General features: G+C 68.7%; 56 protein-coding genes and 2 riboswitches (2 of these 58 cut by a window edge). Of the genes, 27 read left to right on the top strand and 29 right to left on the bottom strand.

The annotated features are described in order from the left end of the window. A protein-coding gene (gene atzF, locus JWS13_RS34690) for an allophanate hydrolase (RefSeq protein ID WP_206009943.1) crosses the window boundary here: on the top strand, window positions 1-1,631 show its 3' portion. Its footprint begins 100 nt before the window's first position; 1,631 of the gene's 1,731 nt are visible here — the last part of the coding sequence; the start codon falls outside the window, past its left edge; it ends in the stop codon at window positions 1,629-1,631. A gap of 21 nt (window positions 1,632-1,652) precedes the next feature. Here the strand turns inward: atzF and JWS13_RS34685 are convergent, their stop codons facing one another. Beyond that, complete coding sequence (locus tag JWS13_RS34685) at window positions 1,653-2,510, bottom strand: SDR family oxidoreductase (protein ID WP_206009942.1); 858 nt, start codon at window positions 2,508-2,510, stop codon at window positions 1,653-1,655. A gap of 123 nt (window positions 2,511-2,633) precedes the next feature. Here JWS13_RS34685 and JWS13_RS34680 point away from each other — a divergent pair, with 123 nt between their 5' ends. Beyond that, entirely contained in the window at window positions 2,634-3,044 is a 411-nt protein-coding gene (locus tag JWS13_RS34680; protein WP_206009941.1) for a winged helix-turn-helix transcriptional regulator, read from the top strand. Here the strand turns inward: JWS13_RS34680 and JWS13_RS34675 are convergent. Continuing rightward, complete coding sequence (locus JWS13_RS34675) at window positions 3,037-3,486, bottom strand: DUF5709 domain-containing protein (protein WP_206009940.1); 450 nt, start codon at window positions 3,484-3,486, stop codon at window positions 3,037-3,039. The genes JWS13_RS34680 and JWS13_RS34675 overlap by 8 nt on opposite strands. A gap of 113 nt (window positions 3,487-3,599) precedes the next feature. Next, on the bottom strand, window positions 3,600-5,003 hold the full coding sequence (lpdA, locus tag JWS13_RS34670) for a dihydrolipoyl dehydrogenase (protein ID WP_124396050.1): 1,404 nt from the start codon (window positions 5,001-5,003) through the stop codon (window positions 3,600-3,602). Window positions 5,004-5,070: 67 nt separating this feature from the next. Between lpdA and JWS13_RS34665 the strand changes: the two genes are divergently transcribed. Then, window positions 5,071-7,146, top strand: a complete 2,076-nt coding sequence (locus JWS13_RS34665) for a prolyl oligopeptidase family serine peptidase (protein WP_206009939.1) — start codon at window positions 5,071-5,073, stop codon at window positions 7,144-7,146. A gap of 46 nt (window positions 7,147-7,192) precedes the next feature. Here the strand turns inward: JWS13_RS34665 and JWS13_RS34660 are convergent, their stop codons facing one another. Together JWS13_RS34660 and JWS13_RS34655 are read right to left on the bottom strand one after the other, a co-directional pair. Next, on the bottom strand, window positions 7,193-8,026 hold the full coding sequence (locus tag JWS13_RS34660) for an alpha/beta hydrolase family protein (protein WP_241032454.1): 834 nt from the start codon (window positions 8,024-8,026) through the stop codon (window positions 7,193-7,195). Window positions 8,027-8,099: 73 nt separating this feature from the next. Beyond that, complete coding sequence (locus tag JWS13_RS34655; RefSeq protein ID WP_206009938.1) at window positions 8,100-9,143, bottom strand: alpha/beta hydrolase; 1,044 nt, start codon at window positions 9,141-9,143, stop codon at window positions 8,100-8,102. 735 nt (window positions 9,144-9,878) lie between these two features. Here JWS13_RS34655 and JWS13_RS34650 point away from each other — a divergent pair. Further along, entirely contained in the window at window positions 9,879-10,085 is a 207-nt protein-coding gene (locus JWS13_RS34650; RefSeq protein WP_012689066.1) for a PspC domain-containing protein, read from the top strand. A 120-nt stretch (window positions 10,086-10,205) separates the two neighbouring features. Here the strand turns inward: JWS13_RS34650 and groL are convergent, their stop codons facing one another. From groL to JWS13_RS34625, 5 genes are all read right to left on the bottom strand, one after another. Beyond that, entirely contained in the window at window positions 10,206-11,831 is a 1,626-nt protein-coding gene (gene groL, locus JWS13_RS34645) for a chaperonin GroEL (protein WP_087562199.1), read from the bottom strand. Between the two features lie 229 nt (window positions 11,832-12,060). Next, a complete protein-coding gene (locus JWS13_RS34640) occupies window positions 12,061-12,615 on the bottom strand; it encodes a DUF6764 family protein (RefSeq protein ID WP_206009937.1) in 555 nt (184 codons plus the stop codon). An 80-nt stretch (window positions 12,616-12,695) separates the two neighbouring features. Continuing rightward, entirely contained in the window at window positions 12,696-13,475 is a 780-nt protein-coding gene (locus tag JWS13_RS34635) for an HAD-IIA family hydrolase (RefSeq protein ID WP_206009936.1), read from the bottom strand. Window positions 13,476-13,495: 20 nt separating this feature from the next. Next, window positions 13,496-14,389 (bottom strand): universal stress protein, encoded by an 894-nt coding sequence (locus JWS13_RS34630; protein ID WP_206009935.1) that lies wholly within the window; start codon window positions 14,387-14,389, stop codon window positions 13,496-13,498. Between the two features lie 12 nt (window positions 14,390-14,401). After that, complete coding sequence (locus JWS13_RS34625; RefSeq protein ID WP_206011857.1) at window positions 14,402-15,403, bottom strand: zinc-binding alcohol dehydrogenase family protein; 1,002 nt, start codon at window positions 15,401-15,403, stop codon at window positions 14,402-14,404. 147 nt (window positions 15,404-15,550) lie between these two features. Here JWS13_RS34625 and JWS13_RS34620 point away from each other — a divergent pair, with 147 nt between their 5' ends. Beyond that, window positions 15,551-16,714: a helix-turn-helix domain-containing protein gene (locus JWS13_RS34620; protein WP_206009934.1), complete on the top strand. Its 1,164-nt coding sequence runs from the start codon at window positions 15,551-15,553 to the stop codon at window positions 16,712-16,714. 85 nt (window positions 16,715-16,799) lie between these two features. After that, window positions 16,800-18,056, top strand: a complete 1,257-nt coding sequence (locus JWS13_RS34615) for an NAD(P)/FAD-dependent oxidoreductase (RefSeq protein WP_206009933.1) — start codon at window positions 16,800-16,802, stop codon at window positions 18,054-18,056. Between the two features lie 20 nt (window positions 18,057-18,076). Here JWS13_RS34615 and JWS13_RS34610 read toward each other — a convergent pair whose 3' ends face one another. Together JWS13_RS34610 and hutH are read right to left on the bottom strand one after the other, a co-directional pair. After that, entirely contained in the window at window positions 18,077-18,940 is an 864-nt protein-coding gene (locus JWS13_RS34610; protein WP_206009932.1) for an alpha/beta fold hydrolase, read from the bottom strand. 55 nt (window positions 18,941-18,995) lie between these two features. After that, entirely contained in the window at window positions 18,996-20,543 is a 1,548-nt protein-coding gene (gene hutH / locus JWS13_RS34605) for a histidine ammonia-lyase (RefSeq protein WP_206009931.1), read from the bottom strand. A gap of 475 nt (window positions 20,544-21,018) precedes the next feature. Here hutH and JWS13_RS34600 point away from each other — a divergent pair, with 475 nt between their 5' ends. From JWS13_RS34600 to JWS13_RS34575, 6 genes are all read left to right on the top strand, one after another. Beyond that, window positions 21,019-21,474, top strand: a complete 456-nt coding sequence (locus JWS13_RS34600; RefSeq protein ID WP_206009930.1) for an SRPBCC family protein — start codon at window positions 21,019-21,021, stop codon at window positions 21,472-21,474. Between the two features lie 43 nt (window positions 21,475-21,517). Continuing rightward, on the top strand, window positions 21,518-22,030 hold the full coding sequence (locus JWS13_RS34595) for a hypothetical protein (protein WP_206009929.1): 513 nt from the start codon (window positions 21,518-21,520) through the stop codon (window positions 22,028-22,030). Beyond that, window positions 22,005-23,042 (top strand): DNA polymerase III subunit beta family protein, encoded by a 1,038-nt coding sequence (locus tag JWS13_RS34590; protein ID WP_206009928.1) that lies wholly within the window; start codon window positions 22,005-22,007, stop codon window positions 23,040-23,042. The genes JWS13_RS34595 and JWS13_RS34590 overlap by 26 nt, the downstream gene beginning before the upstream one ends. A gap of 63 nt (window positions 23,043-23,105) precedes the next feature. Further along, window positions 23,106-23,819 carry a phosphatidylserine decarboxylase gene (locus tag JWS13_RS34585; protein ID WP_206009927.1) on the top strand — a complete coding sequence of 238 codons (714 nt, stop codon included), beginning with the start codon at window positions 23,106-23,108 and terminating at the stop codon, window positions 23,817-23,819. After that, window positions 23,816-24,679 (top strand): CDP-diacylglycerol--serine O-phosphatidyltransferase, encoded by an 864-nt coding sequence (pssA, locus tag JWS13_RS34580; RefSeq protein ID WP_206009926.1) that lies wholly within the window; start codon window positions 23,816-23,818, stop codon window positions 24,677-24,679. The genes JWS13_RS34585 and pssA overlap by 4 nt, the downstream gene beginning before the upstream one ends. Before the next feature lie 27 nt (window positions 24,680-24,706). Continuing rightward, window positions 24,707-26,890 carry an AAA family ATPase gene (locus tag JWS13_RS34575; protein ID WP_206009925.1) on the top strand — a complete coding sequence of 728 codons (2,184 nt, stop codon included), beginning with the start codon at window positions 24,707-24,709 and terminating at the stop codon, window positions 26,888-26,890. Between the two features lie 39 nt (window positions 26,891-26,929). Here the strand turns inward: JWS13_RS34575 and JWS13_RS34570 are convergent, their stop codons facing one another. Next, window positions 26,930-27,682 (bottom strand): isocitrate lyase/PEP mutase family protein, encoded by a 753-nt coding sequence (locus JWS13_RS34570; protein WP_072948457.1) that lies wholly within the window; start codon window positions 27,680-27,682, stop codon window positions 26,930-26,932. A 110-nt stretch (window positions 27,683-27,792) separates the two neighbouring features. On the opposite strand from JWS13_RS34570, the gene JWS13_RS34565 reads away from it, so the two are divergent. Continuing rightward, on the top strand, window positions 27,793-29,145 hold the full coding sequence (locus JWS13_RS34565; protein WP_206009924.1) for a hypothetical protein: 1,353 nt from the start codon (window positions 27,793-27,795) through the stop codon (window positions 29,143-29,145). On the opposite strand, the gene JWS13_RS34560 is transcribed toward JWS13_RS34565, so the two are convergent. After that, the gene (locus JWS13_RS34560; RefSeq protein WP_206009923.1) at window positions 29,142-29,600 is read right to left on the bottom strand and encodes an NUDIX hydrolase; all 459 of its coding nucleotides are present in this window, start codon (window positions 29,598-29,600) and stop codon (window positions 29,142-29,144) included. The genes JWS13_RS34565 and JWS13_RS34560 overlap by 4 nt on opposite strands. Window positions 29,601-29,780: 180 nt before the next feature. Here JWS13_RS34560 and JWS13_RS34555 point away from each other — a divergent pair, with 180 nt between their 5' ends. Genes JWS13_RS34555 through mnhG form a run of 6 tightly spaced genes read left to right on the top strand, consistent with a single transcriptional unit; the run spans window position 29,781 to window position 35,961 of the window. Beyond that, window positions 29,781-32,612, top strand: a complete 2,832-nt coding sequence (locus JWS13_RS34555) for a Na+/H+ antiporter subunit A (protein WP_206009922.1) — start codon at window positions 29,781-29,783, stop codon at window positions 32,610-32,612. After that, window positions 32,612-33,181, top strand: a complete 570-nt coding sequence (locus JWS13_RS34550; protein WP_124396030.1) for a Na(+)/H(+) antiporter subunit C — start codon at window positions 32,612-32,614, stop codon at window positions 33,179-33,181. Before JWS13_RS34555 ends, JWS13_RS34550 begins: the two co-directional genes overlap by 1 nt. Then, window positions 33,178-34,800, top strand: a complete 1,623-nt coding sequence (locus JWS13_RS34545) for a Na+/H+ antiporter subunit D (RefSeq protein WP_206009921.1) — start codon at window positions 33,178-33,180, stop codon at window positions 34,798-34,800. Before JWS13_RS34550 ends, JWS13_RS34545 begins: the two co-directional genes overlap by 4 nt. Continuing rightward, window positions 34,797-35,369: a Na+/H+ antiporter subunit E gene (locus tag JWS13_RS34540; protein ID WP_206009920.1), complete on the top strand. Its 573-nt coding sequence runs from the start codon at window positions 34,797-34,799 to the stop codon at window positions 35,367-35,369. The genes JWS13_RS34545 and JWS13_RS34540 overlap by 4 nt, the downstream gene beginning before the upstream one ends. Then, on the top strand, window positions 35,366-35,626 hold the full coding sequence (locus JWS13_RS34535; protein ID WP_005251754.1) for a monovalent cation/H+ antiporter complex subunit F: 261 nt from the start codon (window positions 35,366-35,368) through the stop codon (window positions 35,624-35,626). Before JWS13_RS34540 ends, JWS13_RS34535 begins: the two co-directional genes overlap by 4 nt. Next, a complete protein-coding gene (mnhG, locus tag JWS13_RS34530; protein ID WP_206009919.1) occupies window positions 35,623-35,961 on the top strand; it encodes a monovalent cation/H(+) antiporter subunit G in 339 nt (112 codons plus the stop codon). Before JWS13_RS34535 ends, mnhG begins: the two co-directional genes overlap by 4 nt. On the opposite strand, the gene JWS13_RS34525 is transcribed toward mnhG, so the two are convergent. The 5 genes from JWS13_RS34525 to JWS13_RS34505 all read right to left on the bottom strand — a co-directional run bounded on the left by JWS13_RS34525 (window position 35,930) and on the right by JWS13_RS34505 (window position 40,218). After that, window positions 35,930-37,213, bottom strand: coding sequence for a phosphatase PAP2 family protein (locus JWS13_RS34525; RefSeq protein WP_206011856.1), 1,284 nt, complete (start codon window positions 37,211-37,213; stop codon window positions 35,930-35,932). The genes mnhG and JWS13_RS34525 overlap by 32 nt on opposite strands. Window positions 37,214-37,331: 118 nt before the next feature. Beyond that, on the bottom strand, window positions 37,332-38,456 hold the full coding sequence (locus tag JWS13_RS34520) for a glutamate--cysteine ligase (RefSeq protein ID WP_206009918.1): 1,125 nt from the start codon (window positions 38,454-38,456) through the stop codon (window positions 37,332-37,334). 75 nt (window positions 38,457-38,531) lie between these two features. Next, window positions 38,532-39,233, bottom strand: a complete 702-nt coding sequence (gene sodC, locus JWS13_RS34515; RefSeq protein WP_124396025.1) for a superoxide dismutase[Cu-Zn] — start codon at window positions 39,231-39,233, stop codon at window positions 38,532-38,534. Window positions 39,234-39,306: 73 nt separating this feature from the next. After that, window positions 39,307-39,852, bottom strand: a complete 546-nt coding sequence (locus JWS13_RS34510; RefSeq protein ID WP_206009917.1) for a LytR C-terminal domain-containing protein — start codon at window positions 39,850-39,852, stop codon at window positions 39,307-39,309. A gap of 24 nt (window positions 39,853-39,876) precedes the next feature. Then, window positions 39,877-40,218: a DUF3263 domain-containing protein gene (locus JWS13_RS34505; RefSeq protein WP_206009916.1), complete on the bottom strand. Its 342-nt coding sequence runs from the start codon at window positions 40,216-40,218 to the stop codon at window positions 39,877-39,879. Between the two features lie 178 nt (window positions 40,219-40,396). On the opposite strand from JWS13_RS34505, the gene JWS13_RS34500 reads away from it, so the two are divergent. The 3 genes from JWS13_RS34500 to JWS13_RS34490 are packed head-to-tail and all read left to right on the top strand — an operon-like array spanning window position 40,397 to window position 42,780. Then, on the top strand, window positions 40,397-40,987 hold the full coding sequence (locus JWS13_RS34500) for a peptide deformylase (RefSeq protein ID WP_087558902.1): 591 nt from the start codon (window positions 40,397-40,399) through the stop codon (window positions 40,985-40,987). Next, window positions 40,977-41,942 carry an N-acetylglutamate synthase, CG3035 family gene (locus JWS13_RS34495; RefSeq protein ID WP_206009915.1) on the top strand — a complete coding sequence of 322 codons (966 nt, stop codon included), beginning with the start codon at window positions 40,977-40,979 and terminating at the stop codon, window positions 41,940-41,942. The genes JWS13_RS34500 and JWS13_RS34495 overlap by 11 nt, the downstream gene beginning before the upstream one ends. Before the next feature lie 34 nt (window positions 41,943-41,976). After that, the gene (locus tag JWS13_RS34490; protein WP_206009914.1) at window positions 41,977-42,780 is read left to right on the top strand and encodes an exodeoxyribonuclease III; all 804 of its coding nucleotides are present in this window, start codon (window positions 41,977-41,979) and stop codon (window positions 42,778-42,780) included. Window positions 42,781-42,816: 36 nt separating this feature from the next. Here the strand turns inward: JWS13_RS34490 and JWS13_RS34485 are convergent, their stop codons facing one another. Together JWS13_RS34485 and JWS13_RS34480 are read right to left on the bottom strand one after the other, a co-directional pair. Continuing rightward, window positions 42,817-43,179: a GNAT family N-acetyltransferase gene (locus tag JWS13_RS34485; RefSeq protein ID WP_206009913.1), complete on the bottom strand. Its 363-nt coding sequence runs from the start codon at window positions 43,177-43,179 to the stop codon at window positions 42,817-42,819. 98 nt (window positions 43,180-43,277) lie between these two features. Then, on the bottom strand, window positions 43,278-43,661 hold the full coding sequence (locus tag JWS13_RS34480) for a GNAT family N-acetyltransferase (RefSeq protein WP_087558906.1): 384 nt from the start codon (window positions 43,659-43,661) through the stop codon (window positions 43,278-43,280). Window positions 43,662-43,795: 134 nt separating this feature from the next. Continuing rightward, window positions 43,796-43,904, top strand: a riboswitch (TPP riboswitch). On the opposite strand from JWS13_RS34480, the gene thiC reads away from it, so the two are divergent. Both thiC and thiD read left to right on the top strand, forming a co-directional pair. Then, window positions 43,897-45,543, top strand: a complete 1,647-nt coding sequence (gene thiC / locus JWS13_RS34475) for a phosphomethylpyrimidine synthase ThiC (RefSeq protein WP_206009912.1) — start codon at window positions 43,897-43,899, stop codon at window positions 45,541-45,543. It overlaps the preceding riboswitch by 8 nt. Window positions 45,544-45,553: 10 nt before the next feature. Next, the gene (gene thiD, locus JWS13_RS34470; RefSeq protein ID WP_124396018.1) at window positions 45,554-46,399 is read left to right on the top strand and encodes a bifunctional hydroxymethylpyrimidine kinase/phosphomethylpyrimidine kinase; all 846 of its coding nucleotides are present in this window, start codon (window positions 45,554-45,556) and stop codon (window positions 46,397-46,399) included. Window positions 46,400-46,431: 32 nt separating this feature from the next. On the opposite strand, the gene JWS13_RS34465 is transcribed toward thiD, so the two are convergent. From JWS13_RS34465 to thiO, 7 genes are all read right to left on the bottom strand, one after another. Next, window positions 46,432-47,286, bottom strand: a complete 855-nt coding sequence (locus JWS13_RS34465) for an adenylate/guanylate cyclase domain-containing protein (RefSeq protein ID WP_206009911.1) — start codon at window positions 47,284-47,286, stop codon at window positions 46,432-46,434. Window positions 47,287-47,338: 52 nt separating this feature from the next. Continuing rightward, the gene (locus tag JWS13_RS34460; RefSeq protein WP_206009910.1) at window positions 47,339-48,793 is read right to left on the bottom strand and encodes a M20/M25/M40 family metallo-hydrolase; all 1,455 of its coding nucleotides are present in this window, start codon (window positions 48,791-48,793) and stop codon (window positions 47,339-47,341) included. Window positions 48,794-48,938: 145 nt separating this feature from the next. Beyond that, the gene (locus JWS13_RS34455) at window positions 48,939-49,733 is read right to left on the bottom strand and encodes an ABC transporter permease (RefSeq protein WP_124396016.1); all 795 of its coding nucleotides are present in this window, start codon (window positions 49,731-49,733) and stop codon (window positions 48,939-48,941) included. Continuing rightward, a complete protein-coding gene (locus JWS13_RS34450; protein WP_005251715.1) occupies window positions 49,733-50,674 on the bottom strand; it encodes an ABC transporter ATP-binding protein in 942 nt (313 codons plus the stop codon). The genes JWS13_RS34455 and JWS13_RS34450 overlap by 1 nt, the downstream gene beginning before the upstream one ends. A 113-nt stretch (window positions 50,675-50,787) precedes the next feature. Then, on the bottom strand, window positions 50,788-51,555 hold the full coding sequence (gene thiG, locus JWS13_RS34445) for a thiazole synthase (protein WP_179220279.1): 768 nt from the start codon (window positions 51,553-51,555) through the stop codon (window positions 50,788-50,790). After that, a complete protein-coding gene (thiS, locus tag JWS13_RS34440) occupies window positions 51,548-51,772 on the bottom strand; it encodes a sulfur carrier protein ThiS (protein ID WP_012689107.1) in 225 nt (74 codons plus the stop codon). The genes thiG and thiS overlap by 8 nt, the downstream gene beginning before the upstream one ends. A gap of 2 nt (window positions 51,773-51,774) precedes the next feature. After that, window positions 51,775-52,842: a glycine oxidase ThiO gene (gene thiO, locus JWS13_RS34435; protein ID WP_206009909.1), complete on the bottom strand. Its 1,068-nt coding sequence runs from the start codon at window positions 52,840-52,842 to the stop codon at window positions 51,775-51,777. Beyond that, window positions 52,841-52,953: riboswitch (TPP riboswitch) on the bottom strand. It overlaps the preceding gene by 2 nt. A 24-nt stretch (window positions 52,954-52,977) precedes the next feature. On the opposite strand from thiO, the gene thiE reads away from it, so the two are divergent. Continuing rightward, complete coding sequence (gene thiE, locus JWS13_RS34430) at window positions 52,978-53,676, top strand: thiamine phosphate synthase (RefSeq protein WP_072948505.1); 699 nt, start codon at window positions 52,978-52,980, stop codon at window positions 53,674-53,676. Here thiE and JWS13_RS34425 read toward each other — a convergent pair whose 3' ends face one another. Beyond that, a complete protein-coding gene (locus tag JWS13_RS34425) occupies window positions 53,677-54,435 on the bottom strand; it encodes an NUDIX hydrolase (protein WP_206009908.1) in 759 nt (252 codons plus the stop codon). Window positions 54,436-54,558: 123 nt separating this feature from the next. On the opposite strand from JWS13_RS34425, the gene JWS13_RS34420 reads away from it, so the two are divergent. Together JWS13_RS34420 and JWS13_RS34415 are read left to right on the top strand one after the other, a co-directional pair. Further along, window positions 54,559-55,941 (top strand): hypothetical protein, encoded by a 1,383-nt coding sequence (locus JWS13_RS34420; protein ID WP_206009907.1) that lies wholly within the window; start codon window positions 54,559-54,561, stop codon window positions 55,939-55,941. Beyond that, window positions 55,938-56,487, top strand: the 5' portion of a protein-coding gene (locus JWS13_RS34415; RefSeq protein ID WP_206009906.1) for a glutamate ABC transporter substrate-binding protein. 425 nt of this gene lie beyond the right edge of the window; only the first 550 of its 975 coding nucleotides appear in the window; its start codon is at window positions 55,938-55,940; its stop codon lies beyond the right edge, outside the window. Before JWS13_RS34420 ends, JWS13_RS34415 begins: the two co-directional genes overlap by 4 nt.

Below are 56,487 nucleotides of genomic sequence, written 5' to 3'. Positions count from 1 at the left end.
TGTGGATCACCCTCCGGCCCGCCGAGGACGTCCACGCCGATGCCGTTGCCGTGCAGGCCCGCCTCGACGCCGGCGAGCACCTGCCCCTGGCCGGGAAGGTCGTGGCGGTCAAGGACAACATCGACGTCGCCGGGCTCCCGACGTCGGCCGCGTGCCCCGAGTTCGCCTATCTCCCCGGCGTCACCGCGACATCCGTGCGCCGCCTGGTCGACCAGGGCGCCGTCGTACTCGGGAAGACGAACCTCGACCAGTTCGCGACCGGACTGGTCGGGACACGCAGTCCGTACGGCGCCGTCCGGTGCTCGTGGGACCCCGAACGCGTGTCGGGCGGATCCAGTTCGGGTTCCGCCGTCGCCGTCGCCCTCGGTATCGCCGACATCGGAATCGGCACCGACACAGCGGGATCCGGCAGGGTCCCGGCTGCGTTCAACGGTCTCGTCGGGATCAAGGCGACGCTCGGCGCCATCCCCGCCGACGGCGTCGTTCCCGCGTGCGTCGACTACGACTGCGTCACCGTGTTCGCCGCCGAACTCGACACGGCGGTGACCGCCGCCCGCATCATGTCGGGCCCCGCGGCCGCGGACCCGCGCAGCCGCGCATGGCCGTCCGACGTCCGGCTCGCCGCGCCCGCACACGCACGCGTCGCGATTCCCACGGAAGCGAACCTCGCGCTGCTGACGCCGGAGTACCGCGCGGCGTTCGCCGACACGGTCGCGTCGCTGACAGACCGCGGGTTCGCCGTCGAGGCGGTCGACGTCTCCCCGCTGCTCGACGCCGCCCGGTTGCTGTACGACGGCGCCGTCGTCGCCGAGCGGTACACCGCCGTCGGGCGATTCCTCGACACGGCGCCGGCGGGCGCCGATCCGGTGGTCACCGCCATCGTCGAGTCGGCGCGCCAGCCCGCGGGTCACGAGTTCGCCGCCGACCTCGACACGCTCACCCGCGTCAAGGCGCAGACGCGCGATCTGCTGGCCGGTTTCGACGGACTCCTGCTGCCCACCACCACCGAACACCCGACCATCGCTGCCGTACAAGCGGATCCGATCGGCATCAACCGGCGGATGGGCACGTACACGAACTTCTGCAACCTGCTCGACATGGCGGCGGTCGCCGTCCCGGGCGCCCCGACCGCCGCCGGCGAACCGTTCGGAGTCATGTTCGTGGTGCCGGCGTTCGCCGATCAGGTGGCCGTCGACCTCGCCGCCCGCCTCCTCGGCGCACCCGCGCCCACCCTCGTCGAGGAGGGGGTGGAACTGGCCGTGTTCGGCGCGCACCTGCGCGGGCAGCCCCTGCACTTCCAGCTCGAGGACATCGGGGCACGCTTCGTCGGCACCGTCACCACCACGGATGCGTACCGGCTCACCGCGCTCGACACCACCCCGCCCAAGCCGGGCCTCGTCCGCCGCGGTCCCGGCGCGGGCTCCCCGATTTCCGGGGAACTGTTCCGGGTGTCCGCCGCGGGGCTGGGCAGCTTCCTCGCGGCGCTGCCCGCCCCGATGGCCCTGACGAGCGTCGAATTGTCCGACGGCCGCGCCGTGGTCGGCTTCAGCTGCACACACGACGCGGTCGACGGGGCCACGGACATCACCGAGTTCGGGAGCTGGGTCGCCTATGCCGCTTCGCGCCCGTGAGTACTTCTTAACCGCCCGACGTTAAGAAGTACTCACGGCGAGGGCGGTGGCGGCAGGGGTCGAGTTGCGGCCGATCAGCCTCTGCAGGTCGCCGCTCTCGGTGTCGAGAGCGCCGACGGCGACGCCCGCATCGGAATCGGCGAGCATGCTCGCGATCGGTGCGGGCAGGCCGGCACCCTCGAGCGCCGCGGCGTACTCGGCCTGCGGAAGGTCCTTGTACGACACCGGCTTTCCGATGACGGAGGAAATGACGTCCGCCACTTCGCTGTACGTCAGGCGCTCGTCGCCACCGAGTTCGTAGACCTTGCCTGCCTGCCCGTCGGCGAGCAGAACGGCGGCGGCCGCCTCGGCGTAGTCCTTGCGGGCGGCAGCGGCGACGACACCGGTCCCGGCGCTGCCGAACAGCGCACCGGTCTCGCCCGCCGCGGGAATGCTGCCGAGGTAGTTCTCCCAGTACCAGCCGTTGCGGAGCAGCGCGAAGTCGATCCCGGACTGCGTCAGCCGATCCTCGGTGGCGCGGTGTTCCACGGCCAGCCCGATCGTGCTGTTCTGCGCGTCGAGGACGCTGGTGTAGGCGACGAAGCCGACCCCGGCGGCCTTCGCGGCGTCGATCACGTTGGCGTGCTGGGCAACCCGCTGTCCGACCTCGCTGCCGGAGACGAGCAGCAGCTTGTCGACGCCGGCGAATGCGGTCTCGAGCGCGGCACGGTCGCTGTAGTCGGCCTGCCGGACCTCGACCCCCCGGTCCGCGAGGTCCGCAGCCTTGGCCGGGGTGCGGACCACGGCGACGATGTCGGCGGCGGGCGTTCCCTTGTCGAGCAGTGCCTCGACAACGAGCCTGCCGAGGTGTCCGGTTGCTCCTGTGACGGCGATGGTCATGACGAACTCCTAGCGCGTAGTGGTGCGAGTTGACTGTTCAAGCTCACTTTCCATCATGCACTAATTTTTCGTAAGTGCAAACACTCTAGTAAGTGCTTCCCCTTCGTGGGATACACTGGGCGCATGTCCGAACCCGCGCACCCAGCACAGGAAAGTGAAGACCGCACCCTCGAAGCGGACGTCTTCGCTCGCAACTGCGCGTCGCGCGAGACCCTGCAGACCGTCACCGGCCGCTGGGGTGTGCTCGCGCTCGCGGCTCTGTCCGAGGGCAACTACCGATTCAGCGCACTCCGCCGACGCGTCGACGGCGTCAGCGAACGCATGCTGTCACAGACACTGCAGGCACTCGAACGGGACGGCCTCGTCGTCCGGGACGTGCTCGAGGCCATCCCGCCGAAGGTCGAATACAGCCTCACGCCGCTCGGCGCCGAGGTCGGTTCACGCCTGATCGAACTGATCGAACTGGTCGAGTCGCGCGTACCCGACGTTCTGGCGGCGCAAGAGAAGTACGACGCCAGTCGCGGCGTCAGCTGAGTTCGTCGAGATCGGACTCTTCGTCGACGATGTGGACCGCGGCCTCCTCTGCCGACGCCGCTCCCCCGTCGATTCCGATGTCGAAGGCAACGAGATCCTTCTCCTCGTCCTCCCCCACACCCTCGTCCTCGGCGAGAAGCCGGCCCGAACGCTGCCGTCCGACCTCGTTGTCGTCGAGGATCTCCGCGTTCTCGTCCTCCTCGAACGCCGGATCCGGTTCCTCCTCGGCGAGCCGCTGGTCGAGGGTCTCCCCTTCACGCTGCTCGGCGGCCGTCGTTCCGAACGCGTCGAGCCCGAGCGGCTTCTCCGGAGGCGAATACCCTTCGTCGAGAACGTCGTCCACACCTCGGTCGACCAATGTGTCCTCCGGCTGCAGCTGGTCCTCTTCGTCCAGGCTGTACTCGCCCTCGGATCCTTCTGGCGTGCTGTCCGGCATGGTCATCTTCCCCACGATGCCATCGCGGCGGGCAGTTCGCCATCGGATCGCGGAACCGATCCGGCCGGAAACGACGAGGGCCCGCACAGAGACTGTGCGGGCCCTCGTCGGTGTTCGGGTCAGAAGTTGATCATGTGCCCGGCGAGACCGTGGATGGCCTCCTGCAGGGCTTCGCTGAGCGTCGGGTGCGTGTGCACGTTGCGGGCCAGCTCGTTGACCGTGAGGTCCCACTTCTGCGCGAGGGTCAGCTCGGGCAGCAGCTCGGAGACGTCGGGGCCGATGAGGTGGCCACCGATCAGCTCGCCGTACTTCGTGTCGGCGATCAGCTTGACGAAGCCGGTGGCATCCCCGAGGCCGTGCGCCTTACCGTTGGCGGCGAACGGGAACGTCGCGACCTTGACGTCGTAGCCCTCGTCCTTGGCCTGCTGCTCGGTCAGACCGAAGCTGGCGACCTGCGGCTGGCAGAACGTCGCGCGCGGCATCATCCGGTAGTCGTCGATCGGCAGCGTCTCGGCGCCGGCGATCGTCTCGGCGGCCACCACGGCCTGCGCCTCGGCGACGTGCGCCAGCTGCAGCTTCATCGTGACGTCACCGATGGCGTAGATGTGCGGCACCGACGTCTGCATGGTGTCGGTGATGCCGATGGCGCCGCGGTCGGTGAGCTGCACGCCGGTCGTCTCGAGGCCGAAGCCCTCGACGCGGGGTGCGAACCCGACGGACTGCATCACCTTGTCGACGACGACCGACTCGGTCTCGCCGGACTTGTTGTTCTTGATCGAGACGGTGACCTTGGAGCCGTCGTCGTCGATGCTCTGCACGGCGGCGCCGGTGATGACCTTGACGCCGAGCTTCTTGTACTGCTTCTCGATTTCCTTGGAGACGTCCGCGTCCTCGTTGGGCAGCGCGCGGTCGAGGAACTCGACGATGGTGACGTCGACTCCGTAGTTCTTCAGGACGTACCCGAACTCCATGCCGATCGCGCCGGCGCCGACGATGAGGATCGATCCGGGCAGGTCCCGGGTCATGATCTGCTCTTCGTAGGTGACGACGTTCTTGCTGAGCTCGGTGCCGGGCAGCAGCTTGGTGGTGCTGCCGGTGGCGATGATCGCGTTGTCGAACGTGATCGTCTCGGTGCCGCCCTTGGTGAGCGCGACCTCGATGGTGTTGGCGTCGGTGAACGTGCCCTTGCCGTCGTACTCGGGGATCTTGTTCTTCTTCATCAGGAAGTGGATGCCCTTGACGCGGCCCTCGGCAACCTTGCGGCTGCGGTCGAACGCTGCGCCGAAGTCGAAGGACGCCTCACCCGAGATACCGAACAACTTGGCCTCTTTTGTGAAGAGATGCGCAAGTTCGGCATTGCGGAGAAGAGCCTTCGAGGGGATGCAGCCCACGTTCAGGCACACACCGCCCCAGTACTTCTGCTCGATGATGGCAGTGCTCAGTCCGAGTTGTGCCGCGCGGATAGCAGCGACGTACCCACCGGGACCGGCTCCGAGGACAACGACGTCATAGTGTGAGGTCACGGTTGTTCAGGGTAGTCCCGTCCCGATTCGCTGTCTCCACGCGGTCGCGTTACCCGCGGGTAGCCTCATGCGTCACACCTTTCCCGCCGCGACCAGGCACGACACCGCCTGCAAGAATGGCGCCATGACGGATCCCTTCCTCTGGCTCGAAGATGTCACCGCGGAACGGTCACTCGACTGGGTGCGGGAGCGCAACGCCCGCACGCTCGCCGAGTACACCGAGAACGCCGGGTTCTCCGCGCTGGAGAGCCGGATCCTGGACGTGCTCGACACGGACGACCGGATCCCCTACGCGGGCATGCGCGGCGAGTACCTGTACAACTTCTGGCGCGACGGCGAACACAAGCGCGGCATCTGGCGGCGCACCACCCTGGAGCAGTACCGCACCGAGAACCCCGAGTGGGACATCCTGCTCGACGTCGACGCACTCGCCGAACAGGAGGGCGAGAACTGGGTGTGGGCAGGAGCCAGCGTGCTGCGACCCGAGCAGTCACGGGCCCTGCTGTCGTTCTCCCGCGGCGGCGCCGACGCGTCCGTGGTGCGCGAATTCGACCTCGAAACGCGCGAATTCGTCGGCGGCGACCACGCCTTCGACGTCCCCGAGGCCAAGACCAGCATCAGCTGGATCGACGAGGACACCGTGTACGTCGGGACCGACTTCGGCGAAGGCTCGATGACCGACTCCGGCTACCCGAGAATCGCCAAGCGCTGGCATCGCGGCACCCCGTTCACCGAGGCGGTCACCGTCTTCGAGGGCGAGACCACCGACGTGTCCGTCGGCGCGTCGTACGACGACACCCCCGGATACGAGCGGCACTTCGTCGGCCGGTCGATGGACTTCTACAACTCCGAACGCTACGAACTGCTCCCCGACGGGTCGAAGGTCCGGATCGACACCCCGGACGACGCGGGGTCGTCCGTGTACCGCGAGTGGCTGACCATCCGTCCGCGCACCGACTGGGAGGTGGACGGCACCGTCTACCCGGCCGGGTCGCTGCTCGCCGCGAACTACGCCGACTTCCTCGCCGGGTCCCGTGAGCTGACGCCACTGTTCACCCCGGACGAGCACACGTCCCTCGAACAGGGAACGTGGACCAGGAACCACCTCCTCCTCGTGCGACTGTCGGACGTGCAGACCAAGCTGTCGGTGCTCACGCCGAACGACACCGGGTGGGAGGAGAAGCCTCTCGACGGCGTCCCGGAACTCACGGCGAGCGGGATCATCAGCACCGACCCGCGCACCGGCGACGACTTCTTCGTCAACTCCAGCGGCTTCACCACGCCGGCGACGCTGCTGTACGGCTCGGTCGGGGGTGCGCTCGAACCCGTCAAACAGGCGCCCTCGTTCTTCGACGCGGACGGCATGTCGGTGTCGCAGCACTTCGCGGTGTCCGACGACGGAACCGAGATCCCCTACTTCGTGGTGCGCCGCGACGACGTGACCGGACCCTGCCCCACCATGCTGTACGGGTACGGCGGCTTCGAGAACTCGATGGTCCCCGGGTACAGCGGGTCGGTCGGGTTCGCGTGGCTCGAACGCGGCGGCGCGTACGTGGTCGCGAACATCCGCGGCGGCGGCGAGTACGGCCCGTCGTGGCACACCCAGGCGGTGCGGGAGGGCAGACACAAGGCGTTCGAGGACTTCGCCGCCGTCGCCCGCGACCTCGTGGCCCGGGGCATCACGACGTCGAAGCAACTCGGAATCCAGGGCGGCAGCAACGGCGGGCTGCTCATGGGCGTCATGCTCACCCGCTACCCGGAACTGTTCGGCGCGATCGTGTGCCAGGTTCCGCTCCTCGACATGAAGCGATACCACCTGCTGCTCGCCGGGGCGTCGTGGATGGCCGAGTACGGCGATCCGGACAACCCGGACGACTGGAAGTTCATCGGCGAGTACTCGCCGTATCAGAACACCGATCCGGCGGCGGACTACCCGCCGATCCTCGTCACCACCTCCACCCGCGACGACCGCGTCCACCCCGGCCACGCCCGCAAGATGACGGCGCTGCTCGAAGAGCAGGGCCACGAGGTCTGGTACTACGAGAACATCGAGGGCGGGCACGGCGGGGCCGCGGACAATGCGCAGGCAGCGTTCAAATCGGCGCTGACGTTCTCGTTCCTGTGGGAGCAGCTCACCCGTTGACCTGTGAGTACTTATTAACCGCCCGCGGTTAATAAGTACTCACAGGTCAGGTGTGGTCATGGATCCAGTCGACGATCCGGTCGACGGTGCTCGCGGGCTCGCGGATCCACCCGTTGTGGCCGAGCGGTTGCGGCTGGTGCCACAGGGTGACGTCGGCGTTCGGGAGTTTCGCGAGGAGGTTCTTCGCCGCCGATTCCGGAGCCAGATCGTCCCCTTCGACGGTCACGGACAGCACGGGCAGTTTCAGCCGGCCGATGCGTTCCTCGTAGTCGATATCGGCGCCGTCGGGTTCGATCCTGCCGGTGCGGGCGAATCGCGACCAGTCGGTGATCAGCACCTTCGACTGCCGTCCGAACCCGCCGATGTCCAGTTTGTCGCCGGGCCAGAACCCGGCCAGATTGGCGGTCATCGACATCGCCGCGGCGCCGACGAGCATCCGCGGGGCGTGGATGCCGGGGAACCCGCGGTGATACGGCGACCCCGATGCGACGAGCACGATCCCGCCGAGCCGGCCCCGGATCCGTGCCCCGTACATCACGCCGAGCTGACCGCCCATGCTGTGCCCGAGCAGGAACGGCGTCGCGGCCGGAAACCGTTCCCGCACCACCTCGAAGATCGCGGGAAAGTCGAGGGCCACCAGTTCGTGGTAGCCGTACGTGCTGTCGCTGCCCGGGCGGGGGCGGCTGTCGCCCTGGCCGCGGAGTTCGCCGATCGCTGCGTTGAAACCCCGGGACACGAGTTCCTCGGCGAAGGGTTCGTAGTAGCCGGCAGGAATTCCCAGGCCGGGAAACACCACGATCACGGGGGCGTCGTCCGGGCCGGGAAACAGGCGAACGGGAGTGGTGGTTCCGTCGGGCATCTGGATCGGTACTGTCTCCACTTCGTCAGACTAGACGGCTCGACCCCCGCAGATCCGGGATCTGCGGGGGTCGATTCTGTTCCGAGACCGGACGCTAGAGGCCGATCGACGCGGCAAGCATCGGCCACGACTTGTGCAGGTCTTCCTGCCAGTAGGTCCAGGAGTGGGTGCCGGTGGGCCGGAAGTCGAACGTCGCGGGAATCTGCAGTTCGTTCAGCCTGTCCGCCAGCGCGTGGGTGCACTGGTTGGTGGCGGCCTCGATGACGCCGCCGACGAGGATCTGGTTGGCGAGCGTTCCGACGTCGCCGTTGATTCCCGGCGCGTTCAGCTGATCGCCGGCCCCGGGCAGCCCGGATCCGTTGCTGACGTAGATGTCGAGTCCGCGCAGCTTCTCCGCGTTGATGTACGGGTCGTTGGCGGCCCAGCCGGGACCGTTTTCAGGACCCCACATGTTGGAGGTGTCACCGCCGCCGCGGCCCTCGACGACCATCTGTACGTACGCGCGGCCGGGGTCGGTACTGGTCATCGCGCACCCGCTGTAGGCGCCGACGCTCTGGTACAGGTCGGGCGCCGCCTGCGCCAGGCTCAGCACGGAGCTACCGGCCATCGAGATGCCGGCGATCGAGTTGACGCCGTTGGTGCCGAGCGCGGAGTCGACGATCGGCGGAAGTTCCTGTGTGAGGAACGTCGTCCACTTGTTGTTGCCCAGTTCGGGGTCGGTCTGTTCCCAGTCCGTGTAGTAACTGAAGGCGCCCTCCATGGGCGTGACGACGTTGACGTTCTTGTCGGCGAAGAAGTCGACGACGTCGGTCCGGGCCTGCCACGTGGCGGAGTCCTCGCCGCCGCCCGCACCGTTGAGCAGGTAGAGCGTCGGCCTCGGGGCGCTCGTGTCCGCGGGGGTGATGACCCGCAGCGGAATCTCCCGGTCCATGGAGGCCGAGTACACGTGAATGGTCGACTGCCGGTCGTCGATCGGGTCGGTGCTCACCAGGTGGGAGCCGCCGGCCGCGACGGTGGCGTCTTCGGCGGGATCGGCGGAAGCGGACGCCTGGACCCCGAGGCAGGGAATGGCCGTCGTCAGAGCGACCGCGAGCGCCAAGCGCATCCCGTACCTACCCGCTGCAGTGCGGTTGACCATCATTCTCCTTCGCTGCGACGTCGCCTGCCCGACTCCGTAGAGGCGAGAGCTGGAGCCCACATGATGTCATGTGAACTCCAGCTCTCGTTCAGAAGTGGGGTCGAAACGGGGTGTCCCTATCCCCCGACGGACCCGAGGAAGCCGATCAGTGTGGTGAGCGCTTCGAGCAGACCCAAAAGGCTGTCGGACATAGTATTACTCCTATTCGACGCAGTGGATTTTCGAACTCCCCCTGCGATCAGGGGCTCCGTCATTTGTACCCGAGTTTTCGCTCCGAATAAGCACGAAGTGGTAAACATTTGCGATCGTTGACTTAACGAAGAACCGTTGATCTGACACCGGCTAATCCCCAATTACCTCCGAAACACGCCGTGCCACCAGCGGATACGACGAGACCTCAACCACCGGATTCCCGTTCCCGTAATCGAGGAGCGACAGAACATACTTCGCTTCACCGTTTCCGCACATTTTCTTGTCGTTGCCCTTGAATTTCCTGCCGAGGAAAAGAAGAGTGGGCAAATTTCGCACGTCTCTTCTTTGGCCGTGATACACGCATCCCATTTGTCCAGAAAAAGGACAAATGTAAACAAAAGTTTTCAGTCTTACACCCATTCGACCAGAAGTGTGGGATATCGAGCTCTTCGGCGCGTCGCCGCTGCTCAGGGTGAAAGACCAGGGTGGAGATCGGGGTACATCCCGATGGTGCGGGCCGGATTCGGCGAACAGGATGGAGGCATGACATTCGACAGCAACACTCCCCGCCAGTTCACCCGTTCCGACAGTCAGAAGATGCTCGCAGGCGTCTGCGGCGGCGTCGCCGAGTACTTCTCGGTGGACGTCAACCTCGTCCGGTTGCTCACCGTGGTGGCCACCCTGGTCACCGGTGGCACCGCGGCCCTCGTCTACCTCGCCGCCTGGATGCTGATGCCTGCCGGACACTGAGACGACGAAAAGAGCCCGGGACACCAGTTGGTGTCCCGGGCTCTTTCGGAGCACTTCGTGCCCGTGAGTGGGAAACGAGTCCGGGGACTCCTCAGCCACGCACGGGAGGCGTAGCCGCCTTTAGAAGTCCATACCGCCCATGCCGCCGGTCGGGTCGCCCACGGGCGCTCCGGCCTTCTCCGGCTTGTCGGCGACGACGGCCTCGGTGGTCAGGAACAGAGCCGCGATGGACGCTGCGTTCTGCAGCGCGGAGCGGGTGACCTTGACCGGGTCGTTGATGCCGGCTTCGAGCAGGTCGCCGTACTCGTTGTTCGCGGCGTTGAGGCCGTGACCCGCGGGCAGGTTGCGAACCTTCTCGGCAACGACGCCGGGCTCGAGGCCCGCGTTGAAGGCGATCTGCTTCAGCGGTGCTTCGAGGGCGACGCGAACGATGTTCGCACCGGTGGCCTCGTCACCTTCGAGCTTCAGGTCGTCCAGTGCGGGAGCCGACTGCAGCAGAGCCACGCCACCACCGGCGACGATGCCCTCTTCGACGGCAGCCTTGGCGTTACGCACGGCATCTTCGATGCGGTGCTTGCGCTCCTTGAGCTCCACCTCGGTGGCAGCGCCGGCCTTGATGACTGCAACGCCACCGGCCAGCTTGGCCAGGCGCTCCTGCAGCTTCTCGCGGTCGTAGTCGGAGTCGCTGTTCTCGATCTCGGCGCGGATCTGGGACACGCGACCGGCGATGGCCTCGGGGTCTCCCGCGCCTTCGACGATGGTGGTCTCGTCCTTGGTGATGACGACCTTGCGTGCCTGGCCGAGCAGCTCGAGTCCGGCGGTCTCCAGGGAGAGGCCGACCTCTTCGCTGATGACCTCGCCACCGGTGAGGATGGCGATGTCGGCGAGCTGAGCCTTGCGACGGTCACCGAAGCCGGGAGCCTTGACGGCCACGGACTTGAAGGTGCCACGGATCTTGTTGACCACCAGGGTGGACAGGGCTTCGCCCTCGACGTCCTCGGCGATGATGACCAGCGGCTTGCCGGACTGGATGACCTTCTCCAGCAGCGGCAGCAGGTCCTTGACCGTGGAGATCTTGGAGCTCACGAGCAGGATGTACGCGTCCTCGAGGACGGCTTCCTGACGCTCCGGGTCGGTGGCGAAGTACGCCGAGATGTAGCCCTTGTCGAAGCGCATGCCCTCGGTGAGCTCGAGCTGCAGGCCGAAGGTGTTGGACTCCTCGACCGTGATGACGCCTTCCTTGCCGACCTTGTCCATGGCCTCGGCGATGAGCTCGCCGATGGACGGGTCGCCTGCGGAGATACCAGCGGTAGCAGCGATCTGCTCCTTGGTGTCGATCTCCTTGGCGGTCTCGAGCAGACGCACGGTGACGGCCTCGACGGCCTTCTCGATGCCGCGCTTCAGACCCAGCGGGTTGGCGCCGGCAGCGACGTTGCGGAGGCCCTCACGGACGAGAGCCTGGGCGAGAACGGTAGCGGTGGTGGTTCCGTCGCCGGCGACGTCGTCAGTCTTCTTGGCGACCTCCTTGACCAGCTCGGCACCGATCTTCTCGTAGGGGTCCTCGAGCTCGATCTCCTTGGCGATGGACACGCCATCGTTGGTGATCGTGGGGGCGCCCCACTTCTTCTCGAGCACGACGTTGCGACCCTTGGGGCCCAACGTCACCTTGACTGCGTCGGCGAGGGCGTTGAGTCCCCGCTCGAGGCCGCGACGGGCCTCTTCGTCGAACGCGATGATCTTGGCCATTGCGAAGTGATCCTCCGGATTGGGGGTGACACACAAGGCGACCGCTAGTCGGGTCGCCTCATTTACGCCTTCGGCCGAGTTCGGTGCCCGCGACGGACGACCAGGGGTGTCTGTGGTTCCCGGTCTCACCGTCCCGACCTGGCACTCACCCGTGGCGAGTGCCAAGTGCATTTTTAGCACTCGAACAGGGTGAGTGCAAGGTCGGGACGGAAGCGCTGTGCCGGGGCGATCAGCGCATCGCGCAGACCTGACCGGTGTTCAGGTTGAAGGCGAGGGACAGCGCGCCGACGCAGTCGACGCCGTTCGCGTCGGCAGTCGCACCCGAACCCCAGCCCGCGATCGCGACGGTGGTGGTGCCGTCGGCCGCCCCGGAACGGGCGATGCCGCCGCCGAGCGAGACTGCGTACGCCTGACCCGAGCCCGTCGACGCACCGAGCGACGTTCCGTATCCGTTGGCGTACGTGGTGGCGCCGCTGTGCCCGTTGGCGACACTCACCGCGGTGCCGCTGTCCGCGGCCATCGCGTGGGCGGTGCCCGCCTCGGTCGCCTTGGCGCCGCAGCTCGCGGTGTCCGACACCTGGACGTCGTTGGCCGACGGCGGGGAGACGCAGTTGACGGGGGCCGCACCGGCGACGCCTGTGCCGGCCACCGAGATTCCCGCCGCGACGCCCAGACCCACGGCCATCGCCGCTCCCACACGTGCCAGCCGTCGGCCGAACAGAGTCGAGATACGAGTACGCGATGCCGAGGCGGTCGAGGTGACGGGGGTGGAGACAGCGAGCATGGAAGCTCCTTCTGGGAACGTCGAATTGGAGGATTCGCCGCGAGAGTACCCGCTCCGGGCCGGTTAGTCCCGGACCCCGCTCAGGCGAGTTCGTCGAGGAGCTTCGGCAGCTGCGCGACCGAGTCGACGACGTGGTCCGGCCGCTGCGCGACGAGGTCCAGAATCGACTGGCGGAACTTGCCCGTCCGCACCAGGACCCCGGTGAGTCCCACCCGCTGCGCGGCCAGGACGTCACCCGTCAGGTCGTCGCCGACCATCATCGTCACGTCCGGTCCCGTACCCATCAGATCGGTGGCGGTGAGGAACGCGGCGAGCGACGGCTTGCCCACCGACACGACGTTGGTTCCCGCGACCTCCTCCATCCCGGGGAGGTAGGTGCCCGTGTCGATGCGCAGCCCGTCGTGGGTGGCCCACGTGGTGCCCCGGTGCATCGCGACGACGGGGACGCCGTCGAGCATCAACTCGACCACACGGCTGAGTGCGCCGTGGGTGAATTCGGGCCCGGCGCCGCCGAGGATCACCACCTCCGGGTTCTCGTCGTCCAGTTCGATCCCGGACAGATCGGCGGTGATGTCGCCGCTGTTGAGGACCCAGGCCCGCGACCCGGGATACGTCGACCGGACGTACTCGGCGGTGAGCCGCGCCGCGGTGACGATCTCGTCGGAGTCGGCCTCGATGCCCGCCGACCGGAGGGCGTCGGCGATCTCGTCGCACGTCCTCGACGTCGTGTTGGTGAGGTACGCGCACGCGAGTCCGCGGTCGCGCACCTCCCGCACCGCGGCGGCGGCGCCGTCGATCGGATGCCACGAAGTAACCAGCACACCGTCGATATCGAGCAGGACACCCTCGACCCCAGCCATGACAGGAGCCTATCCCGGCATCACTGCCGAGTCCGGCAGACGAGGACGGGGCAGGGAGCGTGATGCACGAGATTCTGACTGACGGATCCGAGCAGGGCACCCATCACCTTGCCCCGGCCGTGGCTACCGACGACCAGTAGTTGCGCGGTCGCCGCGTGCCGCAGCAGGACGTCGGCGGACGCCCCCTGCGTCGCAACCTCGGTCACCGGCACGTCGGGATACTCGTCGCGGGCGCCGGCGAGGCATTCGGACACGACGGCCTTCTCCCCTTCTTCGTAGGCGGCCCAGTCGACGTACTTCGATGCGTGCGCGAGCCCGTGCTGCTTCTCCCCGCTCCACGCGTGCACCGCGTCCAGACCGACCCCGAACGCGGACGCGAGCGCGAACGCCTCCTCGACGGCCTTCTCGCTGACCTGGCTGCCGTCCACGCCGACGACGATCGGGCGCGCGTCCGGTGATGCCGGCGCGGGCGCTCCCCGGACCACCGCGACCGGGCTGTGCGCGTGGTTGACCGTCCGCAGGACCGTGGATCCGAGGAGATAGTCGGTGACCGCACCCGCACCCTGCGCACCGACCGCGACGATCCGCGCTGCCCGCGACAGCTCGATCAGGTGGGACGCCGCGGTCCCGGATCGGACGTCGCGCTCGACGGCGAGTCCGGGGTGATCCTGCAGGGCGGCGGCGGTGGCGGCGTCGAGCATCGTGTTGCCGTCCTCGCGCAGTTCCTGGATGAACTGGGCGTCGATCATCATCGCGGTGCCGTTGTAGAACGTGGCCTCGTCCGGGTACGTGTGGGCGAGCAGGAGCGGGGCACCGAGCCGGACCGCCGCGCCCGCGGCCCAGCGCGCCGCGTCGAGCGCGGCGCGGGAACCGTCGATACCGACGACGACGGGTGACCCTGCTTGTTCGCTCATATCTCTCTCCCTCTACGGCTCGAGAACTGCTGCACCGCTGAACTTTCCGCCTGCCAGGTCCTTCAGTGCCCGGTCGGCGTGGTCGAGTGGGTACGGGTGGGTGTCGATGCTCAGCCGGTGTTCCGCTGCGATGCGCAGGAATTCGACGGAATCCGAACGGGTGTTGGCGGTGACGCTGCGGATCTGTCGTTCCCGGAACAGGTGCCGCTGATATTCCAGCGCAGGGATGTCGGTGAGGTGGATTCCGGCGACGGCGAGGGTGCCGCCGTCGGCGAGCGCCTCCATCGCGACGGGCACCAGGTCGCCGACCGGGGCGAACAGGATCGCGGAGTCGAGGGGCTCCGGCGGTGTGTCGCGTACGCCCTGCACGGATGCCGCCCCGAGTCGCTCCGCCAGCGCCCGGGCCTCCGCCCCTCGTGTCATGACGTGCACCCGGGCGCCGCGCGTCGACGCGACCTGGGCGGTGAGGTGCGCGCTGCCGCCGAACCCGTAGATGCCCAGCGCGCCGCCGACGGGGACCGCGGCGCGTTCGAGTGCCCGGTAACCGATGATCCCGGCGCACAGCAGCGGGGCGAGTTCGGTGTCCGTGTACCCCTCCGGCAGGTGCAGCGCGTAGCCGGCCGGGACCGTCGCGAACTCGGCGTACCCGCCGTCCGCGTCCCATCCCGTGTACTGCGACTGCCTGCACAGATTCTCCGCGCCGCGCAGGCAGGCCGCGCACTGTCCGCACGTGTGCCGCAGCCACGCGATGCCCACCCGGTCCCCGACGGCGAAGGACCCGGTCACCGAATCACCCAGTGCGGCAACCTCCCCCACCACCTCGTGGCCGGGAGTCACCCGGGGCCGGTGCACGGGAAGATCCCCCTCCGTCACGTGCAGGTCGGTGCGGCACACTCCGCACGCGAGGACCTTCACGAGAAGATCGCCCGGTCCCGGCTCGGGGATTCGCTCGCGGCCCCGTTCCAGCGGGTGGCCCGCGACGGGGCCCGGAGCGACCACGCGCCACGCGGTCATCGTTCCGGTTCCGCCCTGCGTCGCCGCCATACCCCCACAATGCCCGTGACGGGTGGCCACCGCCAGGACCGAAGAGACCCGTGTCTCGAGGACACGGACCGCGGCGAAGACCCGGCCGGATCGCGCCCGGCAACTAGGCTCGCACCCATGGACCTACGCGGTGAAGACCTGTTCACGGTGGCGGGGTCGCTGGCCGAGCTGATCGGGGCCCCGATCACGATCGAGGACGAGAACTCGACGGTCCTGGCCTATTCGAGCGGCGAGCAGGCCGTGGACCAAGCACGCATCGAGACCATCCTGGGACGGCAGGTGCCAGGGAAGTACCGGCAACTCCTCGGGGACGCGGGCGTCTTCGAGCGTCTGCACCGGGACACCGACGTCTTCTACGTGGACATGCGGCTGCCGAACATGACTCCCCGCGCGGTGATCGCGGTGCGGGACGCGGGACGGTCGGTCGGGTCGATCTGGGCGGCGATGACGTCGGCCCCCACCCCGGAACAGGAATCGATTCTGCGGTCCGCGGTCCCGGTCGTCGCCGAGCACATCGCGGCGGAGCGGGAACGGGTGGACGTGACGCGCCGGATGCAGGTCGACCGCGTCCGTGCGCTGATCAACGGCGGCGAGCCCGCTTTCCGTGCCGCCGACGACCTCCGGCTGGAGGGACGGCTGACGGTCGCGGCGGCCGCGCCCGTCGCGATCGGGCGCCCGCTGCCGTCCGGTTTGCTCGCCTCCCTCGGCCTGTACCTCGACACGCTGGCGGTCGATTCGGTGGCCGCCCAACTCGACGACGTCATCTACGTGGTCATCGCCGCGTCGGAGAAGGACGTCCGGCGCCTCGCCGAGGACTTCCTCGGCCGCGCCCGCAGCGGGGCCACGTTCGTGGTCGCCGTCGGACGCGAGGTGAGCACGGCCAGCCAGGCGCACCTGTCGCGCGGGGACGCCGACCGGGTTCTCACGGTGCTGCAGCACGCCCGGTCCGGTGGTGTCGCCGGGACGATGCGGGACAGTCTCGCGTCCGTGCTGGCGTTGCGCGTCGCCGACATCTTCGACGGCCTGGGCGAGCTCACCCCGCTCGCCGCGCTCATTCGGCACGACGAGCAGCACGGCACGGATCTCGTCGCCACGGCCCGCGCCTTCCTGGCGCACGGCGGCGACGTCGCCGATGCCGCCGCCGCGCTGCACGTGCACCCCAACACGCTGAGGAATCGGCTGCGGCGCTGCGTCGATTCGTGCGACGTGGACCTGGCCGACGCCGACACCCGGCTCATCCTGATGCTGCACCTGAAGCTGACGGGACTGCGGGATTTGTGACCCCTGGCCGATTGCACAGGGGGCACTGTCCGGGATTGGCCGAACGGCTACTGCCCCGGCTCCGTCGCCCGCCGATCATGGAGTCATGAACACAGTGCAGCGCCCTGACCATGTCGCGATCGTCGGAGCAGGCGTCGTCGGATTGTCCACGGCGTGGTTCCTCCAGGAGCGTGGCGTGCGCGTCACCGTCGTCGACCGTACGGGTGTCGCGGCGGATGCGTCGTGGGGCAATGCGGGTTGGCTCGCACCGGCATTGACGCTGCCGCTGCCCGAACCGGCCGTGCTGCGGTACGGCCTGCGCGCGATGCTGAATCCGTCCTCACCGGTCTACGTTCCGTTCACGACCGATCTGCGGCTGGTGCGTTTCCTCGTCGGCTTCGCCCGGCACTGCACTCCCTCCCGGTGGGCTGACGCGATGAAGGTGTACGCCGAGGTCAACCGGATCTCCCTGGGCGCCTACGACGAACTCGCGGACGGCGGCGTGCGGGAGCACACGCATCTCGCCGATCCGTTCCTCACCGCGTTCAAGTCGGACGAGGACCGGGAAGTGCTCGTCGACGAGTTCCGGCACGTCGAAGCCGCGGGTGGCGAGGTCGAGTACGACCGCGTCGACCGGGACGAGATCCACTCTCTCGAGCCGAGTCTCGGCGACGGCGTGCACTCCGGGCTGCGGCTGCGCAACCAGCGCTTCATCGACCCGCCGCGCTTCGTGCATTCGCTCGCCGACGCGGTCCGCGCCCGGGGCGGCGAGATCAGGTCCGGCTTCGACGTGGTGGCGGTGCAGGATCAGGGGCAGTCGGGCGTCCGGCTGGCCGCGGCTTCCGGCGACACGGTCACCGCCGATTCCGTCGTCCTCGCCGGCGGCGCACACCTCAATACTCTCGCCCGCCCGTTCGGTGTCCGCGCCCTGGTGCAGGCCGGCCGCGGGTACAGCTTCAGTGTCCAGCCCGAGCAGATGCCGAAGAACCCGATCTACTTCCCCACCCAGCGGGTGGCGTGCACCCCGCTGCACGACCGTTTCCGCGTGGCCGGAATGATGGAATTCCGCAGTCCCGACGCCCCTCTCGACCCGCGCCGGGTGCAGGCGATCATCGCGGCCGCGACGCCCATGTTCACCGGCATCGACTGGGAATCGCGTCGGGAGGAGTGGGTCGGATCGCGGCCCTGCACCACCGACGGACTTCCGCTCGTCGGCGGCACCCGCTCCCCTCGTGTGCATGTGGCGGGCGGCCACGGCATGTGGGGCATCGCGCTGGGGCCGCTCACCGGACGCATGATGGCCGACTCCATGACCGGCGGCGAGGTTCCCGCCGTCATGCGGCATTTCGACCCGCTGCGCTGAATCAGGCTGCTGAACCCGGCTCAGGACCGGGCCGCCCAGAATCTGCGCAGTTCGACGACCAGTTCGCGTGAACGCTCGTCGGGGAAGAACAGCTTGCCGCCCCGGATCTCCACGACTTCCCGCGCACCCGGAATGAGATCACGGAGCCGGTAGGCCCACGAGGTCCGGAAGAACAGGTCCCCGGTGCCCCACACGATGAGTGTGGGCACCTCGAGCGCCGCGAGGTCCGACTCGACCGCGAGCAGGTCGCGCGGATTCAGCGACGCGATCCAGCGCTGGAAGAGCAGCGCACGGTCGCGGGTGCCGAGCAGCGGCTCGACGTACGCCGCCACGATCTCTTCCGGCAGGGAACGCACGTTCTGATACCCGGTGCCGTACAATAGATTACGAGCCCTCGTCACGTTCCTCGTCAACGGCGGCAGGATGCGGGCGAGCAGTCCGGCCCTGGCCAGCAACACGGCCGGCAGGAACGCCTTCGGCGGCACGTTGTCGTGGGTGTCGCAGTTCGTCAGCGTCAGCGTCGACAACCGGTCGGGGTGCCGGGCGGCGAAGATCTGTGCGACCGCGCCGCCGGTGTCGTTGGCGACGACGTCGACCTTCTCCAGGCCCAGCGCGTCGCAGGTGGCCGCGACGACGTCGGCCAGGGCGCCCAGCGTGAAGTCCTGATCCGGTGCGGCGGGGGTGTGACCGTGCAGCGGGAGGTCCAGGGCGATGCACCGTCGTTCGTCCTCGAGCTGACGGATCACGTTGCGCCACAGGTAGCCGGACGTGCCGACGCCGTGAATGAAGAACGCCACCCGTCCGGTACCGGAATCGAGGTAGCTGACCGGTCCACGGTCGGTGTCGACGGTCTTCCGGCGTGTGTCGAATTCCGCGAGTGTCATGCGGACCATCTCCTGCAGTCCACGGTAATTCGCGAGACTCGAGACTTCAACGGCGTCAGTCCAGCCGCCCCACCACCGACTCCGCGCTCGCGACCAGTGCGCCGGAGGCGGCGAGGGCGACCGCGGCCTCGATCTCCGGCGCTAGGTGACGGTCGGTTCCCGGCCCGGCGACATGCTCGCGGATCGTGTCCCGCACCGCCCCCGTCGCCGGCGACGGTGCGAGCGGCGCCCGCAGGTCGAGCGCCCGAGCGGCAGTCAACGCCTCGACGGCGAGGACCCGAGTGAGCCCGTCGACCGCCCGGCGCAGCTTCCGGGCAGCGGACCACCCCATCGACACATGGTCCTCCTGCATCGCCGACGACGGAATCGAGTCGACACTCGCCGGCGCCGCCAGCCGCTTCAGTTCCGACACGATCGCCGCCTGCGTGTACTGCGCAATCATGTGACCACTGTCCACACCCGGATCGTCCGCCAGGAACGGCGGCAACCCGTGGTTGCGCGCGACGTCGAGGAACCGGTCGGTGCGGCGCTCACTCATGCTCGCCACATCCGCGACCACGATGGCCAGGAAATCCAGGACGTACCCGACCGGCGCCCCGTGGAAATTGCCGTTCGACTCCACCCGCCCGTCGAGCGTCACCACCGGGTTGTCGACGGCGCTCGCCAGTTCCCACGACGCCACCCGCTCGGCGTGCGCCAGGGTGTCCCGCGCGGCACCCGCGACCTGCGGCGCGCACCGCAACGAATACGCGTCCTGCACCACCGTGCAACTCGGGTTGGCGTGACTCTGCACGATCTCGGAGCCGGCGAGCAACCGGACCATGTTCGCGGCGGCCCGGGCCTGACCGGGGTGCGGCCGCAGCGCCTGCAGATCGGGGGCGAACACCCGGTCCGTGCCGAGCAGCCCCTCCACACTCATCGCCGCCGTCACGTCGGCCAACCGCAGCAGCGCGCGCAGGTCCTCGCACGCCAGCACCAGCATGCCGAGCATGCCGTCGGTGCCGTTGATGAGGGCGAGCCCCTCCTTCTCCTCGAGGACCACCGGCGCGATCCCCGCAGCGGACAGTGCACTCGCGGCCGGCACGAGTGCGCCGTCCGCGCCGCGCACCGTGCCCTCACCGATCACCGCCAGCGCGACATGAGCCAGCGGCGCCAGATCACCGGAGCACCCGAGGCTGCCGTACTCGTGCACCACCGGAGTGATCCCCGCCGACAGCAGCGAGGCGTAGACCTGCGCGACCTCCGGCCGCACCCCCGTCCGCCCGGTGGCCAGCGTCGACAACCTCAACAACATCAAGGCCCGCACCACTTCTCGCTCGACCTCGGGACCCGACCCCGCCGCGTGCGAGCGGACCAGGCTGCGCTGCAGTTGCGTGCGCAGGGCGAAGGGAATGTGCCGGGTGGCGAGGGCCCCGAACCCCGTCGAGATGCCGTAGACGGGCTTCGGGTCCTCGGCCAGCGCCTCGATGCGTTTGCGGGTTTCCGCCATCGCCGACATCGCGTCGCGCGAGATCCGCACCGGCGCACCGTGGCGCGCCACCCGGATCACTTCTTCGGCGGAGACCGCACCGGTTCCGACCACGACACACTCTTCGGCTCCCACAACCCCAGTCTCCCCCGGGTCCGGGCGGAGAGTGACGGGATTGCGGGAGCCACGACCGTGTCTACGACCGGCCGCGGAGAGCTTCCTCGATTTCGCGTGGCGTCATCAGACGTTCGAGTTTTTCACTCGGCCACGAGGACGGACGTCCTTGCAATCGGGCTGATTCGAGTAGAGGGAGAGGGCTGCGGTCCCACCGCAGGATCGAATGAACATTCACTACCGATCACTTCCGAACACCGACTCGACAACTTTCCGATTTGCGCCATTGCATCGGCGACAGTTCGTCGCACTATTGACTCATCGCCAATCGTGCCCCTTTGGTTACACGGTTTCGATGAGGCGCGCGGAAGTGCTGGAAAACTGCAGTGTGGACGAGAATCCAGTGACCTACCGCACAGCCCTCTGGCCACAGGGCCTACCATGACGCCAAAGTAATTGTTACCTTACGTACCACCTTCCCTGACTGGAGCAGCCGATGGCAACCACCCTCGAAGCAAGCATCGACATCGACGCGACCCCGCAAGACGTGTGGGCCGTCGTCTCGGATCTCAAGCGGATGGGCGAGTGGAGCCCCCAGTGCCGCAAGATGCGCGTCCTCGGCGGCGTCGTCGAAGAGGGCACGAAAACCGTCAACATCAACCGTAAGGGCCTCCTCGTGTGGCCGACCACGTCGAAGGTCGTGACGTTCCAGCCGAACAAGGCCATCGCCTTCCGGATCCTCGAGAACCGCACCATCTGGTCGTACGAACTCGAGCAGACCGCAAGCGGAACCAAGGTCATCGAGCGCCGCGAAGCCCCGACCGGAACGTCCAAGGTGTCGCAGTTCCTCGTCAAGACCGTCCTCGGCGGCAACGAGGACTTCGAGGTCGACCTGGTGAACGGCATGAACACCACCCTCGCCCGGATCAAGTCGGCGGCCGAGGGCAAGTAGCCGGGTTGACCCTCGACCTGGTCGAGGCCTCAGCGTTGTCTGCATGGACAGACCGGACGCCGTCATGGCGAGGATCGCGCAGGGGCAGGAACGGGCAGTAGCGGGTGACCGGGAGGGCGCCCGTCGCATCTTCGAGGAGGTGTGGGACGCCCTCCAGGGCTCCGGCGACATCGCGCCGGACCCGCTGCACGTCGTCACGCTGGCCCACTACATGGCGGACGTCCAGACGGACCCCGCCGAGGAACTGCGCTGGGACCTGCGAGCCCTGGATGCTGCCGACTCCCTGACCGACGACCGCGCGAAGGAGCATCACTCGTCCCTGTCGGTCGCAGGCTTCTACCCGTCGCTGCACCTCAACGTGGCGGCCGCTCGTCACGCCCTCGGCCAGTCGGCCGAGGCGCGCCACCATCTCGATCGGGCAGCGCAGTGCTGCGAACACCTCGCGGACGACGGCTACGGACGGATGATCCGCGGGGGCATCGCCCGCCTCCGCGCCGAACTGGACGCGACTGTCGGACCGCCGGGGCAGAGTGGGCGCCGTGCTCAGCATCGGTGAACTCGCCCGCGCGTCCGGTCTATCGGTCAGCGCGCTGCGGTTCTACGACAAGGCCGGGGTGCTCACCCCGCACGCGGTCGACCCGCGCACGGGGTACCGCTGGTACACGGACCGGCAGGTGGACGCCGCCGCCCTCGTCGCCGCGATGCGCCGGGTGGGGATGCCGGTAAAGGAGATGGGCGCCGTGCTGAGCGGCAGCGACGCCCACGGACTTCTGGACCGGCATCTCGGCCGGCTCGAGCAGGGCCTGGACGACGCCCGCCGCGAACTGACGAGGATTCACCGCCTGCTCGACGCCCGAGCGGACCGAGAGTTGACGGTCGTGCTCCGAACCGCCGACCTCATCGCCGCGGTCGGTGCGGTGCGGTTCGCCGCCGACGCCGACTCGGAGTTCCCGGTACTGCGCGGCTGCCTCTTCGAGACGGACCACGACGTGCTGCGGCTCGTCACCACCGACCGCTACCGGCTGGCGGTCGGAACAGCGGCCGTGCTCGAACCGCCGGTTGACCCGATCTCCGTGGTCGTCCCGTGCACGTTCCTGGACGACGCTGCCGGGTTGCTGCGACGCCACCGCACGGTGACCGTCGTCGTGGGCGCCGACTCGATCACCCTCCGCTGCGGCTGCGAACAGCTCACCACCGGTCTCGTCGTCGGCGCCTTCCCCGACCATCGCGGCCTGTCACCCCGCGACCCGGGAATCGAACACACCTTCTCCTCGGCGACCCTGCGCGCACTCCTGGCCGACGCGGGTGACCGGGTGGATCTGGGGGTTCTCGAATCGGGCGAGATCGTCGTCGGCCACCCGGGCACCGAGCAGCCCGTCCGCTTCCACGTGCAGGTGAACGCCGGTTTTCTCCTCGAAGCCGTCGACGCGCTGCCGGGCGAGCAGTTGACGTTCCGGGTCGGTGGACCCATCACACCCCTCGCCATCCGGCCACGATCCGTTCACACATCCGACCCCGCGAGTGCGTACTCTCTCCTGATGCCGTTGCAGCCGGGAGCGCTCACGTAATCTGTGGGTGCGGCGCGATGGCGCGCAGGCAGCACGTCCGTCCGAACACAGTTAGAGGAGCCCGTGGCACGCAAGCCCACACCCCCCGGAACCCCGCAAGCCACGAGCGTCGGTCACATCGTCGACCTCGTCCGCGGAGCAGTTCCGCCCCTGCATCCGGCCGGGCTGCCCTTCGTCCTCGCACCACTCGGCGTGGCCGTCCTCGGCCGCAACCGCAAGTGGGTCCGCCGCGGAGCACTGACGTCCGCCGCGGCCTGCGCCGCATTCTTCCGGCATCCGCACCGCGTTCCGCCGAACCGTGTCGGCGTCGCAGTCGCACCCGCCGACGGGGAGGTCGCGCTCGTCGACTCCGCGGTCCCGCCGTCCGAACTCGACATGGGAACCGAGCCGCTCCCCCGGGTCAGCATCTTCCTGTCCGTGCTGGACGTGCACGTCCAGCGCAGCCCCGTCGGCGGTGAGGTGCGGAAGGTCGTCCACCGGCCCGGCAAGTTCCTCTCCGCCGATCTTTCCGACGCCAGTGAGGTCAACGAACGCAACAGCATGCTCCTGCACACCGCGGAGGGCCACGACGTCGCCGTCGTCCAGATCGCCGGACTGCTCGCCCGCCGGATCGTCTGCGACGCCAAGGTCGGCGACACCCTCCCGATCGGTGACACGTACGGCCTGATCCGGTTCGGCTCCCGCGTCGACACGTACTTCCCGGCGGGCACCACGCTGCTCGCCGAGCGGGGACAGCGGACGATCGGCGCCGAGACCGTCATCGCTCAACTGCCGTGATCGCCAACGCGAAGAAACAGCGGAGGGGACGACCCCAGCAGGCGGTGCGGCTCCTGCCGAGTGTCGTCACGATCCTCGCGCTGTGCGCGGGGCTGTCCGCGGTCAAGTTCGCGCTGGACGAGGATCTGGGAACGGCGCTGGCCATGATCGGCGCCGCCGCGGTCCTCGACTCGCTCGACGGGCGGATCGCGCGACTGCTCGACGCCACCAGCAAGATGGGCGCCGAACTGGATTCGCTCGCCGATTCCATCTCGTTCGGCGTCGCCCCGGCTCTCGTCCTCTATGTCACGCTGCTGGACGGCCAGAGTTTCGGCTGGATCATCGCCCTGATCTATGCGGTGAGCATCGTGCTGCGGCTGGCCCGGTTCAACACGCTCCTCGACGAGGACGACATGCCGGGGTACGCCAACGAGTACTTCACGGGTGTCCCGGCGCCGGCGGGCGCGCTGGTCGCGCTGGCCCCGCTGGCCGCCGCCGCGCAGTGGGGCGACGGCTGGTGGTCGTCCTATCCCGTCGTCGTGGCGTGGACCGTGTTCTCCGCGGCGCTGATCGTCAGCCGGATCCCCACGCTCGCGCTGAAGACGGTGTCCGTGCCCCCGCACATGGCGGCCGGTCTGCTCGTCCTCGTGGCGCTCGCGGCGGCGGCCCTGGTCACCTACCCGTACATCCTGCTGATCGTCCTCGTCGCGGTATACCTCGGGCACATACCGTTCGCTGTCCACTCGAAGCGGTGGGTGGCCGCGCGACCCGAGACGTGGGACATCAAGCCGGCCGAACGGCGGGCCATCCGGCGTCAGCCCGACGCTCGCGGCAGGCGGTCCGCGGCACGGCTCGGACTGCGCCGTCCCCGGGCCCGGTAGGTCGCTCCCGCACGTAGGCTCGACGGCGTGACCTCACCGGAACTCGCGCTCACAGTCCGACTGAACACCTCGGCCGCCGACGCCCGGCGCGGTGTGGTCCGGCTCCATCCGGAAGCCCTGGCCGCGCTCGGTCTGCGCGAGTGGGACGCGATCGCCCTGATCGGTGCGCGCCGCACCGCCGCCGTTGCCGGTCGCGCGCCGACCGGAACCCCCACCGGGACCGCGCTCCTCGACGACGTGACGCTGTCCAACGCCGGGCTGTCCGAGAACAGCACGGTCGTCGTGACACCGGTGACGGTGTACGGCGGGAAGACCGTGACGGTCAGCGGCTCCAATCTGGCCGTCAATTCCGTCTCCGATGTCACCCTGCGTCACGCCCTGCTCGGGAAGGTCCTCACCGTCGGCGACACGGTGTCGCTGCTCCCCCGTGATCTCGGCCCCGGAACCAGCACCGCCCCCGCGACCCAGGCCCTGTCCCGGACGTTCGGGGTCGCCTGGACGTCCGAACTGCTCACCGTGACCGGGGTCGACCCGGCCGGTGGTCCGGTAAGCGTGCAGCCCAACACCGCGGTCGGGTGGGGTGAGGGTGTGCGCGCGACGGTGACCGCGTCGCCGTCGCGGCTGCCGGCGCCGCCGGTCCGGACCGCCGAGGAGGTGCCCCCGGTCCCGGTCGACGACCTGGTCGGCGCGCACACCCAGGCGGCCAAACTCACCGAGTGGCTCGGGTTGGCACTCGACGAACCCGAACTGCTCCGCACCCTCGGGGCCTCGCCCCATCTGGGTGTCCTGGTGACCGGGCCCGCCGGTGTCGGGAAGGCGACGCTCGCCCGTTCGGTTCTCGCGTCCCGGCGGGTGGTCGAACTCGACGGGCCGAGTGCCGGCGCGCTCGAGGCGGGCTCCCGGTTGCAGCGGGTCACCGCAGCGGTCGAGGCGGTCCGCAGCGGCGGGGTCCTGTTGATCACCGACATCGACGCCCTGCTGCCGTCCACTCCGGAACCGGTGTCGGCGCTGATCATCGAGCAACTCCGCGGCGCGGTCGAGACCGTCGGGGTCGCGTTCGTCGCGACGTCGGCGCACCCGGAGTCGGTCGACACCCGGTTGCGCGGGCAGGACCTGTGCGACCGCGAACTCGCCCTCACCCTGCCCGACGGCTCCACCCGCCGGGCCCTGCTGGAACTGCTCCTGCGGAAGGTGCCCAGCGACGGCATCGCCCTCGACGCGATCGCGGCCCGCACACCGGGGTTCGTCGTCGCCGACCTCGCCGCGCTGTGCCGGGAAGCCGCCCTGCGCGCCGCGTCCCGCGCGGCCAGGAAACCCGTCGAGCCGGCGCTCACGCAGGACGACCTCCTCGGTGCGCTCGACGTCATCCGCCCGCTGTCGCGGTCGGGTAGCGAGGAACTCGCGATCGGCAGCGTCACCCTCGACGACGTCGGGGACATGGTGGAGACCAAGCAGGCGCTGACGGAAGCGGTGCTGTGGCCGTTGCAGCACCCGGATTCGTTCGCCCGGCTGGGTGTCGATCCGCCGCACGGAGTGCTGCTCTACGGTCCGCCCGGCTGCGGCAAGACGTATCTCGTTCGGGCGCTGGCCAGTTCGGGACATCTGAGTGTGCACGCCGTCAAGGGCGCCGAGCTGATGGACAAGTGGGTGGGCGCGTCCGAGAAGGCGGTCCGCGAACTGTTCCAGCGGGCACGGGATTCGGCGCCGTCGCTGATCTTCCTCGACGAGGTGGACGCCCTCGCGCCGCGCCGCGGCCAGAGTTCCGACTCCGGGGTGGCCGACCGGGTGGTCGCCGCCCTGCTCACCGAACTCGACGGCGTCGAACCGCTGCGCGACGTGGTGGTCGTCGGCGCCACCAACCGGCCCGACCTCATCGACCCGGCGTTGCTGCGACCCGGCCGCCTGGAGCGGCTGGTGTTCGTGCCGCCGCCGGACGGCGACGCCCGCCGCGCGATCCTCCGGACGTCCGGGAAGGCGGTCCCCCTCGCCGACGACGTCGACCTGAACGCCCTCGCCGACGATCTCGACGGTTACTCGGCCGCCGACTGCTCGGCGCTGCTGCGCGAAGCCGCGCTGGCCGCGATGCGCCGGAACATCGACGCCGCCGACGTCACCGCGGCCGACGTGGCCGAGGCACGCGAAAAGGTGCGCCCCTCACTCGATCCCGAGCAAGTGGCGCACCTGAAGGCCTATGCGCTGTCGCGCCCGTGAGTACTTGTTAACCGCCGGCGGTTAACAAGTACTCACGGGTCAGGACCAGCGGCCGAGCAGAGTCGCCGCGTGTGCGGCGAGGGCGGCCTGGAAGAACGGGCCGAAACTCACCCGCGCGACACCGAGCGGACCGAAGCTCGCCGGATCGTCCTGATCGGGCAGCCCGATCGCGTTGACGGGCAGCGGAAGCTCCGACGTGAGCCGCTTCTGGGTGGCGTCGTCGTGACGGCCGACGGGGTAGAGCACGTCGGCTCCGGCCTCGGCGGCGAGCTTCAGTCGCGCGATCGCCCGGTCGACACGGTCGGACTCGTCGCCCACCTGCTTCACGAACAGGTCGGTCCGCGCGTTCACGACCACGTGGACGCCCGCGGCGTCGGCGGCCTGCCGCAACCCTCCGACGAAGTCGGCGTGCTCCTGCGGCTCGCGGAGGCGTCCGCCCTCGCTGTGGACCGTGTCCTCGATGTTCAGACCCACCGCGCCCGCACCGATCAGACCCTCGATGAGGCGGGCGGGCTCGAGCCCGTATCCGGATTCGATGTCGACCGACAGCGGCAGCTCCACCGCGGCGGTGATCTGCGAGATGCGGTGCAGCAGCTCGTCGAACGTGATTCCCTCGTTGTCGGGCTTGCCGATCGAGTCGGACACCGGGTGGCTTCCGACCGTCAACGCCTGAAACCCGGCGGACACAGCCAGATTCGCGGACCACGCATCCCACACGGTGGGCAGGATGACGGGGTTGCCGGGCCGGTGCAGCTCCAGCAGGGTGGTGGCCTTCTCGTTGATCGACGTCATAGGGGGCTCCTCGCCTCGGGGTATTCGATCGGAGTCGTTCTCGGGCACGCCTTCGGTGCCAACACCGGGTTCGCCATTTCCATTCCTACCCGCTCGAGTACCGTGAGCAGATGGACTTCCGGGAACCCCTGTCGGCCGCGGCTGCTCTCGCGTCCGGCGCACTGGCCGGGTTCGTCCTCACCAATCCGCGCAACCGGGCGTGGACGATCAACGCCTCGGATCGCGAGATCGACCGGTGGATCAGCAGCCAGCCGACCGGTGTGGTGGTGGCCCTGGTTCTCGCCGTCATCGCGGTCGGCGGTCTGCAACGGTCGGGCTCCCGACGGGTGTCGTGGCTCCTGGCCGCGGTGTGCGCGGTCATCCTGATCGGCGCGCGCTGGGCAGTGCCCGGCGCCGGCGGCGTCGACACGCTGATCGCCCTGCACTTCGCCAAGACCGCGACCGCCGGATTCCTGCTGGGCGCGGCGGTCGCCGCGGTGTGGGGTCGCTGGGCGTCGCAGCTGGCGCTGACGCTCGGGGTCGCGGGCGCGTTCCTCCTCGCGAGTGTGCAGAAACTGCCGCGCGGCGACGCCGCGTATGTCGAACCCGCGAGCATGAGCACGTCGGCGATCGGCGAACCTCCGCAGTGGCTGCTGATCGGCGTTCTCGTCCTCACGCTCGCGTCGGCGGTGCTGGCGCGGTCGCAGTTCCGGGTGCAACGCCCCGAACGGAAGACCCTGCTGACCGCGCTGGTCGGGGCCCTGGGACTCGCGCTGCTCAACCGGCTGCTCGGGGCGTGGATCGACGATCAGGAATTCGGCGAACCTCTGACGGTCTGGCTGATCGTGGCGTTCTCGCTCGCCGTGATCCTGGGAGTCACCGCGCTGATCGGGCGGGGGTTCCCCGGGATCGACGGACACTTCCTCCTCGCGGCGACTGGGGCCACCGCCGCGGCCGTGCTCGTCCTCGACGACCTCCGGACCCCGCGGGTGACGACGCCCGCGCCGGCGTTGCTGGCGGTCGGCGTCGTCACCCTCGCCGCGGGAATGGCGGTGGCGGTCAGGGTTCCGCCGAAGTGGCGACGGCCCGGGTGGGGTCTGTGTCTCGCCGCCGTCGTTCCGCTGGCCGCCACCATCTCCCCCGACTTCGGCAACGACGGCGTCGCGCTCCTGCTCCGGCTGGCGGTCCTGGGCGGCGGGACGGGTTTCGCGCTCGCCTCCGCGCTGCCGGGTTCGGCGCCCGTCGCGGTGCTCGGTCTGGCGCTGCCGTTCGCGTCGCTGGTGTTTGTCGCGGCGACCACCGTCCCCCGCAGCCGGGTGGTCTACTCGGGTGCGCCCAGCGAACACCGTCTGCCGTCGTCGCCGGCCTCGACCGCCGCGTCCGACCATCTCGCCGGTGTCGCGATGCTGCTCGTCGTCGCGTTCTGTGTCTACTCGCTCCGTGAGCGCCACAGTGCACCGGAGGGCACCGCGCCACTCACCTAGTCGAGGAGGCCCAGCGACTGCAGCCGGCGGAACACGAGCATCGATCCGGGCGCGACGTCCGGCATCGCCGCGTATTCGTCGACGGTGAAGTACCGCAGTTCGGCGATCTCACTTGTCGGCCGCGGCTCGGTGCTCAGTTCGGCGAGGAAACAGGTCATGTGCAGGTCCGTGCCCTCGGGATGTCCGTACGCGGGCGCCTCGAAGACCCCTAGGCGTTCGAGGGTCCCGTCGACGATTCCGGCGTCGAGTTCTTCCCGGATCTCGCGGTGCAGAGCCTGTTCGGCGTTCTCGCCCGGGTCGATCTTGCCGCCGGCCATGTAGAACGCGGTCTTCCCCGTCGAACGCGTCTGCAGGAGTTTGCGGTCACGGATGTGGGCGAGCGCGGCGGTTCGGATCTCGGCTGGCACCGACCCAAGATAGATCAGGCGGGCACGCACCCATAACCACGCACCCATAACCACGCGCCTATAACACAGTGCGCCCCATTAGTCCGATTTGCCGCGATTGTGGGTCCGAATAACCGACCCAGTAGGATGTACCCGTAGCCCAGTTCGCTAGCTGAGCGAACGGTCTACACGACTCGGTTCGTTTCGTTCCGACACCCCGCCGCCCGCTGACCCCCGACGGAGTGCCTTTTGCTTGCTGTTCTGCTCGCCCATGCCGTTGCCGCCGTTCTGGCTCCGCTTGTGGTGCGCAAGTTCGGCCGCAACGGTTTCTATCCCCTCTCCCTCGTCCCGCTGGTGTCACTCGGATGGGTGATCGCGAACTGGGGCACGGTGCAGACCGTGTCCGTCGAGTGGGCCCCGGGCCTGTCGATGGACCTCGACTTCTGGTTCGATCCGCTCGCCGCGATCATGTCGGTGCTGGTGCTCGGCATCGGCACGCTGATCCTGGTCTACTGCGCCCGCTACTTCACCGACGACGAACCCCGTCTCGGCATCTTCGCCGCCGAGATGGTGGCGTTCGCCGGGGCCATGTTCGGGCTCGTCGCCAGCGACAACATGCTGCTGCTGTACATCTTCTGGGAACTGACGACGGTCCTGTCGTTCCTGCTGGTCGGGCATTACGCCGAACGCGCCTCCAGCCGCCGGGCCGCGACGCAGGCCCTGCTCGTCACGACCGCGGGTGGTCTGGCGATGCTCGTCGGCATCATCATCCTCGGCCAGGTGAGTGGCACGTACAACCTGTCCGAACTGATCGAGGTCGCACCTCGCGGCTGGCTCGCCGGGGTCGGCATCGTGCTGGTCCTCATCGGTGCGCTGTCGAAATCGGCGATCGTCCCGCTGCACTTCTGGTTGCCCGGCGCGATGGCCGCCCCGACCCCGGTCAGCGGCTATCTGCACGCCGCGGCGATGGTGAAGGCCGGCATCTACCTGGTGGCCCGGTTGGCGCCGGGTTTCGCCGACGCGGCGCCCTGGCGGTTCACGATCATCACGCTCGGCCTGCTGACGATGGTCCTCGCCGGGTGGCGGGCGATGCGCGCCTTCGACCTCAAACTGGTGCTCGCGTTCGGCACCGTCAGCCAGCTCGGTTTCATGATGGTGCTGGTCGGTCTCGGCACCCGCGACGCCGCGCTCGCGGGCATGACGATGGTCGTCGCCCACGCGATGTTCAAGGCCGCGCTGTTCATGGTGGTCGGCATCATCGACCACACGACGGGGACCCGCGACATCCGCAAACTCGCGCACCTCGGCAATCGTGCGCCGGCGCTGATGGTGTTCGCCGCGCTGGCCGCGGCCAGCATGGCCGGGCTGCCGCCGTTCCTCGGGTTCGTCGGCAAGGAGGCCGCGTTCGACTCCCTGCTGAGCACGACCGTCCTCGCCGACCCGGCGCGGATTGCCACCGTCGGCGTCGTCGTGCTGGGTTCGATCCTGACGCTCGCCTACAGCGTGCGCTTCATGTGGGGCGCGTTCGGCCGCAAGCGGCTCGCGCGGCCGAGCCCGGCCGTGCAGGGCATGCACGCGCCCGGACCGTTGTTCCTCGCCGCGCCTGCCGTTCTCGCGGTGCTGAGCCTGGTGGCGGGACTGGCGGCGCCGCAGCTCGAGAAGCTGCTGACGCCGTACTCGCGCACCCTGCCCGCGGAGGCCGCCACCGACTACCACCTCGCGCTGTGGCACGGCGTCAACACCGCGCTGCTGCTCACGCTGCTCGTATTCGCCGTCGGCACCGCGCTCTTCGTGGCGCAGCGCTGGGTCAACCGGTTGCGGTTCGAGCATCCCCCGCTCGGCAACGCCGACCGCATCTACGACGCGACGCTGCGTGGCATGGACGCCCTGTCGATGCGGCTGACCGGCGCCACCCAGCGCGGTTCGCTGCCGCTGACCCAGGCGACCATCCTCGGGACCCTGGTGCTGGTGCCGCTGGTGCTGCTCGTCGTCGGCACCGACACGGGCGCCGACGTGCGCCTGTGGGATTCGCCGGTGCAGTTCGTGATCGGACTGATGATGGTGGCGGCCGCACTCGCCGCGACCGTGATGCGCAACCGTCTGGCCAGCGTGATCCTCGTCGGTCTCAGCGGCTACGGCTGCGGTGTTCTGTTCGCTCTGCACGGCGCCCCCGACCTTGCGCTCACCCAGTTCCTGGTGGAGACGCTGACCCTCGTCATCTTCGTCCTCGTGTTCCGGAAACTGCCCGCCGAGGTGGACGAGCGCCGGGCGATCGGATTCAAGATTCCGCGGGCGCTTCTGGCGGTCGCGGTCGGTGCCACCATCACCACGATCGGCGCGTACGCCATCAACGCGCGGAACTCGATGCCGATCTACGAGCAGCTCCCCGACGCGGCTTACTACCTCGGCAACGGCAAGAACGTCGTCAACGTCCTGCTCGTCGACATCCGCGCCTGGGACACGCTCGGCGAGATCTCGGTGCTGCTCGTCGCGGCCACCGGTGTCGCGAGCCTGGTGTTCCGCAACCGCCGCTTCGGCAGCGCCCCCCGGGTGGCCGACGCCCCCGCGGTGGCGGCCGAGTCTTCGGCCTCGCATTCCGAGACCACGTGGCTGCTCGGCGGCGACCTCATCGATCCGAAACACCGCTCGCTCGTCCTCGAGGTGACGACCCGGTTGATCTTCCCGACCATCATGGTGCTGTCGGTGTACTTCTTCTTCTCCGGCCACAACGCACCCGGCGGCGGTTTCGCCGGCGGCCTCACCGCCGGTCTGGCACTGGTCCTGCGGTACCTCGCGGGCGGGCGGTACGAACTCGGCGAGACCGTCCCGATCGACGCGGGCAAGATCCTGGGGCTCGGGCTCACGCTCGCCGCGGGCACCGCGCTGGCGTCGCTGTTCCTCGGCGCCCCCGCGCTCTCCTCCGCGGTGTTCGAAGTGACGCTACCGGTGATCGGTCACGTCAAGATGGTCACCGCCCTGTTCTTCGACCTGGGTGTGTACCTCATCGTGGTCGGACTCGTACTCGACGTACTCCGCAGTCTCGGGGCACGTCTCGACGCACAGGTCGAGGTGAACCAGTAATGAGCGCGAACCTCGGATTTCTCGTCATCATCGGCGTCCTCGTGTCCGCCGGCGTCTACCTGCTCATCGAACGCAGCATCACCCGCATGCTGCTGGGGTTGCTGCTGTTCGGCAACGGCATCAACCTACTCATCCTCACGTCCGGTGGGCCGGACGGCAATCCGCCCATCGTGGGCCGCGAGTCCATTCACGAGTCGATGGCCGACCCGCTGGCTCAGGCGATGATCCTGACGGCGATCGTCATCACGATGGGCATCGCCGGCTTCGTGCTCGCACTCGCGTACCGGTCGTTCAAGATCACCACGCAGGACGCCGTCGAGAACGACCCCGAGGACACCAAGGTCCTGCGGCGCCGGTCGCCCGCCGAGGCCCCGGACCGCGACCGCTCCGACGACCCGGTCACCGGCGAGCCGAGTTTCAGCGGCGACGCCTTCGACAAGGACGGAAACCCCATTCCCCTGGACGAACTGAAAAACCTCGAAGACCTCGAATGCTACGAAGACCTGCACGACGGTGACTTCGACGACGACGAGGACATCGACAAGGCCGGGATCGGGGAGAAGTCGTGACCATTTCCCCGCACGTCATCACGGCGCTCGCGCCGCTGCCCGTCCTCGTCCCGATGCTCGCCGCCGCGGCCACGCTGGTGCTCGGCCGGCGTCCGCGGGCCCAGCGGATCATCACGCTCGTCGCGTTGATCGGCGTTCTCGTCGTGTCCGGTCTGCTGCTGTTCCTCGCCGACCGCGACGGGACGACGGCCGTTCAGGTGGGTGGCTGGGATTCGCCGATCGGCATCACGCTGGTGGTCGACCGACTGTCCGCGATGATGCTGGTGGTCTCGTCCATCGTGCTGCTCGCCGTCATGGCGTATGCCGTGGGTCAGGGTATCCGCGACGGCAGCGAGGATCAGCCCGTCTCGATCTTCCTGCCGACGTATCTGGCGCTGACGGCGGGCATCTCCAACGCGTTCCTCGCCGGCGACCTGTTCAATCTGTACGTCGGTTTCGAGGTGCTCCTCGCCGCCAGTTTCGTGCTGCTGACGCTGGGCGCGAGCGCCGATCGCGTCCGCGCGGGTGTCTCGTACGTGATGGTGTCGATGGTGTCCTCGCTGATCTTCCTGGCGGGCATCGCATTCGCCTACGCGGCCACCGGCACCCTCAACCTCGCCGACATGGCCACCCGCCTCGACGGCATCCCGTCCGGCACCCGCACCGCCATCTTCGGCGTGCTGCTCGTGGCGTTCGGCATCAAGGCCGCGGTGTTCCCCCTGTCGACGTGGCTGCCCGACTCCTACCCCACCGCGCCGGCCCCCGTCACCGCCGTGTTCGCCGGCCTGCTCACCAAGGTGGGTGTGTACGCGATCATCCGCGCGCACACGCTGCTCTTCCCGGAGGGCGAACTCGACAACGTGCTGATGGTGTGCGGCCTCCTGACGATGCTCGTCGGCATCTTCGGTGCGATCGCGCAGAGCGACATCAAACGTCTGCTGTCCTTCACCCTGGTCAGCCACATCGGATACATGGTGTTCGGTGTCGCGCTGTCCACGCAGTCGGGGCTCTCGGGTGCCATCTACTACGTGGCCCACCACATCCTCGTGCAGACCACCCTGTTCCTGGTTGTCGGTCTGATCGAACGCCAGGCCGGGTCGTCGTCGCTGCGGCGGCTCGGCGGGCTCGCCGCGGCCAGCCCCGTCCTGGCCATCGTGTTCCTCATCCCGGCCCTCAACCTCGGTGGTATTCCCCCGTTCTCCGGGTTCATCGGCAAGGTTGCGTTGTTGCAGGCCGGCTCGGCGGACGCGAGCGTGCTGGCGTGGATTCTCGTCGCCGGCGGCACCGTCACCAGCCTCCTCACCCTGTACGTCGTCGCACGCGTGTGGACCAAGGCGTTCTGGCGGGCCCGCGCCGATGCCCCCGAGGGCGACCTCGCGGACGTCAGCCCGTCGGCGCTGCTCGACGAGTCCGAGGCCGACATCGCATTCGACGACCGCGCCGACGTGGGCCGGATCCCCGCGATGATGCTGATCCCCACCGTCGCCCTCGTCGCCGTCGGGCTGGCGATGACGGTGTTCGCCGGCCAGATCATCCAGATCAGCGATCGCGCGGCGAGCGATCTGCAGAACCGGTCCATCTACATCGACGCCGTCCTCGGCGGTCACCCCGGCGGCGAAGCGCAGGAGGCACCGCGATGAAACGCGAGAGACTTCTCCAGTTCGGCGCGTTGCTGTGGCTGATGTCCGTATGGATCCTGCTGTGGGGCAACGTCAGCTGGGGAAATATTCTCGGCGGACTCGCCGTCGGCGCGCTCATCATGGTGCTCATGCCGCTGCCGCGGGTGCCGGTGGAGGGCCGGGTGCATTTCCTGCCGCTGCTGCGGCTGGCCGTGATGTTCGTGTACTACTCGATCCAGTCGAGCCTCCAGATCGCGTGGCTCGCACTCCGGCCCGGCCCCCCACCCGTCACGGGCGTCCTGCGGTACCAGCTGGGGATCAAGTCGGACCTGGTGCTGACGCTGTGCATCGACGTCCTGAACCTCATCCCCGGGACCATGGTCCTCGAGATCGACCAGGTCCGGCGGATCGTCTACGTCCACGTCCTGGACATGGGCTCGCAGAAGGCGGTCAGCCAGTTCTACCGCACCGTCGCGCAGTTGGAGCGGTTGTTCATCGAGGCGTTCGAACGGGACTCCGACTGGAAACCGAGCCCCTGGCACAACCGCGACCAGCAGTACGACGACCCCGCTCAGGAGGGCAGCTCATGACAGTCGTATCGGTCATATCCGGAATCATCCTGGTCGTCGCCGGGGTGCTGACGACGTTCCGGCTGCTCGACGGTCCGAACTCGCTGGATCGCCTCGTCGCCCTCGACACCCTGATCGCGCTCGCGATGTGCGGACTCGCCGTGTGGGCCGCGTACACCGGCGACACGACGATCGTGCCCGCCATCGTCGCGTTGTCGCTGGTGGGGTTCATCGGCTCGGTGTCGGTGGCCCGGTTCCGGGTGAGTGACAAGTCGTGACCACCGTGCTGAACGTCATCGGGGCCACCCTCATGCTGTGCGGTTCGCTGCTCGCGCTGACGGCCGCCATCGCCATCGTCCGGTTCCCGGACACCCTGCGCCGCATGCACGCCGCCACCAAACCGCAGGTGGTCGGTCTCATCATGGTTCTCGCGGGCGCCGTCCTCGAACTGCGCGGCAACGTCGACATCTGGATGCTGATCCTCGTCGGCATCTTCACCCTGTTCACCGCGCCGGTCATCGCGCACAGCGTCGGCCGGGTGGCGTACCGGGAGCAGCGCGATCAGGACGGGCTGCTGATGATCAACGAGTTGGAGCCACCAGAACATCCGTGACCGCCGCCTTCGCGCCGCTGCCCCACCGTGCGAGCGCGGTGTCGGGCCGGGCGAAGAACGTCGCGTAGAAGCCGAGACTCATCGCGGCGAGGGCACCGAGAACGAGCGGCCCGGACACCTCGGGGAATCGGCCCATCGGCACTGCGAGGTAGCGGTAGCTGAGCAGCAGTCCCGCCAGCACCAGCGCGCCGCCGCCGACGAGGCGAACCCGGAACCAGCCCCACCCCCGTTCGGGGTCGCGGAGCGCGGATTCGATGGTCAGGCACAGGACGGCTCCGGCGACCAGGTCGACGCCGTAGTGGTAGCCGAACCCGAGGGTCGCGGTCAGTGTGCACACCAGCCAGAACGTGCCGCCGAGCCGCAGCCACCAGGCGCCCTGCCTGGAATGGATGAACAGCGCGAGGGCCCACGCCGTGTGCAGGCTCGGCATGCAGTTGCGCGGGGTCGTCGAATCGAACGACAGGGGTTCGGGCACGAAATCGGGTGCCGGGACGAGGTTCGGCCAGTAGTCGCTGACCTGGAACCCCTGACCTTCGGTGCCGAACGCGAAGATCGGACCGACCACGGGGAACAGCACGTAGAACACGGGACCGACCAGACCGATCAGCAGGAACGTGCGCACCAGGTAGTGCGAGGGCCAACCGTTCCGCAACTGGTAGACGGCCACGGCAATCGCCGCGACGGGAAGTTCGATGTAGACCCAGTGCAGGATGCCGTACCCGACGGGACCGAGCGCGTCGACGAACTGCCCCATGTGCCACGACGGGCTTCCCAGCGCGTGATCCGCGAGCTGGGCGAACTCGTCGAGAACCATCGGCCCGGCCATGATCGTGACCTGCAGCCAGGCGTCGCCGAACTTGGTCGCGAGAATCAGCAGCGCACCCAGCCCGACACCTTTCAGGGCGCTGCGCCGCTGTTCGCCGGTCCACCGGACCGCGGCGTAGACACCGACCGCGGTGAGTACCCACGTCGCGCCGTTCCCGACGGTCAGCGGGCCACCCGACAGGTAGCGCACAGCGGCGACCATCACGTCGATGCCCGCAGCCGCGGACAGTGCGACGACCCGTTGCCGGTTGCTGAGCCCGACCATCGCGAGCGCGAGGCCGGCCCACGGAACGGACGCCGACTTGGGGGTCAGGACGTAATCGCGGAACAGGCTCTCCAGAGGACCCTGGAAACCCTGGACGGACGCGACCAACTGGACCACGACCAGCAGGATCGCCACCCCGAGCGCCCCGCCCGCAACGAACATGCGGTAACGATCGACGGGCCCACCCGGCCGTACAACGGCAACATCGTCGATCGACACCCGCCAAGTGTAAACAACACGTGAACGGCAAGTGGACGAGTGTCCTGCCCGAGACCGACTTTCAGGCCCCGAGCTCCTTCACCAGCGCATCGACGACGGCCACCAGGTCACCGCCGGTGGCCTCCGCGACCTGACGTTGCCGCTGGTAGGAGGCGCCGCGTCGGGGAATCTCGGCCACGGCGGCCAATTCGTCCGCACAGCCGAGACGGACGGCGGTCGGCGCCAGCTTCTCCAGCAGGTCATTCAGGTCGTCGGTGACGAGCCGCTCGTTGCTGTCCTCGTCGAGAATGATCTCGGCGTCGAGCCCGTACCGCGCGGCCCGCCACTTGTTTTCCTTCACGTGCCACGGCTGCAGGTTCGGCAGGTTCTCGCCGGCCTCGAAACGCCGGTCGAGATCGACGATCAGGCAGTGCACGAGCGCGACGAGAGAACTGAGTTCGGCGCGGGTGGAGATCCCGTCGAAGACGCGGACCTCGATGGTGCCCCACCGCGGCGCGGGCCGGATGTCCCAGTGCATCCCGCCGATCTTGGTGATCACCCCGGTCTTCATCTGGTCGCTGATGAAATCCTCGTACTGCGCCCAGTTCGCGAACTGGTACGGCAACCCCGCGGTGGGGAGTTGCTGGAACATCAGGGCGCGATTGCTCGCGTACCCCGTGTTCACTCCCGCCCACATCGGTGACGACGCGGACAGCGCGAGCAGATGCGGGTACCGCTGCAACAACGCATTGAGGATCGGGAACACCTTCTGCGGCGAAGACACCCCCACGTGGACGTGCACACCCCAGATCAGCATCTGACGGCCCCACCACTGGGTGCGCTCGATCAGCTCGTCGTAATCCGGTGTCCGCGTAACCAATTGGGTCGACCACTGCGCGAACGGGTGCGTGCCGGCGCAGATGAGATCGACCCCGAGCGGGTTCGCCGCCCGCCGCAGCAGGTCGAGCGACTCGTCGAGGTCGTCCATCGCCTCACCGACGGTGGAGTGGATGCCGGTGACGAGTTCGACGGTGTTGCGCAGCAACTCCTTGGTGATCCGCGGATCCTCCGGACCCGCGAGATTCGCGACTGCGTCGAACACCTCCGCGGCCGTGTTCGAGAGATCCCGCGTGACCCTGTCGACCAGCGCGATCTCCCACTCGACACCCAGTGTCGGCCGCGGCGAACCGGGAAAGGGAACTACCACGGTTTCGATCCAACCACAGGCCGCAGCTCGCGGCAGCGCGCCGACACCCCGGCCGCAGCCGGGGTGTCACGCGACTCAGCTGGCGCCGATAACACCGCAGGCCACACGAGAGCCTGCGTCACCGGTGTTCAGGGTTTCCTGATCGGGAGCGGGCGCGTAACGGGTGGGGATGTTCGCGAAATTGTCGGGACCCGAGTGGATCATGACCGCGGTGCCGCTGTCGCCGTTCTTCAGGTCCTCGACCGTGAAGGCGTCGGTGGAGGTGACCAACTCGGCGGTGCCGTCCTCCAGCACCTGCAGCGACGTGAGGTCACCGCTCGCGGGGTGCCCCGAGTGGCCCGCGGCCTGGAAGTGCCCGCCCGCGGACAGGAAGTTTCCGGGTGCACCGCCGGTCGGTGCCACGGAGTTCGTCTCGCACTTTCCGACGGAGTGCACGTGGAACCCGTGGAATCCGGGCGTCTGGTCCTTCACGGACACGGTGACCTCGACGTGACTTCCCGACTGCTTGAACGTGGCGGTACCCACGTTCTCGCCCTCCGCGTTCTTCAGCGTCGCGGTGAGCGCGCCGCTTTCCGCGTGTTCGCCCGAACCGCTCTCGGCATCGCCGGGAACGCCTGCGGCACTGGGATCGGCGGCGCCGGTCCAGACGGGAGGAGTGGTGCCGGGAACGTCGGTCGGCTCCTCGTTGTTACTGCAGGCGGTCAGTCCGAGTGCTGCAATGGCCACCACCGGGGTGACAATGCGCCAGGACATCCGACGGGTAGAACTCGAGGCCATCAAACCGCTCCTTTGAGGTGGCGAAGAAGTGCACCTGATCATAACCGCGGCGCCGGTGCACCGACCGTCCGGTCTACTGCGCGGAAGTGACGATGACGACCACACCGGCAGACGAATTCGCGATTCCCGGGAACTTCGGCTCGGCCGACACCCCCAGTTGCGCCGCGATCTCGGTGGCCGCTTCCTTCTCCGCGGCGGAAGTGCCGTAGTACACGGTGGTTTCGGAGATGGTGCCGTCGCTGTAGTTGCCGGTCTCCGACACCGTCCACCCCGAGGACATCAGTTCGGTGGCGGTCTGGCTCGCGAGACCCGTGACGTTGCTGTTGTTGAGCACCCGCACCGGCACCGACGCCGCGTCGGCTGCCTTCGTGGTGCTGGACGCACCGGACGTCGTGCTCGCCGCGGAAGCGGAGGCACCTCCCGCTCCGGCGGCCGTGGTCGGACGGGCGGCGGTGGTCGTGGCAGCCGTCGAGGTCGTGACGGTGGCTGCGGTCTCCTCCGAGTCCGAACCTCCGAGCGAGGCGAACCCGAGACCCGCGAAGAGAATCGCGAGGGCGATCAGCACCATCGCGAGGGCACGTAACGGCGGGCCGGACGATTCGGGTTTCGGAGTACTCACGATGTCGACCTTAGCGACCGGTTGCTACGTGACGTCGAACCCGAGGCGACGGGCCGCGCGGGCCTTCTGCCTGCTCGCGCGCAGCCGTCGCAGGCGCTTCACGAGCATCGGGTCGGCTGCGAGTGCCTCCGGCCGGTCCACCAGCGCGTTGAGCACCTGGTAGTACCTGGTGGCGGACATGTCGAACAGATCTTTGATCGCTTCTTCCTTCGCGCCGGCGTACTTCCACCATTGGCGCTCGAAGGACAGGATGTCGTGCTCCCGACGCGAGAGACCGTCGTCGTTGCCGACGTCGTCGACCCCTACGGAAGTGTCGCCGTCGATGCGCTCGGACTGGTTCCGACTACGCGCTGTTGCGCCGTCCATCTCACTCCTCGACTACTAGCTCTCGCCCGACCTCAGCGAAACCACGTTCCCCCGGCTCCTCGATCGCGTGGCCGACCGAGCAACGAATTACACAGCTGTACTTCAGCGACTATTCAACCACGACGAACGCCGCAGGCAGTGCGAACGGCTCGGGCGCGCCGCACTATCCTTGACGACCATGGCCATCCTCCCCATCCGGATCGTGGGCGACCCGGTATTGCACGAACCGACCGAGACGGTGTCCCAGTCACCTGCGGAACTCGCAGACATCATCGCTGACATGTACGACACGATGGACGCCGCCAACGGCGTCGGGCTCGCCGCCAACCAGGTCGGCCTGCCGCTGCGGTTGTTCGTCTACGACTGCCCGGACGTCGACGAGACCGGAAAGCCGTTCCGCCGCCGGGGCTGCGTCGTCAACCCGGTCCTCGAGACGTCGGAACGACCCGAGACCATGCCGGACCCGGACGACGACGTCGAGGGCTGCCTGTCGGTTCCCGGCGAACAGTTCCCCACCGGCCGGGCCGAGTGGGCGAAGGTCACCGGCACCGACGCCGACGGCAACGCCGTCGAGATCGAGGGACGCGACTTCTTCGCGCGCATGCTGCAGCACGAGGTCGGTCACCTCGACGGTTTCCTCTACGTGGACATGCTGGTCGGCCGCAACGCACGCGCCGCCAAGAAGACCATCAAGCGCGCCGGCTGGGGAGTTCCCGGGCTCAGCTGGGTGCCGGGAACGGTCGAAGACCCGTTCGGGCATGACGACTGACATTCCGCTCGGAAGCCGGGTGGTGCTGCGTTACCAGTTGCCGCCCGGTTCCAGCCATCCGATGACCGACGTCATCGGGGTGCTGGAGAGCGTCGAGCCGGTCGTGGTCGTCCGCGACGCGGCCGGCTCCGCGATCGAAGTGGAGCCGGAGCGGGTGGTCGCGCTGAAGGCGGTCCCCGCGCGACCCGTGCGGGCGAGCGAGATCCGGTCCCTCGAACTGGCCTCCGCCGACGGCTGGCCGGGGATCGAGCATGCCTGGATCGACGGCTGGCTCGCCCGGTACGGCCACGGCTTCACCGGACGCGCCAACTCGGCGGCGCCGCTCGGCGACCGCGGGTCGGTCGGGAGTCTGGACGACCCCTCTCCCGGAGGCACGCTCGACCGCCTGCGCGAGTGGTACGCCGAACGGGACCGCCCGCTGCGGTTGCTGATCCCCGATCGCCTGGGCGAGGTGCCGCTGGGCTGGAACGTCAGCGACGAAGTGGTCGTGATGGCCGCCGACGTCGACAACCTGGCGCTGCCGGAGGGTCCGCGGACCACGACCGTCACCGATCACCCCGATCCGGATTGGCTCGCCCTGTACCGCTACCGCGGGTCCGCGCTGCCCGACTTCGCGGTCGACGTGCTGAACGCGGTCCAAGGCGGGATGCTCGGCTTCGGCCGGATCGGCGCCGCCGACTCGGCGCTCCTCGCCGTCGCCCGCGGATCCGTCACGACCGCGCCCGACGACCGCCGATGGGTCGGACTCACCGCGGTCGAGGTGGCGCAGGACCACCGCCGCCGCGGAATCGGCAGCCTGATCTGCGGCGACATGATCAATTGGGGACGCGAGCACGGCGCGACCCACGCGTGCCTGCAGGTCGCCGTCGAGAACGAGGGTGCGCAGGCGATGTACCGGAACGTCGGCTTCGTCGCGCACCACCGGTACCGCTACGCCACCGAACCCGGCGGCTGAAAATCTGTCGGCCAGTGCCGCTAGGGTGGCTGCCGTGCGCATCGCAACCTGGAACGTGAACTCTGTTCGTGCCCGTACCGACCGGATCCTGGACTGGCTCCAGCGGTCCGACGTCGACGTGCTGGCGATGCAGGAAACCAAGTGCAAGGACGAGCAGTTCCCGTACGAGCGGTTCCGCGAACTGGGGTACGAAATCGCGCACGTGGGCCTCAGCCAGTGGAACGGCGTCGCGATCGCGTCCCGCGTCGGCCTCGACGACGTGCAGATCGGCTTCGAGGATCAGCCCGGTTTCCACAAGGACCCGGAGGTCGCCCCCGCGCAGGAAGCCCGCGCGATCGGCGCCACCTGCAACGGCGTCCGCATCTGGAGCCTGTACGTCCCCAACGGCCGTGAGCTCGCCGATCCGCACTACACGTACAAACTGGAGTGGCTGGCGAAGCTGCACACGGACGCGGTCGGATGGCTGGACCGGAATCCGGACGCGCAGATCGCGCTGGTCGGCGACTGGAACGTTGCGCCCACCGACGAGGACGTCTGGGATCCGGCGCTGTTCGAGGGCAAGACCCACACGTCCGCCCCCGAGCGGGAGGCCTTCCAGGCGTTCGTCGAATCGGGATTCGCCGACGTCGTCCGGCCACACACCCCCGGTCCGGGTGTCTACACCTACTGGGACTACACCCAGCTGCGGTTCCCGAAGAAGCAGGGCATGCGCATCGACTTCGTGCTCGGGTCGCCCGCCCTCGCCGGCCGTGTCGACAAGGCCGAGATCGACCGCAACGAACGCAAGGGCAAGGGCGCCAGCGATCATGCGCCCGTCATCGTCGACCTCGGCGACTGAGGCGCAGCAACCCGAGACGAACGGCGCCCCCGGGGTCTAGTCGGCGACCAGAATGTCGAGATGCTCCGGGTTCAGCGCCACGTAGCGCCGGACGTACGTGCAGATGGGGCGCACCTTCCAGCCGCGCCGGCGCGCCGACCCCAGCGCCTCACGAACCAAGACTGCGGCGAGACCGCGGCCACCGAGGTCTTCCACGATCACCGTGTGCATGAACGCGACGACCTCGCCGGGCCTGGCGGTGAACCCGGGGATGTCGTCCTCGTCGCGATAGCCGAGGATGCCGACCAGCTCGTCCCCCAGCCACAGATCGAATCGTTCGTGGGCAGGGTTGTCGAGTACGCGAGCATCAGCGGCAGTGATGCTCCCCGACGGCTCGGGAACGTTCGAAATGTGATCCATGCCACTCATGGAAACAGTTCCCGGGCGGCCTCGCGAGTGGAATCACCGGCCCCGGAACCGTTTCGTTGCCGACGAGTGGTCGATTCGTGTCCCGGCCGTCAGGCCTCCACCGGGACCACGAGGTCGCGGTACTCGGGATGCCCGGCGACGAAGCGCTGCACATAGGTGCACACGGGCCGGACCTTCCAGCCGTACCCGCGAGCGAGGTCGAGGGAGCGCCCCACCATGAGTGCGGCGAGTCCGCGGTGACCGAAGTCCTCCACGATCACCGTGTGCATGAACGAGACCACCGGAGCCTGACGCCCCCGGCCCCTCTGTCCCGGCGGCCGGGCCACCACGCCCACTCCCGCGCCCGCACCCGGCGGGGTGTCCGCGAGGGCGAAATACCCGAGGATGCCGACCAGGTCACCACTCAGTCGGAGTTCGAATCGGTTCTGATCGGCGTTGTCGATCACGTCCACAACCTGCGCGTCCGTCAGCATGGCTATCTCCTGGGGGTATGTGTCGTAATCGAAATGTGATGTTCATCACCCTTTATACCGATGCACGGAACCGCTGTCCAAGTTTCCCCCGAATGTTTCACTCACAGAGATCTCGGTTACAGTCTCCGGGACAACTACACATCCACGGGGGCTCGCACCAGCGGGCTGAGAGGACGGCTAGGGGCCGTCGACCGTCGAACCTGTCCGGGTAATGCCGGCGTAGGGAGCATCATCGATGAGCACAACCATATCTACAGCCACGTCCGTCACCACGGGACCGATCCAGGGCAGCACCAAGCAGTACCTGCAGTCGGGCGACGACATCCGGGTGCCGGTCCGGCGCGTTCACCTCACCAACGGTGAGCACCTCGACGTGTACGACACGTCGGGCCCGTACACCGACGCGGACGCCACGATCGACCTGGACGCGGGGCTTCCGCACCTGCGGGCGCCGTGGATCGCCGACCGGGCAGGCACCCAGCTCGACGCCGCCCGCGCCGGAACCGTCACTCCCGAGATGCGGTACTGCGCAGCACGAGAGGGTGTTTCACCCGAGACGGTGCGCGTCGAGGTCGCGGCGGGTCGCGCCGTGATCCCGGCCAACCGCTGCCACCCCGAACTCGAGCCGATGATCATCGGCAAGGCGTTCGCGGTCAAGATCAACGCGAACATCGGCAACAGCGCGGTGACGTCGTCCATCGCGGAAGAAGTCGAGAAGATGGTGTGGGCGACGCGGTGGGGCGCGGACACCATCATGGACCTGTCCACCGGCAAGAACATTCACGAGACCCGGGAATGGATCCTGCGCAATTCGCCGGTGCCCGTGGGAACCGTGCCGATCTACCAGGCGCTGGAGAAGGTCGGCGGCGATCCGACGGCACTCACGTGGGAGATCTACCGCGACACCGTGATCGAGCAGTGCGAGCAGGGCGTCGACTACATGACGGTCCATGCCGGGGTGCTGCTCCGCTACATCCCGCTGACCGCACGCCGGGTCACCGGCATCGTCTCCCGCGGCGGTTCGATCATGGCGGCGTGGTGTCTGGCCCATCACCGGGAATCGTTCCTGTACACCCACTTCGACGAACTCTGCGAGATCCTCCACCGCTACGACGTCACGTTCTCTCTCGGTGACGGTCTGCGCCCCGGGTCCATCGCGGACGCCAACGACGAGGCGCAGTTCGCGGAGCTCCGCACCCTCGGCGAGCTCACGAAGATCGCGAAATCGCATGGCGTGCAGGTGATGATCGAAGGTCCCGGGCACGTGCCGATGCACAAGATCGTCGAGAACGTGCGGCTCGAGGAGGAGTTGTGCGAGGAGGCGCCGTTCTACACGCTCGGACCGCTGGCCACCGACATCGCACCGGCGTACGACCACATCACGTCCGCGATCGGGGCGGCGATGATCGCGCAGGCCGGTACCGCGATGCTCTGTTACGTCACCCCCAAGGAGCACCTGGGGCTGCCGAATCGGGACGACGTCAAGACCGGGGTCATCACGTACAAGATCGCGGCGCACGCCGCCGACCTCGCGAAGCAGCATCCGCGGGCGCAGGAACGGGACGACGCGCTGTCGAAGGCCCGGTTCGAGTTCCGCTGGCACGACCAGTTCGCGCTGTCCCTCGACCCGGACACGGCGCGGGAGTTCCACGACGAGACGCTGCCCGCCGAGCCGGCGAAGACGGCCCATTTCTGCTCGATGTGCGGCCCGAAGTTCTGTTCCATGCGGATCTCCGCCGACGTGCGGGAGTACGCGCAGCAGCACGGGCTCGATTCGATCGAAGCCATCGAGGCGGGCATGGCCGAGAAGTCGAGCGAGTTCGTCGACGCAGGTGGCCGCGTGTATCTGCCCGTAGAATCCGTCACCTCAGAGAATCGGTAAGGTCCCCTTCGTGAAGCTGCTGCCCCTGACCCCTGACGGCCAGACCCCCGTCCGCGTCCTCACCATCGCCGGCACCGATTCCGGCGGTGGCGCCGGAATCCAGGCGGACTCGCGGACGATGGCGCTGTGCGGCGTCCACGCATGCGTCGCGGTCGCCGCGGTCACGGTGCAGAACTCGGTGGGCGTCAGCGGTTTCCACGAGATTCCGCCGGAGACGGTGGCCGCGCAGGTGCGGTGCGTCGTCGACGACATCGGGGTCGGGGCAGCGAAGACGGGGATGCTCGCGTCGACGGCCATCATCGAGGCCGTCGCCGCCGTGTGCACCGAGGTCGGGATCGGCCGGGACCAGCCGGTCCCGCTGGTCGTCGACCCGGTGTGCGCGTCCATGCACGGCGATCCGCTCCTGCACGCCGAGGCGCTGGACGCCGTGCGGAACACGCTGATCCCGATCGCCACGGTGGTCACCCCGAACCTCGACGAGATCCGGTTGATCACCGGCATCGAGGTGATCGACGACGCGACCGCGCGCCGGGCCGCGGAGGCGCTGCACGCGCTCGGCGCGCAGTGGTCGATCGTGAAGGGCGGGCATCTCCGGACGTCGGCGTCGAGCACCGATCTGCTGTTCGACGGCGACCGGTTCCTCGAGTTCAGCAGTCCCCGGATCGACACCGGCAACGACCACGGCGGCGGCGACACCCTCGCGGCCGCCATCGCGAGCGCGCTCGCCCACGGGTGGTCCGTGCCCGACGCGGTGGCGTTCGGCAAGGAGTGGGTCACCAAGTGCCTGGAGGCGTCGTACGACCTGGGCGCCGGTCACGGCCCCGTCTCCCCGCTGTGGCGCCTGCGGCACCCGTGAGTACTTGTTAACGTCCGGCGGTTAACAAGTACTCACGGGCGGCGGAGCCGCAACCGCCAGATACCGAGGTCGGAGGGCACTCCGCTGGGGGCGGGGGCAAAGAAGGCGCGCCGCCACGGCTTGACCCCGACCCCCAGTTCGTCGAGGGTGCCCGGCTGCAGGCTCGACAGCGTGGCGGACGACGCCATCACGTTGCCGTCGCCGCCCAGTTCCATCATGCGGGCCGCGACGGTCACGTCGACACCGAGCCAGTCGCTGCCGATCTGCCGGGGCGAACCGGTATGGATGCCGACGCGCATGCGGGGGCGGTAGCCGTCCACCTCGACCTCCGCGAGCGCTTCCTGTGCGGCGAAGACGGCGTCGATCGCGCGGTCCGGGCTGGAGAAGACGGCCATCACACCGTCGCCCAGTCGTTTCACCACGTGCCCGCCCCGGTCGACGATCGGGGTCTCGACGGCTCGGGCGACGTCGCGCAGCAGGGCGAGCGTGGCGCCGTCGCCGGCGGGCAGTGACCAACTGGAGAATCCGACGAGGTCGGTGAACACGATGGTCACCTCCTGCGTTCCCCGCCCGCGTCCGGTGCGCTCGAGCAGTGCCTGCCACACCTGCAGCGCGCCGAGGCTCATCTCGCGGGACGCGCCCGGCTGGTGGTCGAGGAAGCGGTCGGCGACGCGGGCGATGGCCCGGGCGCTTCCGGGGCCCGCCGTGGACAGTGGATCGCCGAACGCGGGATCACCGGGGAGCGCGCGACGAACCTTCCGTAGCCCTTCGATCAGCTGCGGCTGCCGGTTCACCGACCCCACCCAGCCCAGCACCTTGTCGCCCCGTTTCGGTGTCTGCGCAGCGCCCGGCTCGGCACTGTTCTCTTCGGCGGGGTCGTCGCTCACGGGAGTAAGAGTAACTCAGCGTCACATGCACAAACGCGTGACAAATCGGACATCACTCGGTGGCCCGCGCCTTCTCCCGGTCCGCACCGATGGGGACTCCGTTCGGCCCCGTGAGCGACTCCGCGTACACCCCGACGGCATACGCGACCGCGGCGGCATTCTTGGCGAGCGCGGCCCGGTCCACGTTCTCGAGGGTATCGGTCGCGCTGTGGTAGTTCTTGTCGTACACGACACCCGGGGTGCCACCCCACTTCTGCGCCTGCTCGGGGGTCTTCGTCTCGTCGGCGCCGCTGAATACCCCGCCCGACGGGATGCCGTGCTCGATGAACGGGCCGTAGTCGGAGCGGCCGTCGAAGTCCGTGCCGTCCGCGGCGACGCCGTTGCCCTGGAGGAACTCGGTGAACGTGCGCTCGATGCCCGCGGAACCCTCGGGTCCGGGGCCCTCGCCGACGTTGTCGGAGTTGTCGCCGTCGTAGGCCAGGTAGCCGGCGTTCTCGGAACCGAGCATGTCGAAGTTCAGGTACAGCGCGATGTCGTTCCGCTGCTCCTCGCTGAGGCTGTCGACATAGGCCTCCGACCCGAGCAGACCCAATTCCTCGGCGCCCCAGAACGCGAAGCGCACGGCGTTGTCGACGTCGGGCGAACCGCCGAGTTGCACAGCCGTTTCGAGGGTCGCGGCGACGCCGGTGCCGTTGTCGTTGATGCCGGGGCCGTCGGGGACGCTGTCCAGGTGGGCACCGACCATCACGACGTCGTCCGTCGAGCCGGTCTTCGTCTGCGCGATGACGTTGCGCGCGGTGCTCGACTCGGTGGTGGTGTCGAGCGTGAGCGTGACGTCGCCCCCCGCCTGTTCGAGCGCGGCGCCGTCCGCCTTGCTCACCCCGCCCGTGGGGACCTTGCCCACGTCCGGGTCGCCGAGGGTGCCGCCGCTCATCGGTCCGTCCTCGTTGTTGACGACGATCACGCCTGCGGCGCCGCGCTCGGACGCCACCTGCTGCTTGGCCGCGAACGGACACACCCCCCGGTTCACGAGGACGATCGCCCCCGTCACGTCGAGGCCGTCGTAATCGGTGACCTCGCACCCCGGACTGTCGTCCTTGCGAGCGGGCACCAGGCGGGCGGTGAGCCCCTGCGGACCGGTGGACGGCGAATACGACAGCGCCCGGACGTCGAAGTCACGGTCGCCGGACCGCAGGGCCTCCGTGTTCACGTCGAACTTGTGGAATTCGAATTCCGGGGTCTGGACGTCGAAGCCCTTGTCTTCCAATGTCTGTGCGACGTAGTCGACGCTCGCGTCGTAGCCGGAGGTTCCGGCCGCGCGGTTGCCGTCGTTGCTCTCGGCGATCGTCTGCAGTTGCTCGAGGTGCCCCACCACACCACTCTCGGTGACCGAGGCCGCGAGAGCGCTCGCGTCGACCGGCGGCGAATCGGGTTCACTCGTCGACGAACACCCGGCCAGGACCATCGCACCGGCCACTCCGACTGTGAAAACTCCCCGTAGTCGCATGTCGGGAGCCTAACGCAGAAGCACCTGTGGGCCGGCGCGAATGGATTTCGCACCGGCCCACAGGCTCCCGCCCCACCGTCACCCTCAGCCAGGTCTCCCGACGATCACCTGGCGGAGAAGCAGGGCGAGAACACTGTATCGGGTGTCAGGCGTCGCGCTTGTTGACGACCACCAGTCCGGCCCCGAAGATCACGAACACGAACACCGCAAAGTACACGAGGCTGCCCCACGGGCCCCAGTGGAAATCGACTCCCTGCGGCGCCCCCAGGAAATTGTTGGCGTTGAGGAACGGCAGGAACGGCATGATCTTCTGGCCGAACGAGCCGAACAGGTTGAACAGGCTCTCGATCAGCAGCGGCCACAGCAGCAGCAGGGCGATCGCGCCCGCGGACTGACGCAGCAGGGTGCCGACTCCGACGGCGAGAACCACGCACAGGAACGCGTAGATCGGGACGCCGTAGATCGACCGCCACGCGTCCGCACCGGTCAGGGTGAGTGCCGCTCCCGCCTCGTCGCCTGCCGTCGCCTTCGCGATGGCGTACGCGCCGAACGTGAGGACGAACGTCAGCACGGCGCCGAACGCGCCGATCAGGCCTGCCTTCGCGATCAGGACGGACGCCCGGTTCGGGATGGCCTGGAACGTGGTGCGGATGACCCCGAACCGGTATTCGCTGGTCACGGCGAGCGCGGCGAGGATCATCAGGACCAGCACGCCGAATCCGGACACACCGCCCACGGCGTCCGCCATCTGCGGCAGGAACGGATCGAAATCGGGTTGCCTACCGTCCGCGATCTGGTTGTTGAAGGAGTTGATGCTGGCCTTCGCGCTGAGCCCGATGACTGCGGCGAGGCCGAGTCCCAGCACGATGATGATGACCGTGCACCACCACGGCGACCTCGTCGACGTGATCTTGATCCGTTCGGCATTGAGAACAGCCATTACAGTGCACCCCTCATCACATCTTCGACGCCCTCTGCGTGGTACTGCACGTCGTCTCCGGTCAACTTCATGAAGGCGTCTTCCAGCGATCCGCGCTGAGATGCCAACTCGTGCAGGACGATGCCCTGCGAACCGGCGATCCCGCCGACGACGTCCGTCGACGAATCCACCACGACGAGCGCCTGCTGCCCGTCGGATCCGTCCTCGCGCACGGTGAGCCCGTTGGACGTGAGCGCGCTGCGCAGCGCGTCCAACTGTGGGCTCCGCACGCGCACCGTCGATTCCGAGGACTTGCTGACGAACTCGGACACGGTGGTGTCGGCGATCAGCCGGCCGCGGCCGATGACCACCAGATGTTCTGCGGTGAGCGCCATCTCGGACAGCAGGTGGCTCGACACCAGCACGGTGCGGCCCTCGGCGGCGAGGCGCTGCATGAACTTCCGGATCCAGACGATGCCCTCCGGGTCGAGCCCGTTCACCGGCTCGTCGAACAGCAGCACCTTCGGGTCGCCGAGCAGGGTGGCGGCCAGGCCCAGTCGCTGGGACATGCCGAGCGAGAACCCGCCGGCCTTCTTCCCCGCCACCTCGGTGAGCCCGACGAGGTGCAGCACCTCGTCGACGCGGCTCTTCGGCAGCGAGTTGGACGCCGCCATCCACTGCAGGTGGGCGCGGGCCGAGCGGTTGGGGTGCACCCATTTCGCGTCGAGCAGGGCCCCCACCGTCCGCAGCGGCTGCACCAGGTCGCTGTACGGTTTGCCGTCGATCAGCGCGCTGCCCGCCGTGGGGCGGTCCAGCCCGAGGATCATGCGCATCGTCGTCGATTTGCCTGCACCGTTCGGGCCGAGGAAGCCGGTGACCATACCCGGCTTCACGTTGAACGTCAGGTTGTCCACCGCCTTCGTCGCACCGAAGGTCTTTGTCAGTCCCCTCACTTCAATCATGATGAGAAGGATGCCGGAACCTGCGGCCGGCGCGCATCGGCCGCAGGTCTACTCCCGACTCGTCCCCTGGTACCGGTCGGACCCTGAACCAGACCCCGACGCGACCCCGAGATCTACGACGACGCCTGCGCCCAGAACCGCTTGGGGATGCGGCCGGCGTGACGTGCCTCGTATCCCGCCACCACGGCCCCGCGCATCGCCGACGCCATGAGCGCCGGATCCTTCGCCCTGGTCACCGCGGTGGCCAGCAGGACGGCGTCGCAGCCGAGTTCCATCGCGAGGGTCGCGTCGCTGGCGGTCCCGATGCCGGCGTCGAGGATGACCGGTACCCCGGCACCGTCCACGATCATCTCGATGTTGTGCGGGTTCGCGATACCGAGCCCGGTGCCGATCGGCGAACCCAGCGGCATCACGGCCACGCAGCCGACGTCCTCGAGCCTGCGGGCCAGCACCGGGTCGTCGGTGGTGTACGGCAGGACGACGAACCCGTCGTCGACCAGTTGCTCGGCGGCGCTGACCAACTCGATGGCGTCGGGCATGAGGGTGCGTTCGTCGGCGATGACCTCGAGCTTCACCCAGTCGGTTTCGAGCGCCTCCCGGGCAAGTTGCGCCGTCAGCACCGCCTCCGCCGCCCCGCGACAGCCCGCGGTGTTGGGCAGCGGCGCGATGTCGAGCCGGCGCAGCAGATCCAGCACCCCGGTGCCGCCGACGGCGTCGACGCGGCGCATCGCGACCGTGGTCAGCTCGGTGCCGGACGCGACGAGCGCCTCTTCGAGCACCGTCAGGTTGGCGGCGCCGCCGGTGCCCATGATCAACCGTGAACCGAACGTGCGGCCCGCGATCGTGAGGCCCTTCTGCACGCCGGGCGTCGTGTCAGCCACCCTGCACCGCCGTCAGGATCTCGATCTCCCAGCCCCGGACCACGAGCTCGTCCCACCGGGCGCGGGGGAACACGGCGCCGTTCACGGCCACCGCGATGCCCTTGGTCGGCAGGTTCAGCGCCTCCAGCAGCCCGGTGACGGTCAACGGTTCCGTGAACTCGTGATCCTCGCCGTTGACGCTGATGCCGATCGGCACCACTACTTGCTGCTCACTCATCTCTACCTCGCTACTTTCTCGAACCGTTCGGGGTCGGCGGCCTTCGCCTCGACCAGTGCCGAGCCCTCCAACAATGCCACCGTCGCGTCGGCGGTCACCGGGGTGAGCAGAATGCCGTTGCGGCCGTGTCCCGTCGCCACCACGACCCGATCGGACACCCGGCCGATCAGCGGCAGGTTGTCCGGGGTCATCGGACGCAGACCCGCCGAGATCTCCCGCAGTTCGTACTCGCCGATGGCGGGCATCAAAGCCTCCGCATCCGCGATCAGATCCCGCACACCGGCCACCGTGACCTGCGTGTCGTTGCCCGATTCGTACTGGGTGGCGCCGACGACGATGCCGTCGGCACGCGGCACCAGGTACGCGGGCCTGCCGTGGACGCTGCCGCGGATGGTCCGGCCCGGCGCGGGTGTCACCCCGGGACGGGCCCGCAACCGCAGGATCTCGCCCTTCACCGGGCGCACCGGAAGTCCCGGCCACAGTGCCGGTGACGCGACGCCCGCGGTGACGACGATCTGGTCCGTGCCGAGGCCGTCGAGACTGCGCACGGCCTCACCGATCAGCTCCACCCCGGCGTCGACGGCGCACTTCTGCAACGCCTGCAGGAGCAGCCTGTTGTCGACGGCCAGTTCGTCGACGGCCAAGAGCCCCAACCGGACTCCGCGACCCAGCATCGGCTCGAGCGCGCGGACTTCGGCGCGATTCAGGATCTGCAGATCCCGGCCCTGCGCCCCCACCCACTCGGCGATGGTCCGGAGGTCTTCGGCGTCGGCGCCGTCCAGCGCGACGGTGAGCGAACTCTCCGACGTGAACAGGTCGACGCCGGCCCCGGCCTCCAGTTCCTTCCCGAACTCGGGCCACCGGTCGAGCGACGCGCTCCCCAGTTCGAGGACGCTCTCCTCACCGGGCCAGCCCTCGGACAACGGGGCGAGCATGCCGCCCGCCACCCAGGACGCTCCCGAACCGATCGACGGGTCGTACAGCTTCACCGACCAGCCGTTGCGGGCTGCTCGCCACGCAATCGACAGGCCGATCACTCCGCCTCCGACGACGGATACCGATCTCGCCATTGAACTCCACCTCACTTCCTGCGCCGGCATGATCCGGGTCAGGTATGACGGTCGGGCTCGGCGTGAGCCCCTCTCAGCCCCACGTTCCCCGGGACTCCCGTGTTGCACTTTCACCGTAGAGGCTACCGTCATGCCGTGACCACCTCGCATCACAGCAACCTCACGGACCGTCGGCGCCGCCTCGGAACAGCACGTTTGTACCTGTGCACCGATGCTCGGCGCGAGAAGGGCGACCTGGCGCAGTTCGCCGAGGCCGCGCTGTCCGGCGGCGTCGACATCATCCAGCTCCGCGACAAGGGCTCGGCCGGTGAGAAGAAGTTCGGCACGATGGACGCCAGGGACGAACTGGCGGCACTGTCGGTGCTCGCGGCCGCGGCCAGGCGGCACGGGGCGCTGCTCGCCGTCAACGACCGGGCCGACATGGCGCTGGCCGCCGGCGCCGACGTCCTGCACCTCGGTCAGGGCGACCTGCCCGTCCCCTACGCGCGGACCGTGGTGGGTTCGGACGTCCTGATCGGCCGGTCCACGCACAGCCGCGCACAGGCCAGCCTCGCGGCGATCGAGGACGGCGTCGACTACTTCTGCACCGGACCGGTGTGGGCGACGCCCACCAAGCCCGGGCGGACCGCGTCGGGCATCGACCTGGTGCGCTCGACCGCCGACTCCGCACCGAACCGCCCGTGGTTCGCGATCGGCGGCATCGACGAGTCCCGGGTTCCGGAGATCCTCGCCGCGGGCGCCGACCGCATCGTCGTCGTGCGGGCCATCACCGAGGCCCGCGACCCGCAGGCCGCCGCGCGCTCACTGTCCGCCCTGCTGCAGCAGAACGCGTAGTTACGCCTGCGCGAGCCAGTCGTGCACCGTGGCGGGCGGCAGGATCACGACGGTGGCGGGCAGCTGTTCGATCAGGTGGGGGTCGGTGGTGACGACCGCGGTCACCGTTCCCAGTGTGGTGCCGTGACCTGCCGGTTCGGCGAGGCGACCGACCGTGTCCAGTGCCTCGAGCACCTCGACCCGCGGCAGCCACCCGTAGGTGCCGTCCGGCAGGTGCACGGTGCGGGGCAGTGCCCTCGACAGCTGCGCCGGCGCGCCGCGCTCCCCCAGGACGTCGTGCCGGTCGAGCAGCAGTCGCACCTCGGTGGTGCGTAGTTGCGGCCACCCCGCTTCGAATCCGGGGTGCAGTGGCAGCCCGGCGACGTCCGTTTCCCGCACCCAGCGCAGTTCGGTGCTCTCACCGTTCGCGACGGTGGGCAGCGGGCGCTCGGCGTCGGCGATCACCGTGGTGTAGCTCCAGCCGCTGGCGGCTTTCATGGTGACGACCTCGGTGCGGACGCGGATCGCCGCGCTCTCGATGCCGGCTTCCTCGTGCGCCTCGCGCACCGCGGCGTGGGTGGTGGTCTCGTGGCTGTCCCGGGCACCGCCGGGCAGCGCCCACGTCCCGCCCTGGTGGCTCCAGGCCGCACGGTGCTGTAGCAGCACGGCCGGCGTCTCGTCCGGGAGCGGCGCACGCAGCAACAACCCGGCCGCACCGTGCTTGCCCCAATGACGACTGCCGTCCGGCCCGGTCGCCCAGCCGTCACCGTCACCACGCATCGACTACCCCTGTCCGACCTGATGGGTCTCCCTGCAGTTCCCTCACACTAACGGTTTCTGCCGGAAGTGCCCGATATCCCCAGTCACCGACTCCTGCTTATATGCTCCCCACAAGGTGCGGCCGTGACACGGGAGGGGTGCGAGGTGGTTCTGCGTGAGGCGCCGTCGATCGAACCCCACGGCAGCCGCGCCCTGTCTGCCGCCGCGGACGACGACGTCGACCCCGCCGTCGCACGTCGTAAGGAACTTCGCGCATTCCTGGCGTCAACCCCAGCCAAGCTCACCGCCCTCGGCACGCTCCTGGTGCTGTTCACCCTGACCGCCGGTCTCGTGGCCGCGTCGTCGGTGAACAGCAGGGAGGCCACCCTCGACAGCGTCCTCGCCGAGACCGAACCGCTGTCGTTCTCAGCGCAGAACCTCTACAGCGCCCTGTCGGTGGCGGACGCCGCGGCGACGACGGCGTTCATCTCCGGCGGTCTCGAACCCCCCGAACTCCGGGACACGTACGCGCAGGCGCTCGGCACTGCCTCCTCCGACCTCGTGTACGCGTCCGGCGGGCTCGCCGCCGGCGACGTGGACAGCAGGCGCCTGCTCGCCTCCATCTCCACCGACCTCAGCGTCTACTCCGGTCTCGTCGAGACGGCGCGGGCCAACAACCGCACCGGTCATCCCGTGGGCGCGGCCTACCTCAGCGAGGCGTCGGCGCTGATGCAGACGAGCATGCTGCCGAAGGCCCAGGAGTTGCACGCCCGGCAGGAAGCGGACGTGGCGGACATCCAGCGGGACTACTCCCGTCCGCCGTGGACGGCGCTGATCCTGGTCCTCGTCGCGCTCGTCGCGCTGCTCGTCGCGCAGGTCGTCCTCGCGCGGCTCAGCAGGCGCACGTTCAATCTCGGGTTGATCCTGGCGTCGTCGTGCACCGCGATCCTCCTGGTGTGGATGCTGGTCGCCGGGGTGGTCTCCTCCCTCGACACGAAGCGCGCGCTGACCCAGGGTGCCCGCCCGATGCACGAGTTGACCGCGGCGCGCATCCTGGCGCAGCAGGCGCGCACCGAGGAGACACTCAAACTGGTCCGCCGGGATTCGAACGGCGACTACGACGCCGTCTTCGAGGACAAGTCCGGTCAACTCGACACCCTGCTGTCGGGCTACCCGCACGACGGCGACCGCGCGGTCGGCCACGACGAGGTGGCGCGGGCCGAGGAGGCCTGGAACAACTGGTCGTCGGCGCACGATCGCATGAACGAGATTCTCGCGAAGGGCGACTTCGTCTCGGCGGCAACGGTCGCGATCGGGCCGGGACCCGCGGATTCCGCGGCCCAGTTCGATGCCGTCGACGACGCGCTCACCGACGGCATCGGGACCGCCCGCGACCATCTGAGGTCGAACGTCGAATCCGCGGCCCGGGTACTGACCGCACTCGGCTCCGGCGCCCTCGTCCTCACACTCGTCGCGCTCTGCGGAATTATCATCGGATTGTGGCCCCGGTTGAGGGAATACCAGTGAGGCGGCACCGGATCGCGCTGGTGCTGCTGGCGACCACGTTGCTGATCGGCGGGTGCGCCGAGGCCGCCCCGGAGCACGTCGGATCGCCGAGCATGTCCTACACCGAACCCCCGCTTCCCGCGGCCGCGGCACCGGCCCCCGAGACCAGCGCCGCCCCGCCTACTCCCGAGAAGGACTGCGGCGATCCCACCGCGAGCCTGCGCCCGTTCCCCGACACCGACACGCCGATGCCGACGGTCGACGCCATCCGCGCGCGCGGACGTCTCGTCGTCGGACTCGACACGGGCAGCAACCTGATGAGTTTCCGCGATCCCGCGACCGGCGCCATCGAGGGCTTCGACGTCGACGTCGCCCGGGAAATCTCGCGGGACCTGTTCGGCGACCCGAACCGGCTCGACTACCGCATCCTCACGTCGGCGAATCGTGAGAAGGCGCTGCAGGAGTCGATGGTCGACATCGTCGCGAAGACGATGACCATCACCTGCGACCGCAAGGAACGGGTGGCGTTCTCCTCCGAGTACTTCGCGGCGCAGCAGCGAGTTCTGG

The organism is Rhodococcus pseudokoreensis, assembly GCF_017068395.1.
Taxonomy (GTDB): domain Bacteria; phylum Actinomycetota; class Actinomycetes; order Mycobacteriales; family Mycobacteriaceae; genus Rhodococcus_F; species Rhodococcus_F pseudokoreensis.
The sequence above is the reverse complement of the archived record's forward strand: the minus strand, read 5'-3'. Positions and strand labels throughout refer to the sequence as shown.

Bases quoted from the DNA above. Each gene is read 5' to 3' on its own strand.
- JWS13_RS34535 (WP_005251754.1), top strand. From the start codon at position 35,366: ATGACAGTCGTATCGGTCATATCCGGAATCATCCTGGTCGTCGCCGGG.
- JWS13_RS34625 (WP_206011857.1), bottom strand. From the start codon at position 15,403: ATGACCGCGTGGCGCGTGGTCGCTCCGGGCCCCGTCGCGGGCCACCCG.
- JWS13_RS34495 (WP_206009915.1), top strand. From the start codon at position 40,977: ATGACGACTGACATTCCGCTCGGAAGCCGGGTGGTGCTGCGTTACCAG.
- JWS13_RS34655 (WP_206009938.1), bottom strand. From the start codon at position 9,143: ATGGTCAACCGCACTGCAGCGGGTAGGTACGGGATGCGCTTGGCGCTC.
- JWS13_RS34615 (WP_206009933.1), top strand. From the start codon at position 16,800: ATGAACACAGTGCAGCGCCCTGACCATGTCGCGATCGTCGGAGCAGGC.
- JWS13_RS34610 (WP_206009932.1), bottom strand. From the start codon at position 18,940: ATGACACTCGCGGAATTCGACACACGCCGGAAGACCGTCGACACCGAC.
- JWS13_RS34540 (WP_206009920.1), top strand. From the start codon at position 34,797: ATGAAACGCGAGAGACTTCTCCAGTTCGGCGCGTTGCTGTGGCTGATG.
- JWS13_RS34640 (WP_206009937.1), bottom strand. From the start codon at position 12,615: ATGCTCGCTGTCTCCACCCCCGTCACCTCGACCGCCTCGGCATCGCGT.
- JWS13_RS34425 (WP_206009908.1), bottom strand. From the start codon at position 54,435: ATGCGTGGTGACGGTGACGGCTGGGCGACCGGGCCGGACGGCAGTCGT.
- JWS13_RS34630 (WP_206009935.1), bottom strand. From the start codon at position 14,389: ATGAGCGAACAAGCAGGGTCACCCGTCGTCGTCGGTATCGACGGTTCC.
- JWS13_RS34455 (WP_124396016.1), bottom strand. From the start codon at position 49,733: ATGGCTGTTCTCAATGCCGAACGGATCAAGATCACGTCGACGAGGTCG.
- JWS13_RS34565 (WP_206009924.1), top strand. From the start codon at position 27,793: ATGGACTTCCGGGAACCCCTGTCGGCCGCGGCTGCTCTCGCGTCCGGC.
- thiC (WP_206009912.1), top strand. From the start codon at position 43,897: ATGAGCACAACCATATCTACAGCCACGTCCGTCACCACGGGACCGATC.
- JWS13_RS34570 (WP_072948457.1), bottom strand. From the start codon at position 27,682: ATGACGTCGATCAACGAGAAGGCCACCACCCTGCTGGAGCTGCACCGG.
- JWS13_RS34485 (WP_206009913.1), bottom strand. From the start codon at position 43,179: ATGGATCACATTTCGAACGTTCCCGAGCCGTCGGGGAGCATCACTGCC.
- groL (WP_087562199.1), bottom strand. From the start codon at position 11,831: ATGGCCAAGATCATCGCGTTCGACGAAGAGGCCCGTCGCGGCCTCGAG.
- JWS13_RS34635 (WP_206009936.1), bottom strand. From the start codon at position 13,475: ATGGCTGGGGTCGAGGGTGTCCTGCTCGATATCGACGGTGTGCTGGTT.
- JWS13_RS34460 (WP_206009910.1), bottom strand. From the start codon at position 48,793: ATGCGACTACGGGGAGTTTTCACAGTCGGAGTGGCCGGTGCGATGGTC.
- JWS13_RS34505 (WP_206009916.1), bottom strand. From the start codon at position 40,218: ATGGACGGCGCAACAGCGCGTAGTCGGAACCAGTCCGAGCGCATCGAC.
- JWS13_RS34595 (WP_206009929.1), top strand. From the start codon at position 21,518: ATGGACAGACCGGACGCCGTCATGGCGAGGATCGCGCAGGGGCAGGAA.
- JWS13_RS34450 (WP_005251715.1), bottom strand. From the start codon at position 50,674: ATGATTGAAGTGAGGGGACTGACAAAGACCTTCGGTGCGACGAAGGCG.
- thiS (WP_012689107.1), bottom strand. From the start codon at position 51,772: ATGAGTGAGCAGCAAGTAGTGGTGCCGATCGGCATCAGCGTCAACGGC.
- thiO (WP_206009909.1), bottom strand. From the start codon at position 52,842: ATGGCGAGATCGGTATCCGTCGTCGGAGGCGGAGTGATCGGCCTGTCG.
- JWS13_RS34620 (WP_206009934.1), top strand. From the start codon at position 15,551: ATGGACCTACGCGGTGAAGACCTGTTCACGGTGGCGGGGTCGCTGGCC.
- JWS13_RS34600 (WP_206009930.1), top strand. From the start codon at position 21,019: ATGGCAACCACCCTCGAAGCAAGCATCGACATCGACGCGACCCCGCAA.
- JWS13_RS34525 (WP_206011856.1), bottom strand. From the start codon at position 37,213: ATGTTCGTTGCGGGCGGGGCGCTCGGGGTGGCGATCCTGCTGGTCGTG.
- JWS13_RS34480 (WP_087558906.1), bottom strand. From the start codon at position 43,661: ATGCTGACGGACGCGCAGGTTGTGGACGTGATCGACAACGCCGATCAG.
- JWS13_RS34500 (WP_087558902.1), top strand. From the start codon at position 40,397: ATGGCCATCCTCCCCATCCGGATCGTGGGCGACCCGGTATTGCACGAA.
- JWS13_RS34680 (WP_206009941.1), top strand. From the start codon at position 2,634: ATGTCCGAACCCGCGCACCCAGCACAGGAAAGTGAAGACCGCACCCTC.
- JWS13_RS34550 (WP_124396030.1), top strand. From the start codon at position 32,612: ATGAGCGCGAACCTCGGATTTCTCGTCATCATCGGCGTCCTCGTGTCC.
- JWS13_RS34675 (WP_206009940.1), bottom strand. From the start codon at position 3,486: ATGACCATGCCGGACAGCACGCCAGAAGGATCCGAGGGCGAGTACAGC.
- sodC (WP_124396025.1), bottom strand. From the start codon at position 39,233: ATGGCCTCGAGTTCTACCCGTCGGATGTCCTGGCGCATTGTCACCCCG.
- JWS13_RS34665 (WP_206009939.1), top strand. From the start codon at position 5,071: ATGCGTCACACCTTTCCCGCCGCGACCAGGCACGACACCGCCTGCAAG.
- JWS13_RS34560 (WP_206009923.1), bottom strand. From the start codon at position 29,600: ATGGGTGCGTGGTTATGGGTGCGTGCCCGCCTGATCTATCTTGGGTCG.
- JWS13_RS34685 (WP_206009942.1), bottom strand. From the start codon at position 2,510: ATGACCATCGCCGTCACAGGAGCAACCGGACACCTCGGCAGGCTCGTT.
- JWS13_RS34650 (WP_012689066.1), top strand. From the start codon at position 9,879: ATGACATTCGACAGCAACACTCCCCGCCAGTTCACCCGTTCCGACAGT.